The sequence below is a fragment of the Pseudomonas sp. TYF_14 genome (genome assembly GCF_043105275.1).
GTDB lineage: Bacteria > Pseudomonadota > Gammaproteobacteria > Pseudomonadales > Pseudomonadaceae > Aquipseudomonas > Aquipseudomonas alloputida.
In genome coordinates, this window is sequence record NZ_JBICLK010000034.1 from 113778 (window position 1) to 168666 (window position 54889).

The 54889-nt window shown below is 62.3% G+C and carries 56 protein-coding genes and 2 pseudogenes (2 of these 58 only partly in view); 31 read left to right on the forward strand and 27 right to left on the reverse strand.

Annotated features, from left to right (window positions below; all coding sequences use genetic code 11):
* The 7 genes and pseudogenes from arsH to ACF8O8_RS11060 all read right to left on the reverse strand — a co-directional run.
* On the reverse strand, nucleotides 1–66 hold the 5' portion of the coding sequence (arsH, locus tag ACF8O8_RS11030; protein ID WP_392509679.1) for an arsenical resistance protein ArsH. 636 nt of this gene lie to the left of the window's left edge; 66 of the gene's 702 nt are visible here — the first part of the coding sequence; it begins with the start codon at nucleotides 64–66; its stop codon lies beyond the left edge, outside the window.
* 13 nt (nucleotides 67–79) lie between these two features.
* Nucleotides 80–550 (reverse strand): arsenate reductase ArsC, encoded by a 471-nt coding sequence (locus ACF8O8_RS11035; protein WP_392509680.1) that lies wholly within the window; start codon nucleotides 548–550, stop codon nucleotides 80–82.
* 28 nt (nucleotides 551–578) lie between these two features.
* Nucleotides 579–1862: an arsenical efflux pump membrane protein ArsB gene (gene arsB, locus ACF8O8_RS11040; RefSeq protein WP_010953633.1), complete on the reverse strand. Its 1284-nt coding sequence runs from the start codon at nucleotides 1860–1862 to the stop codon at nucleotides 579–581.
* Nucleotides 1863–1883: 21 nt separating this feature from the next.
* Nucleotides 1884–2231, reverse strand: a complete 348-nt coding sequence (locus ACF8O8_RS11045; protein WP_010953634.1) for a metalloregulator ArsR/SmtB family transcription factor — start codon at nucleotides 2229–2231, stop codon at nucleotides 1884–1886.
* 255 nt (nucleotides 2232–2486) lie between these two features.
* Nucleotides 2487–2711: pseudogene (locus ACF8O8_RS11050) on the reverse strand (hypothetical protein); the annotation flags it as partial.
* 74 nt (nucleotides 2712–2785) lie between these two features.
* Complete coding sequence (locus tag ACF8O8_RS11055; RefSeq protein WP_010953638.1) at nucleotides 2786–3250, reverse strand: hemerythrin domain-containing protein; 465 nt, start codon at nucleotides 3248–3250, stop codon at nucleotides 2786–2788.
* Between the two features lie 168 nt (nucleotides 3251–3418).
* A complete protein-coding gene (locus ACF8O8_RS11060; RefSeq protein ID WP_010953639.1) occupies nucleotides 3419–4276 on the reverse strand; it encodes a glucose 1-dehydrogenase in 858 nt (285 codons plus the stop codon).
* Between the two features lie 194 nt (nucleotides 4277–4470).
* On the opposite strand from ACF8O8_RS11060, the gene ACF8O8_RS11065 reads away from it, so the two are divergent.
* Nucleotides 4471–4995 (forward strand): hypothetical protein, encoded by a 525-nt coding sequence (locus tag ACF8O8_RS11065; RefSeq protein WP_010953640.1) that lies wholly within the window; start codon nucleotides 4471–4473, stop codon nucleotides 4993–4995.
* Between the two features lie 56 nt (nucleotides 4996–5051).
* On the opposite strand, the gene ACF8O8_RS11070 is transcribed toward ACF8O8_RS11065, so the two are convergent.
* The 4 genes from ACF8O8_RS11070 to ACF8O8_RS11085 all read right to left on the reverse strand — a co-directional run bounded on the left by ACF8O8_RS11070 (nucleotide 5052) and on the right by ACF8O8_RS11085 (nucleotide 7812).
* A complete protein-coding gene (locus tag ACF8O8_RS11070; RefSeq protein WP_049586245.1) occupies nucleotides 5052–5591 on the reverse strand; it encodes a type 1 glutamine amidotransferase domain-containing protein in 540 nt (179 codons plus the stop codon).
* A gap of 92 nt (nucleotides 5592–5683) precedes the next feature.
* Entirely contained in the window at nucleotides 5684–6376 is a 693-nt protein-coding gene (locus tag ACF8O8_RS11075; RefSeq protein ID WP_010953642.1) for a DUF421 domain-containing protein, read from the reverse strand.
* Between the two features lie 95 nt (nucleotides 6377–6471).
* The gene (locus tag ACF8O8_RS11080; RefSeq protein WP_350297717.1) at nucleotides 6472–7242 is read right to left on the reverse strand and encodes an SDR family NAD(P)-dependent oxidoreductase; all 771 of its coding nucleotides are present in this window, start codon (nucleotides 7240–7242) and stop codon (nucleotides 6472–6474) included.
* Between the two features lie 78 nt (nucleotides 7243–7320).
* Nucleotides 7321–7812 carry a DUF1543 domain-containing protein gene (locus tag ACF8O8_RS11085; RefSeq protein ID WP_014591337.1) on the reverse strand — a complete coding sequence of 164 codons (492 nt, stop codon included), beginning with the start codon at nucleotides 7810–7812 and terminating at the stop codon, nucleotides 7321–7323.
* 160 nt (nucleotides 7813–7972) lie between these two features.
* Between ACF8O8_RS11085 and ACF8O8_RS11090 the strand changes: the two genes are divergently transcribed.
* Genes ACF8O8_RS11090 through ACF8O8_RS11110 form a run of 5 tightly spaced genes read left to right on the forward strand, consistent with a single transcriptional unit; the run spans nucleotide 7973 to nucleotide 11052 of the window.
* On the forward strand, nucleotides 7973–8509 hold the full coding sequence (locus tag ACF8O8_RS11090) for a chalcone isomerase family protein (protein ID WP_049586242.1): 537 nt from the start codon (nucleotides 7973–7975) through the stop codon (nucleotides 8507–8509).
* Nucleotides 8510–8511: 2 nt separating this feature from the next.
* Nucleotides 8512–9048: a DUF3833 domain-containing protein gene (locus tag ACF8O8_RS11095; protein WP_003254010.1), complete on the forward strand. Its 537-nt coding sequence runs from the start codon at nucleotides 8512–8514 to the stop codon at nucleotides 9046–9048.
* The gene (locus ACF8O8_RS11100; RefSeq protein ID WP_003254009.1) at nucleotides 9045–9350 is read left to right on the forward strand and encodes a DUF6482 family protein; all 306 of its coding nucleotides are present in this window, start codon (nucleotides 9045–9047) and stop codon (nucleotides 9348–9350) included. Before ACF8O8_RS11095 ends, ACF8O8_RS11100 begins: the two co-directional genes overlap by 4 nt.
* Nucleotides 9351–9358: 8 nt before the next feature.
* Nucleotides 9359–10885, forward strand: a complete 1527-nt coding sequence (locus ACF8O8_RS11105) for a cryptochrome/photolyase family protein (RefSeq protein ID WP_010953646.1) — start codon at nucleotides 9359–9361, stop codon at nucleotides 10883–10885.
* Nucleotides 10882–11052, forward strand: a complete 171-nt coding sequence (locus ACF8O8_RS11110; RefSeq protein ID WP_079732516.1) for a DUF2256 domain-containing protein — start codon at nucleotides 10882–10884, stop codon at nucleotides 11050–11052. The genes ACF8O8_RS11105 and ACF8O8_RS11110 overlap by 4 nt, the downstream gene beginning before the upstream one ends.
* Here the strand turns inward: ACF8O8_RS11110 and ACF8O8_RS11115 are convergent.
* The 7 genes from ACF8O8_RS11115 to ACF8O8_RS11145 all read right to left on the reverse strand — a co-directional run bounded on the left by ACF8O8_RS11115 (nucleotide 11002) and on the right by ACF8O8_RS11145 (nucleotide 16508).
* Nucleotides 11002–11490 carry a DUF2878 domain-containing protein gene (locus tag ACF8O8_RS11115; RefSeq protein WP_010953647.1) on the reverse strand — a complete coding sequence of 163 codons (489 nt, stop codon included), beginning with the start codon at nucleotides 11488–11490 and terminating at the stop codon, nucleotides 11002–11004. The two genes, ACF8O8_RS11110 and ACF8O8_RS11115, sit on opposite strands and share 51 nt — an antisense overlap.
* On the reverse strand, nucleotides 11490–12752 hold the full coding sequence (locus tag ACF8O8_RS11120; RefSeq protein WP_049586237.1) for a cyclopropane-fatty-acyl-phospholipid synthase family protein: 1263 nt from the start codon (nucleotides 12750–12752) through the stop codon (nucleotides 11490–11492). Before ACF8O8_RS11120 ends, ACF8O8_RS11115 begins: the two co-directional genes overlap by 1 nt.
* The gene (locus ACF8O8_RS11125; RefSeq protein ID WP_392509681.1) at nucleotides 12727–13536 is read right to left on the reverse strand and encodes a DUF1365 domain-containing protein; all 810 of its coding nucleotides are present in this window, start codon (nucleotides 13534–13536) and stop codon (nucleotides 12727–12729) included. The genes ACF8O8_RS11120 and ACF8O8_RS11125 overlap by 26 nt, the downstream gene beginning before the upstream one ends.
* On the reverse strand, nucleotides 13533–14780 hold the full coding sequence (locus tag ACF8O8_RS11130) for an FAD-dependent oxidoreductase (RefSeq protein WP_350297720.1): 1248 nt from the start codon (nucleotides 14778–14780) through the stop codon (nucleotides 13533–13535). Before ACF8O8_RS11130 ends, ACF8O8_RS11125 begins: the two co-directional genes overlap by 4 nt.
* 6 nt (nucleotides 14781–14786) lie before the next feature.
* Nucleotides 14787–15539: an SDR family oxidoreductase gene (locus tag ACF8O8_RS11135; protein ID WP_010953651.1), complete on the reverse strand. Its 753-nt coding sequence runs from the start codon at nucleotides 15537–15539 to the stop codon at nucleotides 14787–14789.
* Entirely contained in the window at nucleotides 15536–15958 is a 423-nt protein-coding gene (locus ACF8O8_RS11140; RefSeq protein WP_003254001.1) for a nuclear transport factor 2 family protein, read from the reverse strand. The genes ACF8O8_RS11135 and ACF8O8_RS11140 overlap by 4 nt, the downstream gene beginning before the upstream one ends.
* Before the next feature lie 103 nt (nucleotides 15959–16061).
* Nucleotides 16062–16508: a PAS domain S-box protein gene (locus ACF8O8_RS11145; protein ID WP_029615462.1), complete on the reverse strand. Its 447-nt coding sequence runs from the start codon at nucleotides 16506–16508 to the stop codon at nucleotides 16062–16064.
* Between the two features lie 153 nt (nucleotides 16509–16661).
* On the opposite strand from ACF8O8_RS11145, the gene ACF8O8_RS11150 reads away from it, so the two are divergent.
* On the forward strand, nucleotides 16662–17549 hold the full coding sequence (locus ACF8O8_RS11150; RefSeq protein WP_010953653.1) for a MerR family transcriptional regulator: 888 nt from the start codon (nucleotides 16662–16664) through the stop codon (nucleotides 17547–17549).
* Nucleotides 17550–17551: 2 nt separating this feature from the next.
* Nucleotides 17552–17704 carry a hypothetical protein gene (locus ACF8O8_RS11155; RefSeq protein WP_392509682.1) on the forward strand — a complete coding sequence of 51 codons (153 nt, stop codon included), beginning with the start codon at nucleotides 17552–17554 and terminating at the stop codon, nucleotides 17702–17704.
* A gap of 11 nt (nucleotides 17705–17715) precedes the next feature.
* Here the strand turns inward: ACF8O8_RS11155 and ACF8O8_RS11160 are convergent, their stop codons facing one another.
* The 5 genes from ACF8O8_RS11160 to ACF8O8_RS11180 all read right to left on the reverse strand — a co-directional run bounded on the left by ACF8O8_RS11160 (nucleotide 17716) and on the right by ACF8O8_RS11180 (nucleotide 22610).
* A complete protein-coding gene (locus ACF8O8_RS11160) occupies nucleotides 17716–19353 on the reverse strand; it encodes a mechanosensitive ion channel family protein (protein ID WP_392509683.1) in 1638 nt (545 codons plus the stop codon).
* A gap of 67 nt (nucleotides 19354–19420) precedes the next feature.
* Nucleotides 19421–19780 (reverse strand): cupin domain-containing protein, encoded by a 360-nt coding sequence (locus ACF8O8_RS11165; protein WP_003253997.1) that lies wholly within the window; start codon nucleotides 19778–19780, stop codon nucleotides 19421–19423.
* Nucleotides 19777–20370 (reverse strand): GNAT family N-acetyltransferase, encoded by a 594-nt coding sequence (locus ACF8O8_RS11170; protein ID WP_392509684.1) that lies wholly within the window; start codon nucleotides 20368–20370, stop codon nucleotides 19777–19779. The genes ACF8O8_RS11165 and ACF8O8_RS11170 overlap by 4 nt, the downstream gene beginning before the upstream one ends.
* Before the next feature lie 195 nt (nucleotides 20371–20565).
* Complete coding sequence (locus tag ACF8O8_RS11175) at nucleotides 20566–21525, reverse strand: ribose-phosphate diphosphokinase (RefSeq protein WP_392509685.1); 960 nt, start codon at nucleotides 21523–21525, stop codon at nucleotides 20566–20568.
* Between the two features lie 95 nt (nucleotides 21526–21620).
* The gene (locus tag ACF8O8_RS11180) at nucleotides 21621–22610 is read right to left on the reverse strand and encodes a universal stress protein (protein WP_392509686.1); all 990 of its coding nucleotides are present in this window, start codon (nucleotides 22608–22610) and stop codon (nucleotides 21621–21623) included.
* 197 nt (nucleotides 22611–22807) lie between these two features.
* Here ACF8O8_RS11180 and ACF8O8_RS11185 point away from each other — a divergent pair, with 197 nt between their 5' ends.
* From ACF8O8_RS11185 to ACF8O8_RS11260, 16 genes and pseudogenes are all read left to right on the forward strand, one after another.
* The gene (locus ACF8O8_RS11185; protein ID WP_392509687.1) at nucleotides 22808–23728 is read left to right on the forward strand and encodes a LysR substrate-binding domain-containing protein; all 921 of its coding nucleotides are present in this window, start codon (nucleotides 22808–22810) and stop codon (nucleotides 23726–23728) included.
* Nucleotides 23729–23868: 140 nt separating this feature from the next.
* Entirely contained in the window at nucleotides 23869–25323 is a 1455-nt protein-coding gene (tcuA, locus tag ACF8O8_RS11190) for an FAD-dependent tricarballylate dehydrogenase TcuA (RefSeq protein ID WP_392509688.1), read from the forward strand.
* A complete protein-coding gene (gene tcuB, locus ACF8O8_RS11195) occupies nucleotides 25304–26482 on the forward strand; it encodes a tricarballylate utilization 4Fe-4S protein TcuB (RefSeq protein ID WP_392509689.1) in 1179 nt (392 codons plus the stop codon). Before tcuA ends, tcuB begins: the two co-directional genes overlap by 20 nt.
* A gap of 35 nt (nucleotides 26483–26517) precedes the next feature.
* Nucleotides 26518–26736 (forward strand): annotated as a pseudogene (locus tag ACF8O8_RS11200) (hypothetical protein); the annotation flags it as partial.
* Between the two features lie 17 nt (nucleotides 26737–26753).
* Complete coding sequence (locus ACF8O8_RS11205) at nucleotides 26754–28058, forward strand: CitMHS family transporter (RefSeq protein ID WP_010953061.1); 1305 nt, start codon at nucleotides 26754–26756, stop codon at nucleotides 28056–28058.
* A 293-nt stretch (nucleotides 28059–28351) separates the two neighbouring features.
* The gene (locus ACF8O8_RS11210; RefSeq protein ID WP_010953688.1) at nucleotides 28352–28921 is read left to right on the forward strand and encodes an acyl carrier protein; all 570 of its coding nucleotides are present in this window, start codon (nucleotides 28352–28354) and stop codon (nucleotides 28919–28921) included.
* Between the two features lie 11 nt (nucleotides 28922–28932).
* Complete coding sequence (locus ACF8O8_RS11215) at nucleotides 28933–30207, forward strand: beta-ketoacyl-[acyl-carrier-protein] synthase family protein (RefSeq protein WP_392509690.1); 1275 nt, start codon at nucleotides 28933–28935, stop codon at nucleotides 30205–30207.
* A gap of 169 nt (nucleotides 30208–30376) precedes the next feature.
* Nucleotides 30377–31291: a beta-ketoacyl synthase gene (locus ACF8O8_RS11220; protein ID WP_392509720.1), complete on the forward strand. Its 915-nt coding sequence runs from the start codon at nucleotides 30377–30379 to the stop codon at nucleotides 31289–31291.
* Nucleotides 31288–32586 carry a beta-ketoacyl-[acyl-carrier-protein] synthase family protein gene (locus tag ACF8O8_RS11225; RefSeq protein ID WP_392509691.1) on the forward strand — a complete coding sequence of 433 codons (1299 nt, stop codon included), beginning with the start codon at nucleotides 31288–31290 and terminating at the stop codon, nucleotides 32584–32586. The genes ACF8O8_RS11220 and ACF8O8_RS11225 overlap by 4 nt, the downstream gene beginning before the upstream one ends.
* Nucleotides 32583–33794, forward strand: a complete 1212-nt coding sequence (locus ACF8O8_RS11230) for a beta-ketoacyl synthase N-terminal-like domain-containing protein (protein ID WP_049586211.1) — start codon at nucleotides 32583–32585, stop codon at nucleotides 33792–33794. The genes ACF8O8_RS11225 and ACF8O8_RS11230 overlap by 4 nt, the downstream gene beginning before the upstream one ends.
* Before the next feature lie 39 nt (nucleotides 33795–33833).
* Entirely contained in the window at nucleotides 33834–36704 is a 2871-nt protein-coding gene (locus tag ACF8O8_RS11235) for an aminotransferase class III-fold pyridoxal phosphate-dependent enzyme (protein WP_049586210.1), read from the forward strand.
* 9 nt (nucleotides 36705–36713) lie between these two features.
* Nucleotides 36714–37451 carry a 3-oxoacyl-ACP reductase family protein gene (locus ACF8O8_RS11240; protein ID WP_010953694.1) on the forward strand — a complete coding sequence of 246 codons (738 nt, stop codon included), beginning with the start codon at nucleotides 36714–36716 and terminating at the stop codon, nucleotides 37449–37451.
* On the forward strand, nucleotides 37448–38212 hold the full coding sequence (locus tag ACF8O8_RS11245) for an SDR family NAD(P)-dependent oxidoreductase (protein WP_010953695.1): 765 nt from the start codon (nucleotides 37448–37450) through the stop codon (nucleotides 38210–38212). Before ACF8O8_RS11240 ends, ACF8O8_RS11245 begins: the two co-directional genes overlap by 4 nt.
* Nucleotides 38213–38214: 2 nt before the next feature.
* Nucleotides 38215–39498, forward strand: coding sequence for a hypothetical protein (locus ACF8O8_RS11250; RefSeq protein WP_392509692.1), 1284 nt, complete (start codon nucleotides 38215–38217; stop codon nucleotides 39496–39498).
* A 50-nt stretch (nucleotides 39499–39548) separates the two neighbouring features.
* The gene (locus ACF8O8_RS11255) at nucleotides 39549–40385 is read left to right on the forward strand and encodes an outer membrane lipoprotein-sorting protein (protein WP_003253956.1); all 837 of its coding nucleotides are present in this window, start codon (nucleotides 39549–39551) and stop codon (nucleotides 40383–40385) included.
* 33 nt (nucleotides 40386–40418) lie between these two features.
* Nucleotides 40419–43028 (forward strand): RND family transporter, encoded by a 2610-nt coding sequence (locus ACF8O8_RS11260; protein ID WP_392509693.1) that lies wholly within the window; start codon nucleotides 40419–40421, stop codon nucleotides 43026–43028.
* 69 nt (nucleotides 43029–43097) lie between these two features.
* Here ACF8O8_RS11260 and ACF8O8_RS11265 read toward each other — a convergent pair whose 3' ends face one another.
* The 3 genes from ACF8O8_RS11265 to prpR all read right to left on the reverse strand — a co-directional run bounded on the left by ACF8O8_RS11265 (nucleotide 43098) and on the right by prpR (nucleotide 46393).
* Nucleotides 43098–43481, reverse strand: a complete 384-nt coding sequence (locus tag ACF8O8_RS11265; protein ID WP_003253954.1) for a MerR family transcriptional regulator — start codon at nucleotides 43479–43481, stop codon at nucleotides 43098–43100.
* Between the two features lie 164 nt (nucleotides 43482–43645).
* The gene (locus ACF8O8_RS11270; protein ID WP_003253953.1) at nucleotides 43646–44224 is read right to left on the reverse strand and encodes an NAD(P)H-dependent oxidoreductase; all 579 of its coding nucleotides are present in this window, start codon (nucleotides 44222–44224) and stop codon (nucleotides 43646–43648) included.
* A 216-nt stretch (nucleotides 44225–44440) separates the two neighbouring features.
* Nucleotides 44441–46393 (reverse strand): propionate catabolism operon regulatory protein PrpR, encoded by a 1953-nt coding sequence (gene prpR / locus ACF8O8_RS11275; RefSeq protein WP_010953699.1) that lies wholly within the window; start codon nucleotides 46391–46393, stop codon nucleotides 44441–44443.
* 202 nt (nucleotides 46394–46595) lie between these two features.
* On the opposite strand from prpR, the gene ACF8O8_RS11280 reads away from it, so the two are divergent.
* The 7 genes from ACF8O8_RS11280 to ACF8O8_RS11310 all read left to right on the forward strand — a co-directional run bounded on the left by ACF8O8_RS11280 (nucleotide 46596) and on the right by ACF8O8_RS11310 (nucleotide 53763).
* Nucleotides 46596–47654, forward strand: a complete 1059-nt coding sequence (locus tag ACF8O8_RS11280) for a phosphotransferase family protein (protein WP_049586209.1) — start codon at nucleotides 46596–46598, stop codon at nucleotides 47652–47654.
* Entirely contained in the window at nucleotides 47651–48007 is a 357-nt protein-coding gene (gene lvaB / locus ACF8O8_RS11285) for a 4-hydroxypentanoyl-CoA kinase subunit LvaB (RefSeq protein WP_392509694.1), read from the forward strand. The genes ACF8O8_RS11280 and lvaB overlap by 4 nt, the downstream gene beginning before the upstream one ends.
* 53 nt (nucleotides 48008–48060) lie before the next feature.
* Nucleotides 48061–49233 (forward strand): acyl-CoA dehydrogenase family protein, encoded by a 1173-nt coding sequence (locus tag ACF8O8_RS11290; RefSeq protein ID WP_392509695.1) that lies wholly within the window; start codon nucleotides 48061–48063, stop codon nucleotides 49231–49233.
* Entirely contained in the window at nucleotides 49233–50000 is a 768-nt protein-coding gene (locus ACF8O8_RS11295) for an SDR family oxidoreductase (protein ID WP_350297744.1), read from the forward strand. Before ACF8O8_RS11290 ends, ACF8O8_RS11295 begins: the two co-directional genes overlap by 1 nt.
* Before the next feature lie 83 nt (nucleotides 50001–50083).
* Nucleotides 50084–51730, forward strand: coding sequence for an acyl-CoA synthetase (locus tag ACF8O8_RS11300; protein WP_350298818.1), 1647 nt, complete (start codon nucleotides 50084–50086; stop codon nucleotides 51728–51730).
* A gap of 54 nt (nucleotides 51731–51784) precedes the next feature.
* Complete coding sequence (locus ACF8O8_RS11305) at nucleotides 51785–52108, forward strand: DUF485 domain-containing protein (RefSeq protein WP_010953705.1); 324 nt, start codon at nucleotides 51785–51787, stop codon at nucleotides 52106–52108.
* The gene (locus tag ACF8O8_RS11310) at nucleotides 52105–53763 is read left to right on the forward strand and encodes a cation acetate symporter (protein WP_392509696.1); all 1659 of its coding nucleotides are present in this window, start codon (nucleotides 52105–52107) and stop codon (nucleotides 53761–53763) included. The genes ACF8O8_RS11305 and ACF8O8_RS11310 overlap by 4 nt, the downstream gene beginning before the upstream one ends.
* A gap of 261 nt (nucleotides 53764–54024) precedes the next feature.
* Here ACF8O8_RS11310 and ACF8O8_RS11315 read toward each other — a convergent pair whose 3' ends face one another.
* Nucleotides 54025–54889 carry the 3' portion of an NAD(P)-dependent oxidoreductase gene (locus ACF8O8_RS11315; RefSeq protein ID WP_010953707.1) on the reverse strand. 44 nt of this gene lie beyond the right edge of the window, so 865 of the gene's 909 nt are visible here — the last part of the coding sequence; its start codon lies beyond the right edge, outside the window; it ends in the stop codon at nucleotides 54025–54027.

Below are 54889 nucleotides of genomic sequence, written 5' to 3' on the forward strand. Positions count from 1 at the left end.
GGTCGGGGTTGCCGAAGGCGGCAGGTCGAACAGCGTGAGGTCGAGGTTAGGCAGTTGCTCGGACATGTTTTCTTCCTGTTCAAAGCGAGCCGATGCGATCCAGCGCGTGCTTGAGCTGCTCGCGGTCGAGGTGATCGAGCGGCAGCGCGAAGAAGGCCTGGCAGCGAGACTCGATGCGGGCCAGTGTGGCCCGGAAAGCCGCATCGACCGTAGCTTCGTCACCCACGACATCGGAGGGGTCTTCCAGCCCCCAATGCGACTTCAACGCAGGGCCGAAATACACCGGGCAGGCTTCGCCCGCTGCCTTGTCGCAGACGGTGATGACGATGTCGGGTGGGTTGCCCTCGAACGCATCGTTGCCTTTGCTGCTCAAGCCCTCGGTCGAGATATTGGCCTGCTGCAACGTGCTCAGGCTGCGTGGCAGCACCTGGCCCTTGGGAAAACTGCCAGCGCTGACTGCCTCGAAACCGGGCGGTGCCAGGTGGTTGAACATTGCTTCGGAAAGGATGCTGCGGCAGCTGTTGGCCGTGCACATGAACAGGACTCGCATGGAGGGCTCCTCCGCTGGGGGGCGAACGTCAGAGGCTCAGGCGCAGTGCCAGAGCAGAAAGGGTGATCAGCAGAACCGGTACCGTGAGCAGCAGGCCGACCTTGAAGTAGTAACCCCAGGTGATGCGCACGCCTTTACGCGCCAGCACATGCAGCCAAAGCAGCGTGGCGAGGCTGCCGATCGGGGTGATCTTCGGTCCGAGGTCGCAACCGATGACGTTGGCGTAGATCATCGCCTCACGTACCAGGCCCTCTGCACCGCTGGCCTGGATCGACAATGCGCCGATCAGCACGCTGGGCATGTTGTTCATGACTGAGGACAGCAGGGCGGAAATCAACCCGGTGCCAATGGCCGCGCTCCACAGGCCCTGCTCGGCAAGCGTGTCCAGCAGGTGGGTGAGCATGTCGGTAAGGCCGGCGTTCTTCAGGCCGTACACCACCAGATACATGCCCAGCGAAAATATCACCACCTGCCACGGCGCTTCCCGCAGCACGCGACGGGTTGAGATGCGGTGACCGCGAGCGGCCACGGCAAAGAGGATTGCGGCGCAGACGGCGGCCACCGCACTGATCGGGATGCCCAGAGGTTCCAGTGCGAACAGGCCTGCAAGCAGCACCAGCAGCACCCACCCACCGACTTTGAAGGTGGCGTGGTCATGAATTGCCTCGCTCGGCGCCTTCAGCGCATCGAGCGCGTACTGCTTGGGGATATCACGACGGAAGTACAGGAATAGCACCAGCAGGGTGGCCGCCACGCTGGCGATGTTCACCGGCACCATCACCGATGCGTATTCGGCGAAGCCCAGGCCGAAGTAGTCGGCCGAGACGATGTTGACCAGGTTGGAGACCACCAGCGGCAGGCTTGCCGTGTCGGCAATGAAGCCTGCTGCCATGACAAAGGCCAGTGTCGCTGCAGGTGAGAAGCGCAGCGCGAGCAGCATCGACATGACGATGGGGGTGAGGATCAGCGCCGCACCGTCGTTGGCGAACAGCGCCGATACAGCGGCGCCGAGCAGTACGCAGAAGGCGAACAGGCGGTGGCCGCTGCCGTTTGCCCAGCGTGCCACATGCAATGCGGCCCATTCGAAGAAACCCGCCTCATCCAGCAGCAAGCTGATGATGATGACCGCGATGAACGTGGCGGTGGCGTTCCAGACAATGGCCCATACGGCAGGGATGTCATGCAGGGAAACTACGCCTGTAGCCAGGGCGATGATGGCGCCTAGCGCGGCGCTCCAGCCAACACCGAGCCCCTTGGGCTGCCAGATGACCAGTATGAGGGTGAACACGAAGACAGCAATGGCGGGCAGCATGAAAATCTCGCTTGGTGATGATCAGCAGCAGACGGAATCACGCACGGGGCGACCGTCCATGTTCTTCAGCCGAAGGGCATTGTCAGCCAGCCATTGCGAATTGGCCTGCAAGGTGACCTGCAGCATTTCGTGAACCCAGGAAGGCAGCTCCGGATTCAGGCGGTAATACACCCACTGGCCCTGACGGCGATCCAGCAGCATGCCATTGCTGCGCAGTTGTGCCAGATGGCGACTGATCTTGGGTTGGCTGTCGTTGAGCGCGCACATCAGCTCGCAGACGCACAGTTCGCCCAGGCTGGCGATAAGCAGAGTGGCGCGAGCGCGGGTTTCGTCAGAGAGGCTTTTGAAGACATCGGGCGGTGTGATCATGGGGGTGCCTGTACATACGGAAAACCGAATATACGTATTTCCATATGTGCTAGCAAGCCTTCCTGGGCTTGTGCGCTTGCAGGTGGCGCACCTGAGCACTCGGCAGTTCACCCGTGTATTCGGTGGTTCCATCATGGATAACGCTCAGGAGGGGTTTTCGGGTTGACCTCGGGAAGTGCTCGTCAGCAGGTGATAAGGCGTAGCATCAGCGCCGCCCTGAACCTTCTCTGAAGGCGCTTTCCTTGAAGCGCGTTTATTCTTGCGCCACCCCCTCAGGTTCATCAGGCACAACACAAGCTGCAGCACAATCAAAGCCCAGGCCTGGGCATGCCACCCCCAGACTGACCACAGTATGTTGCTGGCGATAAAACAGCAGAAGCCCACCATGCGCCGTCCTGGACGGTGCGACCCGATACACCAGGCTGCCACCACCGTGACCAGCATGGCCGGCCACTCCAGCAAGTCGATCCAGCTCTCCATCGAAGCGAGTCCCAAACATTAATCCCTGGCGTCAGGCCGGGCCGGTCGTGCCCGACCCGGCTGGCGCCTTTGATTCAAGCGGCCCGTTGCTCACCCTTGAGCAGTTTTTTCTGGGCTTGCATGGCGAGCCCCAGCTCGTCCAGTTGGTCTTTGCCGAGGAGCTTTTTCGCGGTGGGGAAGAGCTCTTCCTCCTCTTCTTCGATGTGATGCTCAAGCAGCTCCTTCATCACCTTGACCCGACCGGCGAACTCAAGCGTGCCTGGTTGCGTATGAAGCAGATCAGGCAGCACCAGGGCGTCGACAGTCCGGTGTTCTTCCTTGGCTTCGTAATACATCTTGGCTTCCTCTTTACCACCGGCTTGCTTGATCGCCGGGTAGAGGATGTCCTCCTCCAGAGCGGTATGGATTTGCAGTTCCTGCTCAATGCGTTGCAGCAGTTCGGCGCGTTTCTTCACGGCACGCTCTGTGGTCGCACAGAGCTCTTCCAGCAGCTTCTTGACTAATTTATGGTCTTGAACCAGCAGGTCGATAGCATTCATGGTGTCACCTCGTCGCGGGCGAATGAAAAATGGCTTGCATGAGGTTGAGTAGCAGTGGGCGGCAGGGTTCAACGCTAATGACGTCTGGTAGGGCACGCGTCAAGCCCAGGCTCTATACCGCTCTGCCAGAGGCGCCGAGGCCCGCGTCAGCAGGCCTCCGCAGCACGATCACAGAATAGGTTTGCCTCCCGTCACGGCGTAACGCGAACCCGAGATGTAGCTGGCTTCATCGGACCCCAGCAAGACATAGATTGGCGCCACCTCCACAGGTTGACCCGGCCGTCCCATCGGGTAACCGGAACCGAAGTTTCTCACCGCCTCATCAGGCATGGTGGCCGGGATCAGCGGGGTCCAGATCGGGCCGGGTGCGACGCTGTTGACGCGAATGCCCTGCTTGCCCAGCAGTTGCGCAAGGCCTGCAGTGAAATTGGCAATAGCCCCTTTGGTCGCGGCATAGGCCAACAGGCTGGGTGACGGGTCGTCAGAGTTGACCGAACTGGTGTTGATGATCGAACCGCCCTTTGGCATCGAGGGCAAAGCGCGCTGGCAAATGCGGAAAATGGCGGTGATGTTGGTATCGAAGGTCTTCACCCATTCATCGTCATCAATGTCGTCCAGGCTTTCATGGGCCATCTGGAACGCGGCGTTGTTGACCAGGATATCGATGCGACCAAACTGCGCCACGGTCTTGTCGACGATGTCGTGGCAGTGCTGTTTCTGTGCCAGGTCGCCGGGCAGCAGCAGGCACTGGCGGCCAGCCGCTTTGACCCAGCGCGCGGTTTCCTGCGCATCGTCGTGTTCATTCAGATAGGCAATGGCAACGTCAGCGCCTTCTCGGGCATAGGCAATCGCCACCGCACGCCCGATGCCGCTGTCAGCACCGGTTATCAAGGCGATCTTGCCTGCGAGGCGATTGTTGCCGGTGTAGCTCTGCTCACCGCAGTCCGGATACGGATCCATCTTGCGCTGGGAACCGGGAACGCTTTGCGGTTGGGATGGGAATGGAGGGGTAGGGTAGTCGCTCATGCTGGAAGCTCCTGCAGGGTTGGAACGCTTATTCCCGTTCGAAAGGCGCGCCAGGCCAGTGTTGAAGTGGATCTTCGTGCTGAGCGACGAGCGGTTGATGCACCCATTCCCAGTGAATTTTTACCCTCCGCCTAGCTCTACCGCTGACGGGGCTTGCTGGCATGGGTGAGGCCCACGTCATCAAGGAGTCTGCAGTGCCTCGAATCATCACGCCTTCCACGCCGGAACATGAGATCGATCAGACGAACGAGAGGATGTTCGGTACGCCCAAGGAGCGGCTGGATTTCTATCGACGCGAAATTCAGTATGAGACCACCATCCTGGCCAACCGTACCGACGCTTATCTTGCGGCCCAGTCGTTCCTGGTGATCGCCTACGTGTCATCGATGGGTAACCTTAACCAAAGCTGGGGCGAAATGTTCACCCTGATGGTCCCGGCTTTTCTCGCACTGCTCGGCGTGCTCAGTACACTGAATGCCTGGCCTGGCATCCGCGCGGCCTTCCGGATTATCGAGCACTGGCAGATGAAGCAGAGCCACTTGCTGCGCAGCGAACCGCTGATGGGGCTGGCCTATGACGAGTCGCCGCTGTTCTGCGAGGCTGAAACCTCTCAGGCGGGGCACCGCAAATCGCTGCTGTTTTCCTTGCGCACGCCCTGGATTTTCCTGTGCTTCTGGGTGTTGCTGGGCAGTTATTCGGTTTTCATCCAGCTGGCGTGATCAGTGCGTGCTGGTCGGCATCATGGGCGACCAGCACGCACTGAGCAGTAGCAGGTTCAGTCTGCCAGTGCCTTGATCAACTGCTCATTGAAGGCGGGGATATCGTCCGGCTGGCGGCTGGTGATGAGGTTGCCATCGACCACCACTTGTTCATCCACCCACGTACCGCCCGCGTTGCGAATGTCATCTTGCAAGGTCTTGTAGCTGGTCATTCGTTTGCCTTTGGCCAACCCGCTCGATATCAGCAGCCACGCGCCGTGGCAGATAACCGCCAGCGGCCTGCCGGCCGCATCATGGCTTTTTACCAGTTTCTGCGCACCGGGGATCAAGCGAATCGTGTCGGAGTTCTGCACACCGCCGGGCAGCACCAAGGCGTCGTAGAGGTCAAGCTGCGCACTGTCGAAAGTCGCATCCACGCTGAACGCGTCGGCGGGTTTGTCATGGTTCCAGCCACGTACCGTGCCTTCTTTCTCGCTCAGGATATCGACCACCGCGCCGCTGTTTTCCAAGGCTTCACGCGGGCCGGTCAGTTCCACCTGTTCAAAGCCATCGGTGACCAGAAAGGCCACGCGCTTGCCGTTCAATTGTGCACTCATCATTTTCTCCTCGTGCTGATAGGCCTTTCATAAGGGCCTGCAAACAGCGAGCAAAGTTCCTGCTCGATGCCTGGCGGTATGGGGAGAACCTGCTAACGGTTGCGCACGGTATCCAATGCAGGCGACCAGACCGTATGACCGCAACGTGAACACGCCAGGGTGTCATGAGGCTCATGGTAGGCCGGGAAACCACAGCTCACGCAGCAATGCACCCCGGCGCCGGGCGGCGATGTGTACTCCGGGCGATGCTCGACCGGCAGCACTGACAGGCCTGGGCGTGTGTCTTGCTGATCGTAGAAATACAAACTGAGATCGCCATCGGTTTCCAGAAGGCCCAGTCGAACCTGGCCCAGGTGCTCGACACCTTGCTGGCGTAGCTCCATGAACAGCTCATTCGGTGAAATGTTCATGTGACGCAGCGAATGGATTTCGTACATGCCATCTTTCACTACCGTGACCGGCAGCCCGTCGATCCAGGCCTCGCAGGTTCTGTTTCGCCTCATGAGGTAGACCGTTCCTCGGTAAAGCATGAACAGCGTGAGGAAAACCAAGGCCACCGGAAGCAGCGGTACGTCCTCGTAAAAGGTCACATCGCCGGCAGCTGAGCCCAGGGTGAGAATGACCACGAGCTCGAACCGGGACAGCTGTCTGATCCCGCGCCGGCCACTGAATTTCAGAAAGAAGAACACGGCCAGGAAGGCCGCTGAAACACGCACAGCAACTTCCAGCAGAAAGGTAAAAGGGAAGTCGCCTATCAGCATCCGTTGCAGATCAAACGAAACCATTCGTTCCACCCTTCCTTCTGCCGTTGTCAGATAAAGGGTTGACCGTTTTCGCTCAAGGCTGGTTCATCGACTTGGCCTGCAACTCTCCGCGCGCGTCACCAGGGAATCGGCGTGCCATCCCACGCCCAGAACGTTCCGCTCTGCGCCGGGCCGTGACGGCTCACAAGTGCCAGGATGCAGGTGGCGGCAAACGCGGGCGAGAACAGTTTGCCCGGCGGCACATTGCCCTGAAAGGGTCGGGAAAGCTGGGTGTCGGTGGTGCCGGGATGCAATGCAAGTACCGTTGACGCGGGGTTCAGTCGCTTCAGCTCGACGCTTGCAGTGCGCAGAAGCTGGTTGAGCGCGGCTTTGCTGGCACGGTAGCTGTACCAGCCCCCCAGGTGATTGTCGCCGATCGACCCGACCCGCGCCGACAAGGCGACGAAGGCCATCGGGTGCCGACGCAGCAGCGGCAGCAAATGCTTGAGCAGCAGAACAGGGGCGAAACAGTTGGTTGTGAAACTGCTCAGCAACCCCGCCATATCAAGCTGGGTCAGCGCCTTTTCAGCCCGTGCCGGGCCTTCTTGCAGCACGCCAAGCGTGCTGAAGACCAGGTTCAGCTGGTCGCAGCAGGCGCCCACCTGTGCTGCCAGAGTGTGCAGTGCCTGCTCGGACCGGGCGTCGCAGTCCAGGCGAACCAACCGTCGCCCGTGCTCTGTGAACAAGGTATCCAGCGCAGGGCTGGTGGTGGCGCGTCGCGAAACGGCGAACACCAGCCCGATGTCATCGCGCGCCAGCAACTGCGTGCACAATGCCAGGCCAATCCCTTGGCTGGCCCCGCAGACCAGCACGTTGGCGGGTGTGTGAAGGTCGTTGATCAGGCTCATCGGCGTGTCCTCTTGGCTGGGCGCTGGCGCCTCGTCCTGTGATGCCTGCCAACGTTCGTGCAGCTGGCAGGGGGGAGCTCACAGCAGGATATAGTCGCTGTACTGCCGTAAGCCGTCATGTGGCCCTTCGATCAAGTGCACGTAACGGTCGTTCACCCAGTCGATCGGCAGGCAATCGTCGACGTCCAGTACCGCGTCGGTATGCGGCTTGAGCCAGTCTGCCTGCAGGCGCTGTTTGCCCAGTTGCCTGGCCTCGGCCTTGTCCCTGGCCACCACCAGCAGGTAGCGGTGTGCCTCGCCAAACACCCCGGGCTCGTAGCCGCCAAGGTTGATGAAGAACAACCTGGGATCGTGTGGGCCAGGCGCTACCTGACTGAACGCAACGCGGTAGCGGTCAATACCGTCGACTTCCATCCAGGCGTCGATGTGCAGGCCCGTTCGGCTCCCGAACCAGGCTTGGCGCAGATGGGGGTAGGCCTGTTCAAGCGAGTCCGCCTGCGCGAACAACACGTCGTGGACCTCGATATTGGCCCGTGGGTGACGTCCACCGAGCATGACGACGTACAGCATGAGCAATTCCTTCTATCTCGACTTTCATGGGTGTTCGATAACGGGGGCGCGAGGCTTGCAGAAATGTGCATGCTGGGCATTAAGAACTATACATGGCTCGTCAAATATCTGTACAAGCGTCTACTATTGTATAGTATTTAGCAAAGTGCTCGAGGTCAGAATGGCGCACCCTGCACGTTGGACCTGTCTATGCCTGCTGCTAGCCGCCATGTCGTCGGCGGCAGACTGGCGAGCGGAGCTGCCTGCGGCGCAACGGCTGGGCGCCGGTGATTTCACTTGGTTTGGCCTGCGGTTGTATACCGCCCGATTATGGGCAGTTGGCCCGGTTCAGGACTGGAACCAGCCGTTTGCCCTTGAGCTGCTCTATCACCGTTCATTGTCCAGGGACACGCTGGTCAAGGCCAGCCTTGAGGAAATGCAACGCCTGGGTGGCGGCAGCATGACGGCACAGCAACGCGCGGCATGGACCAGGGCGATTGAGCAGGCATTCGTGGACGTGAGCCCTGGCATGCGCATCACGGGCTTGTACCTGCCGAGGCAGGGTTGCCGCTTTTACGTCGACGGCAAACTGAGCCACGCGATCGACGATCCGGTGTTCGCCCGGGCCTTCTTCGCCATCTGGCTTGACCCGCGGGCCAGAGACCCCCAATTGCGTCAGCGGCTGCTTGGGCTGGCTGGCGATGACCGAGGAGCCTGAACATGTACAAAGCGCTGTTGCTGGCTGCCTGCCTGCTTCTGGGCAGTTGTGGCAATGTCGGTATCGAGCACTATGCCCAGGAGCAGCCGAAGCTGGACCTGGCGGCGTTCTTCTCGCGCCCGGTTCAGGCGTGGGGGATGTTTCAGAAGCGTTCCGGTGAGGTGGTCAAGCGCTTCCATGTGCGCATCGACAGCCGCCGCGAGGGTGAACGGCTGATCCTCGACGAGCATTTTCTCTATAGCGATGGCACACGCCAGCAGCGTACCTGGACGCTGGTGCCGGACGGCCCCGGGCGCTGGCGGGGAACAGCGGGGGACGTGATTGGCGAGGCGCGTGGCGAAGTGGCGGGCAACGCGCTGCGATGGCGTTACCAACTGGATCTGCCGGTCGACGGGCGGCACTGGCAGGTAGACCTGGACGACTGGATGTACCTCATGGATGACGACACCCTGATCAACCGCTCGAGCATGAGCAAACTGGGCGTTGAGATTGGCCAGATCACCTTGTTCTTCCGCCGCCTGCCAGAGGGCACACCATGAACCTGATCGCGCTGACCCAGCTGGTTTCGACCGGCGAAGCCAAGGAACTTGAACTGCTGTCGCTGGAGGGGGGCTTCTACCTCCTGCGCGCCCTGACCGACGCCGGCCCTGTGACATTGAGCGATGCCCAGGGGCAGCCCGTGCGCGTGCGCTCCACGACCGAACTGCGGCAGTTGCTGGCCGACCTGCCGCCGGTGCCGTGCATGCTGGTGCAGCAGGTGGTGCATGATGAGATGTGCGGGCAACGTGACGGCCCCATCGCGCCGCTGCGCGTACCGGTAACGCTCACCAGCCAGTGGTAGCCCGGACGATGCGCCTGGGCCTGGTGCTGGGTGACCAACTGTCGTTCGACCTGGCAAGTCTGGCGTCCCTTGACCCTGCTCGCGATGCGGTCCTGATGGCGGAAGTGGAGGGGGAGGCCCGATACGTACCGCATCATCCGCTGAAGATCGTTCTCATCTTCAGCGCCATGCGGCATTTTGCCCAGGCCCTGCGTGAACGGGGTTGGCAGGTGCACTATGTCGAACTGGACGCCGAGGGTAACAGCGGCAGCATAGTGGGTGAGTTGCATCGATGGCAACAAGCCTTGGGCGCCACCCACATTCACTTGACCGAGTGCGGTGAGTGGCGCCTGGAGCAGGCCTTGCGTGATGCCGCACTGCCGCTTGTGTGGTTTCGCGACACGCGTTTTCTGTGCTCCCGTGAAGCCTTCGGGCGCTGGGCCACAGAACGTCGCCAGCTGCGTATGGAGCACTTCTACCGTGGCATGCGCAAGCGAACCGGCCTGCTCATGGAGCCCGACGGCAGCCCGGCAGGTGGCGCCTGGAATTTCGATGGCGACAATCGCAAGCCATTGCCACGGCAGCTGCGTGGCCCGTTCGCTGCGCATTTCGCGCAAGACGACATCACGGCAGCGGTGGTGGCCTTGGTGCGTCAGCGCTTCAGCGACCACTACGGGGGCGTCGACGGTTTCGACTACCCCGTGACCCATGCCGAGGCACAACAGCTGTGGCAGCATTTTCTGGATTTCGGCCTGGCGGCTTTCGGTGACTACCAGGATGCGATGGCCGAAGGCGAGCCGTACCTGTTTCATGCGCGCATCAGTGCGGCGCTCAACATCGGCCTTCTGGATGTGCGTCGTCTGTGCGACGACGTCGACAAAGCCTGGCGCGAGGGGCGGGTGCCGCTCAATGCAGCCGAAGGCTTCATTCGCCAGCTGATCGGCTGGCGTGAGTACGTGCGTGGCATCTATTGGCAGCGCATGCCGGCATATGCCGGGCTCAATCACCTGAACAATCACCGGGCGCTGCCAGAATTCTACTGGACCGGGCGCACCCGCATGCGCTGCATGGCGCAAGCCATCGGGCAGACCCTGCGGTTGGGCTACGCTCACCATATCCAGCGGTTGATGGTTACCGGCAACTTCGCCTTGCTGGCCGGTATCGTGCCAACCGCAATTTGTGAGTGGTACCTGGCGGTCTACATGGATGCCTTCGAGTGGGTCGAACTGCCCAACACGCTTGGCATGGTGATGCACGCCGACGGCGGCTACCTGGGGTCCAAGCCGTACTGCGCCAGTGGTCGTTATATCCAGCGCATGTCCGATCATTGCAAGGCTTGCAGTTACAGGGTCGACCAGGTGACCGAAGAGGAGGCCTGCCCGTTCAATGCCTTGTATTGGCATTTTCTCATTCGCCATCGTCCCCAGCTCTCGGCTAACCCGCGCCTGGCCTTGGTCTATCGCAGCCTTGATGGCATGCCCGCTGGCCGTCGCGATGCCGTGTGGCAACGTGGCCAGTCATTGCTGGCGCGGCTCGATGCGGGGCAGGCGTTGTGAAAAAGAGCCTTCTGCCCAGCAAGGTTTGCGTGGTGTGTGGCCGGCCGTTCACCTGGCGCAAGCGCTGGGCACGCTGTTGGGAGCAGGTGCGTTACTGCTCCGAGCGATGTCGCCGGTCAGCGCCGCGCCGCGAGGCGCGCCAGCAGGGGCAGGGCCAAAGCCCATAACGGCATCAGTAGCAGGCCGGTTTCCAGCGCGCCCAATGGCAAGGCAACACCTGCCAGCCTGGCGCCGCCTACATAGGCCAGAGGGCCGCCAATCGCCCCCAGCAGTGCGCCGATTCGCCAGTGCCTGCCGGCCCATGCCAGGCTGTGACGCATCCCGCTGGCCAGCACCAACCACAGCAGCGCTAGCCACAGCGGCAGGGGCCAGGCGTCGAAACCGAACACCCCCAGCGCTCCCAGCACGCTGTCGAGCACGCAGCCGACAAAGGTGACGCGCAACAGCGCCTTGAGCTCGGCATTGATGTCCGGGCACAGGCGCAGGTGCACTGCCACGCCCGGAATCACCAGCAGCAACAGCAAGGGCCGCTCGGCCCCCAGCACGCATACCCACCAGCCGGCTTGCAGCCAGAGGGCATTGCCGATCAGCCAGCGGTTGGGCATCAGGCACCGCCAGGCAAGGGCGCACGGCGTGCCTGGGGTGCTGCCCAGAGCAGGTGCGCAACACCGATCGCGCGCTCCTCGAAACCGCCCTGGCAGTAGCAGAGGTAAAACTCCCACAGGCGCTGGAACATGTCGTCGTAGCCAAGGTCCGTCAGCGCAGTGCGTGCCTGACGCAGGTTTTCACGCCAGTGTCGCAGGGTGTGGGCGTAGTCCAGGCCAAAATCTTCCATGTGCACAAGGTTCAGGCCAGTGTGCCGGCTGGCGGTGTCGAGCAACACGCTCAGCGAAGGCAGGGCGCCACCGGGGAAGATGTAGCGCTGGATAAAGTCGACCGAGCGCTGCGCCTGGGCATAGCGCTGGTCGCGGATGGTGATCGCCTGCAATAGCATCAGGCCTTCAGGCTTGAGCAGCGAAGCACACTGGCGGAAATACACCGGCAGGTAGCGATGACCGACCGCTTCGATCATCTCGATCGAAACCAGTTTGTCGAACGTGCCTTGAAGGTCGCGGTAGTCTTCGCGGAGCACTTGCACACGCTGCCCCAGCCCCAAGGCCTTGACGCGCTCCAGGGTATGGCTGTACTGCGCCTCGGAGAGCGTCGTGGTGGTGACCCTGCAGCCGTAACGGGTGGCTGCGTGGATAGCGAGGCTGCCCCAGCCGCTGCCAATTTCCAGCAGGTGATCGTCAGGGCTCAGTTCGAGCTTCTGGCAGATGCGCTCCAGCTTGTGCAACTGGGCCTGCTCCAGTGTTTGCCCCGGGTGTTCGAATTGCGCAGCCGAATACATCATGGTGGGGTCCAGCAGCCGCTCGAACAGGGCATTGCCCAGGTCGTAGTGGGCCAGAATGTTGCGCCGGGCGCCGCGCTTGTCGTTGCGGTTGAGCCGGTGCAGCAGGCGCAGGGCAGGGCGGCCCAGGCGGGCCAGGCCACCCTCGAGCGCGTCGAGCACTTCAAGGTTGGCGACGAACAGGCGGGTCACCAGCGCCAGGTCGGGGCTGCGCCAATAGCCGTGAATGTAGGCTTCGCCAGCTCCGATCGAGCCATTGCCGGCGATCAGGCTCCAGGTGGCGTCATCGAGGATCTCCACCTCGGCCTGCAACGGGCTGTCGGCATCACCGAAACTCCACTGCTGCCCGTGGCTGAGCAGGCGCAGGTGGCCGTGACGCAGCTTGCTCAACTGGGCGAGCACGGCGCTTCGTGCCAGCCCGCCGAGCAGGGGCGCAAGGCCTGCGAACTTGCTAACGCTCAGGGTGGGATTTGACATCATCAAGGTCCTCGCAAGGTTGGCCGAGTGCCAGGTCACCCTGGCAGGTGGTGTGGTCATGCACGGGGGTGCGTTTGAGTAACAGGCGCAGCGCTTGCCAGTAGATGGCCGAGACGGTGCGCAGGCTCATCCATGGGAAGTTCAGGACATACCGACGCAGCGCTGCACCATCGAGTGGCTTGCGGCGCAGGGCGAGGTCGGCCTCGAACACCTTTGTGCCGCCTTGCCAGTTCTGCATCTGAATGCGTACATGGTCCGTGTCCAGGAAAAAGCGCAGGCGATAGTCCATGTCCAACGGCATGAACGGCGACACATGGAAGGCCTTGCCGACGCTGAAGGGCCTGGCAAGGTTGCCTTGCACCGGGAGCACGTAATGAAAGCGTTCACGCCAGGGCGTGTTGCGCACTTCCATCAGGATCGCGGTCAGGCACCCGTCGCGGTCATGGCAGAAATAGAAACTCACCGGGTTGAACGACAGCCCCCAGCACCGCAGTTGCGTGAGCAGCTGTACCCGGCCTTCGGGCAGGTGCCCAGTCGCCTGCCCGACCAGCAAGCGTGCAGCCTGGGCCAGCGATTCGCCTTGGCGGGTCAGGGCGGGCAGGTAGTCGGTTTCGCGCCAGCACAACGGCGCCAGGCGCCAGCGTCCCAGCCAGCGTGACAGGCCCATCAGCCAGGATTGTTCGTCCAGGTCCAGGTAGAACATGCCGATCCGGTAGCGGAACGCGTGGACCCGCGGCGTCAGCCGACGGTGGCTGATCAAGCCCACGCAGAGGCTGCTGTTCACAGTTGCTCTCCGAAGTGCGCGGCCACCTTCAGTGCGCTGACCACCCCGTCTTCATGAAAGCCATTGCCCCAATAGGCGCCGCAGAAGTAACTGTGCTGTTGCCCTTGCAGTTGCTCCTGGCACGCTTGCGCGGCGGACGCTGCAACGCTGTACTGGGGATGGGCGTACTGGAAGCGGGCGATCACCTGCGCCGGGTCTATCAGTGCGGTCTGGTTGAGGCTCACGCAGAAGGTTGTCGGTGCCTGGATACCTTGCAGAATGTTCATGTTGTAGGTCAGCGCGGCGGGAGCCCGCTCGGGGCCGCCCAGGCGGTAGTTCCAGCTGGCCCAGGCGCGCTGGCGGCGTGGCAGCAGACGGGTATCGGTATGCAGCACCACGTCGTTGCTGGCGTAATCGATGGCGCTGAGTACGGCGCGCTCCTGGTTGCTGGGGTTCTCCAGCAGTGCCAGGGCCTGATCGCTGTGGCAAGCGAACACCACATTGTCGAAGCGCTCGGTGCCGGCCGCGCTCACGAGGGTGACGCCACCTTCGTCGCGGCTGACTCGGTAAACCTTGCAGTTGAGGCGGATGCGCTCAGCGAACGGCCGGCACAGCGGTGCGACATAGCTGCGCGAGCCGCCTTTGATCACCCGCCACTGTGGACGTTGGTTGACCGACAGCAAGCCGTGGTTGCGGCAGAAGCGCACGAAGAACTCAAGCGGGAAGTGGAGCATGTCTGCGCGAGACATCGACCAGATCGCCGACCCCATCGGTACGATGTAATGATCGATGAAGCGTTGCCCATAGCGGTTCGCTTGAAGGTAGTCGCCCAGCGTGGTGCTGGCATCGATACGCTGGTTGTCCAGGTCGGCCAGTGCCTGACGGTTGAAACGCAGAATGTCCCGGATCATCCCCCAGAACCCTGGGGACAGCAGGTTGCTGCGTTGGGCGAACAGGGTGTTCAGGTCGTGGCCGTTATATTCCAGGCCCGCAATCGGGTCATGCACGGAAAAGCTCATCTCGGTCGGCTGTGATGGCACCTGAAGCTGGTCGAGCAAGCGGATGAAGTTCGGGTACGTCCAGTCGTTGAAGACGATGAAACCGGTATCTATTGCATGGCGCTGGCCTTTCCAGACCACATCAAGGGTGTGCGTGTGGCCCCCGACCCATTGCTCGGCCTCGAAAACCGTGACTTCGTGCTTGCGTGACAGCAAATGGGCGCAGGTCAGCCCCGCGATGCCACTGCCGATGATTGCTATACGCATGGATCATCATTCCTGTTCATGACGGGCGAGGCGTTGGCCCAGCGCCAGGCGCAGGCGCGCGGGCAGCGCCCCGAGCAGGCGCAACACCAAGGTGAAAAGACCGGGGAAGTTGATTTCCAGGGGGCGGCCGGGCAGGCGCCTGGCGATATGCCGGGCGGCACGCTGCGCAGACCACAGCTGTGGCATGGGGAAATCGTTGCGACGGGTCAGGGGCGTGTCCACGAAGCCTGGGCTCACCAGGGTGACCGCGATGCCTTCGCGGGCCAGGTCGATTCGCTGTGACTCCACCAGATAGCGCACTGCGGCCTTGGACGCCCCATAGGCGCCAGCGCGGGGCAAGGCCAGCCAGGTTACCGAACTGCCCATCACCACCAGGTGGGGGCGTTTGCCTGCGCGAAGCAAGGGCAGTGCCGCCGCCAGGCAGTAGCTGACGCCCAGCAGGTTGGTGCGCATGACGCGCTCGACCAACGCCGGATCGAAATGCCCAGGCTCCAGGTATTCGCAGGTGCCGGCATTGAGAATGGCCATGTCCAGGCCTCCCCAGGCCTGCTCGATATGCGCAGCGATGCCGGCGACCTGCTCCGGGTTGTCAAGATCGCCAATGGCCAGCAATGCCTGCCCGGGAAACCGTTCTGCCAGCGGGGCAAGGCGGTCGGCGTTGCGCCCGCCCAAGGCGACCTGGTGGCCTTGCTCCAGGAGGACTTGCGCGAGCGCGGCACCGATACCACTGCTGGCGCCGGTCAGCCAACAGCGGCTCATGCCAGCCTGCCTTTGAGCCAGCGGATTGCTGTGCCCATGACGGGAAGGTGCTCATAAAGCAGGGCGCCGGCGTCGAAATAGTCCTGGTGAAAATGCACACGGTCGCGCCAATGCAGGCAGCTGCAGCCTTGCAGCGTGATCGGCTGGCCGCCGGCCAGGCGCGGGTGGCAAAACTGCAGTGTCCAACGCAGGTAGCCCTGCCCGGGCTTTACCTCGTCGGCGCTGGTGAAGGCGTAGCGGATATCGGTGGCGTTGGCGTACAACTGCTCGAAGTAGGCACGCAGGGCCTGCAGCCCCTGTATCTGGTGCAGGGGATCACGAAAGGTGACATCGTCGCTGTACAGTTTATCCAGCGTGTCGAGGCTAGCCCCATCAAGGCGGGCGAAGCGCTCGGCGAATTGTTGTAGGTACGCTGACATACTGGGCTCCAGGCAATCCTGTACAAAATTGAATTGTTGTACAGGTATAACTGAAGCCTAAGCCTTTATCTATACAAGTCAACGGTCTTGTATAGGTTTTTTGTCAGTGCTTGGCCTGGCCCTGCTGCCGGCGCAGTTCCGCCACTTCAGCCTCCAGCTCGCGAACCCTTTCCTCGGCGAATACTTGCGCTGTGACATCGCGCTGGATGCCGATGTAGTAGGTCAGCTGGTCCGCCTCGTTGTGCACCGGTGTGATGGACAACTCGTTCCAGAACAGGCTGCCGTCTTTGCGGTAGTTGCGCAGCACCTGGCAGCAGGGGCGGCCTTCGCGGATCGCCTCGCGGATAATTGCGATGCCCGGCTGGTCGTGATCCTCGCCCTGAAGAAAACGGCAGTCCTGATAGAGAATATCGTCGGCGCAGTAGCCGGTCAGGCGCTCGAAGGCCGGGTTGACGTAGATAAGGATGCTCTCATTGCCTTCCTGCTCGGCGACAACGATGCCATCGTTGGAATGTTCGACCATCAGTTGCAGGAGTTTTGCGTTGATCATGGGGCTCACCTACAGGCATTTCGTATGCGATGTGCGCCAAAGGCTTCCTTGCAGAAGCTTTTGGCGCCGTTTGTTGCATGATGAACCAAGGAGGCTCGCCGCAGAAGGTGCATCTGGGTTTAGAATGTATCACCCCTTGAATGACACCTCGTTATGACCGACGCCACCCCACCCGAATTGCTACCCATGCGCGATGTGGTCAGCCTGACCGGCATCAATCCGGTGACCTTGCGTGCCTGGGAGCGGCGTCATGGGTTGATTCGCCCGCAGCGCACCGAGGGCGGCCATCGCTTGTACACGGCTCAGGATGTGCAGCGCATACGTGACATCTTGCGCTGGACCGCCAACGGCCTGCCCATCAGCAAGGTTGGCGACAGGCTCGCCGGCCAGCCTGAGGCGCCTGTGCAGCAGCCCTCGGCCTTTGACGACTGGCGCGCCGCCGTTGCGCGCGCTTCCAGGGCATTCGATGCGCAGGCGCTGGAAGCGATCCATGGACAGCTGTTCACACTTTTGCCAAAGGCCACGGTGCTGCGGGACGTGCTGATGCCGGTTTGGCATGACCTGGCTTCAGGTACTGCGCCAGGCCAGCGTAGCCAATGGCTGTTTCTCGATACGTTCTTGCGCGCCCGGCTGCTGCTGCGCTTGCAGATGAACCAGGTCGATGCGCCGCGGGTGCTGCTGGCGGGTACCGAGGGTCAAGCCGAATGCCAGGTGTTGTGCGCCGGGCTGCTGTTGAGCAGCGAGCGACAACGCATCGACGTGCTCGGCTGCGGGCAGCCGCTGGAAGAGCTCCCGCTGCTGTGTGCAGCGGTGCAGCCTGCGGCACTGGTGATCGCGCTGCAGCCACCGGTGAGCCCTGCCTTGGCCAAGCGCCTGCGCTCGCTGCAGATGGAAATTGATTGTCCGCTGGCCTTGACAGGCGAGGGACTGGCCGGTGTGCAAGCGGCCTTGCACGGGCTGCCGGTATGCCTGCTGGACGAGCAGGGTGCTGACGTCGCGCGCGTGCTTGACGCCTTGCTCAGGGGGGCGCTGGACCTTTGAGCTTGGTTCTGCGCCGTGCTCAAAGTGGTTGGGTGCATAGCGGGTCGGTGATGGGGGCGCTGCTCGGCATGCGTTGGACCCATATCGGCCTCACCGTCTCCAATGTCCTGCTGGCGGTCTGTGGGCCGGTGATCATTGCGCTGACCGGCACGTGAGGCCTCATCGATCACGCGGTATTTTCAGGTTTGGACGGGGCCGCGTGCCACTGCTCCTTGGGCACCCATTTGGGTTGCTCGGGGTCGCCCAGGTAGTGAGGCGACATGATTTGCACCCCATACTCGTTGAACACGTCCTGGATATTGGCGTGCAACAGGCTCAGTAGTTGCGCGCGTGGCCTGGGCTCTGACGGGATGGCCTGGGCCACTAATCGGTACTCGGGGTAGAAGTCCGACAGCGCCGTCTGGAATACCTGGGGCGTGGGCGTTTGCAGCACGCCGTCGGTGCGCCGAGCCGCTTCCAGCAACATCGCCTCGACCTGACGCCACGGGGTGTCGTAGCCGATGGTCACCACGGTATCGACCACATAGCCTGGCCCTTGCACGATACGTGAGTAGTTCTTGGTCACCGAGCCGGTAATCATCGAGTTGGGGAGTGTCAGCACTTCGCCAAGCCCGGTGCGAATGGTCGTGGTGAACATGCCCACCTCGGTCACCGTGCCCTCGTAATCACCCACACGTACAAATTCACCGACGCGCAGCGTGCGTGTGTAGGTAAGGATCAATCCGGCTGCCCCTTGGCCGATGACACTGGTCGCCCCCAGTGAAATCATCAGACCGAGCAACACTGACAACCCCTTGAAGGCATCGGTACCCGAGCCGGGTAGATAGGGGTAGGCCATCACCAGGGCGAAGAGCCAGATCGCCAGCGACGTCAGGCGCATGGTTGGTTGCAAGGTTTCGGCGGTCAGCCATTTCAACGTGCCCGGGCGTGCCATGCGCCTTAGCACACGCTTGGAGAAGGCGCTGATGCCACGGGCGATGAAGAAGATCGACAGTGCAACGGCCAGGCCGGGCATGGCGCGCAAAATACCGCTGATCAGGTAGTTGAGCAGCGCCATCAGGTGGATATTGAGGCTTTCCCCCCAAGACCTTGTGTAGGGGAACTGAGACAGCACGAAGCCCAGCCACTGGTAGCAGAACAACAACACGACCAACCAGTACAGCAGCCAGAGTGAGCGGTCGATCAGGTAGTACAGGTTCTGCAGGTCGAACAGTTGCGTGTGGCCGACCTTGAGGCGCTCGGAGTGTTTGCCCATCAGTTTGGGCAGCAGCCCCAGGAGCTTGCGTCGACAGTAGCCTGCGGCCTTTACCAGCATGAAAAAGACCACGGTTGCCGCAGCGCTGTAGCCTATCGCGGTGAGCAAGAACCGCAGGCTACGCGCCTGACGGGTTTCCTCGACGACAAGGCGCAGGTTCTCGGCGGCCTGCTCGGCGGCTTCGCCTGTTGTAATGTTGTCGGCCGCAGCATCCAGTGGCGTCACGATGAATGCACGGCGCCCGCCCAGCAGCACCAGGTAGCTTCGCAGGATAGGGTCGACGCGAACCTCCAGGTCGTTCGTTTCCTGGAGCGTTTCCTCGATGACCTTCTTGGCGCGCTGGGCGCGCACCTTGGGTGTTTCGCCCAGCAGCGTCGCACGAAAGATCAGCACCGTGCGGTTGATGACGGTCAGCGGGGCGGGTTCGGCAATCACACCCTCTATCTCCGGCCCGGCCTGAGGGGTGTCTGCGTGGAGCAGGGGCGAGAACAGCAGGTGGATCAGTAGCATCAGCCAAGCAGCCCATCCCAACCTGCGCTTCATGCCCATTTAAGAGCCCCTGTGCCGACGAGTGGATTGCTACCAGCATAGTCGGCTTCAGCCAGCATTCAGTGGCTTAGTTCGCGGGCACGAGGATCACGAAATTCTTCTTCATGTCTTCCACTACGGTCCATTTGCCCTTGGCGCCCGGTTCGATAATGAACGTGTCGCCAGCGGCCAGTGTGACCGGGGCGCAACCCTCAAGCTCAATGACGCAGCACCCACTCAGGACATGGCAGAACTCCCAGACTTTGTAGTCAATGCGCCACGCCCCGGTGCTGGCTTCCCATTCTCCGGAAATGCGACCTTGCTGTTCATCGTGATAGTACTTGGACGTCAGCGTGTGAGGGGTGCCTTCCAATACTTCTTCAAAGAAGGGCAGGTCGCGCAGCGGTTGGATATCCAGTTCGCGGAACACGGTCAGTTTCTGGTTCATGGCTGTCTCTCGAGCACGTTGTGAGTAGGGCGATACATTAAATAGGCTTCACCGGTAACGCCCAGCATCGGGTGCGGAACGATCTGGCAGGTTTTAACAATTTGAAAACCATGACGTTCGTAGAAGCGGCGTGCACCGTGGTTTTCTGCGTAATCGATCAGGCATAGTCCATCGAGGCCTGCGTCGTCAGCGCGCTGCTGGGCGTGGCGAAGAAACTCGGCACCCAGCCCCTGGCTCCGCCAGGCCTCATCCAGTGCCAGGCTGGATATGTACAAGGTATCGGGTATTTCCATGTCGGAATAAGGCGCGAGGACGGGGTCGGTCTCGACTGGCCTGTCAGGCGTTGCGCGCAAGGCATAGCTATGCATCATGCCGATGACGCGCCCTTCGAAAGTGACCATCAGGCAGTTCTTGTATGAAAAGTCGCCCTGTTCTCTGGCATAGCGAGACGCACCGACACTCAGCAAGGTTTCTCCAGGTGCGGCGAGCTTGCTCCATATGTAATCGGCCATGCCCTCCGATGTCAGTTGAAAGAAGCGCGCAATATCATGCGCGTCCGAGACTCGAGCGGGTCTGAAGTCGATAGGCATGCACAGTGCTCCCATGGTGCCGGGGTCAGTTTTCAAGGGTTACGCCTTTGGCTGGGGGCAGGGTAGACGGTTATAGCTGTTCCCATGATGCTCTGCGCGAACACCATCAGCATGGTGTGCGACACGGCCCTCATGGCCAAATGGCCCGACGATTTCAGGAGCAGGGACACTCCGCCGGCGCCACCTGCGCCGGGGTCATGCGCCAGGGCCCGAACGGTTGGCAAGCAGCTCGGCGACCAGGGCGCTGGTATCGACGATATCCAGTTGCTCCAGGCATCGCACAGGCAGGCGAAAGGGGGCGATGCTGTCGGCCACCAGTACCCGTTCGAACGCGCCGCTGTCGAACAGCTCGCCACCGGTGGTGAACAGGCCGTGGGTGGCCGCGGCCAGCATGCGGCTGGCTCCGGCCTGCCGGCAGGCCTGGGCAGCGCGTAGCAGCGTCTGCCCCGTGCTGATCAGGTCGTCGAATACGATGACGGTGCTGCCTGCCACGTTACCGACCAGGTGCTCGCCGCTCAGGCCTGCCTGCTGGCGGTGTTTCTCCATCATGGCCACCGAGACCGGTCGCGCCAGCAGGTGCGCCAGGGCCTGGCGAAACTGCTCGGCGCGTTTGACGCCACCGATATCCGGTGACACGACCGTGACCGCCTGCTCACCGAGTAGCGGGGCCAGGCGTTGGGCGAATAGCTGGGTGCATTGCAGGTTCCAGCTCGGGATTCGGTAGGCGTTGTCGAAGGCGCTGGGGTTGTGCACGTCCAGCGCCACAATGCGGTCCACGCCGCAGCTTTCCATCAGCCGAGCCACATGGCGGGTGATGATAGCGTCCTGAAACACCACCTTGCGGTCCTTGCGACCATAACAGAGGTAAGGCGTGACTGCCGTCACCTGGCGGGCAGCAGCGTCCTTGAGCGCGCCACAGAAGAACAACAACCGGCATAGCTTGTCATGCGCGCTGTGGTGCGCGTCACCATACAGCGAGTGAAAGACGATGACCGATCGACCGTCCACCGATTCGCCAGGCCAGCACTTGTGCTCACCGTCCTCGTAGTCGCGCTCTTCATGTGCAGACAGTTTCCTGCCCAAGCGTTGCGCCACGGTATTCCCATAGTCCTGGCTGCCTTGCAAGGCGAACAGTAACGGCGGTGTGTCATTCATGCCTTGCGCTCCAGAGGTCGTTCACAGCAACATGAGCTGCATGGCACTGTGCGGTTTGATGAGTATCTAGTCGAGCATAGCCAGCGGGCGATCGTTCAACCGTGAATCGCCAGAATACTGGAGTGAATCTTGTACAGGGTTTGCTCGGTAGTACTGCCGACGACCTTGCTCACCCCCTCGTGGTAGAGCGTGCCCATCACCACCACATCGAAGCCTTGCTGGTTCGCGTACTCGCTGACCACGTTACGGGCAGCACCCCGCACCAGGTGCAGGTGATCTGGCTTGATGCCATAACGGCCGCCAAACGTCGCCATGCGCTCGAGCGCACGACCGGACATTTCCTCGGCCAGTTTGTCTGTCCAGGCCACGGGTGCGGCGGCATAGGCAACGAAGCTGGCGCTGGGTTCGTAGGCCTGCAGCAGATGCAGTTGCGCCTTGCAGCGTTGTGCCAGTTCCAGTGCCGATTGCAGGATGTGGTCGTTGAGCTTGTCGATCAGCGGGTCGTGCTCGACCAGGTCCACGGCGACCAGTATGCGCGCTGGCAGCGTCGTTTCAGCCTGGGCTACCAAGTGCAGCGGGATCGGGCAGCGGCGTAGCAATTGCCAGTCCAATGGCGTGAGCAGGGCACGGCTCAAGGCGGTTTCGTGCTGGATGTCCTTGATCACCATCCCGACCCGGTGCAGTTGGGCCAGCCGGATCAAGTCCTTGAGCGGGTCTTGATCGTCCAGCGTCTCGGCGTAGGCGGTAATGCCCAGCTCGCCCAGCGCCTTCACCTGCTCAGCGAGCCACGCCTTGCGATGCTCGGCGTCCTGCTTGCGGGCGTTTTTGCGTAGCACCTGGTCCAGGGTTGCCAGGCGCGAGGGCAATTGACTGAGCGCCACCAGGTGCAAGGTCGCACCTGTCGCACTGCTCAGCGCTTGAGCACGCGTCAGGGCAGGCGAAGGGTGCAGGTCTGGATGGCAGATCAGCAGCAGTCTTGAGTAAGTATTCATGATGGCCTCCACCGCGGTGGCAGCCTCGATGAAGGCCCACCGGTTCAGGCCAAGCGTGACGCAGTGGGGCTCGATGACCTTGATATTTATCAAGATTGGCTGAATGTCAGCTTCATAATGGTTGCGGTGCGGCGTTTATCGCCGCGTTCCGCGCAGGTGACAAATCAGGCGGACACCATCACCCTTGATTCTGAAATTCTAAAGGTGTGTTCACCGGTCGCTAACATCTATCTGCGCAAAAGCTTGATACTCAATGAGCCGCCGACCTTGCTGAATGGGAGATGCCTTTGATGGAGTTACGCCAGCTTCGTTACTTTCTGAGTGTGCTGGAGTGTGGCAGCCTCGGCAGAGCCGCGCTCGAAACGGGCGTTGGGGTATCTGCGTTGAGCCAGCAACTCACGAAGCTCGAAAGTGAGTTGAGTACCCGCCTGCTGACACGCTCTAGCGTTGGCGTCACGCCTACCGCGGCAGGTTTGGCATTCGAATACCATGCGCGCCTGACGCTGCGCCAGGCCGATTACGCCATGTTGGCTGCACGCAGTGGGCGTATGAGTGGGTACGCCAGCGTCGGTATGGCACCCACCACGGCTTCGGTGTTGGGGCTGGCGCTGATCGCCAGGATGCGCGAGCGCTACCCTGATATACGTCTTCATTTGGTGGAAATGCTGTCGGGCTACCTGGTGAACCAGCTCAATACTCGGCACCTGGACTTGGCGGTGTTGTTTCAGCTGGAGGCTGGCATGCGGCTGGATGCGCGGCCGCTGCTGGAGGAGCGGCTGTTCGCATTGGTTCCGGTAGCCTTGGTCAAGGCTGACTGGGGGACGTCGCTGACGTTGCAGCAGATCGCCTCGCTGCCCTTGGTCATGCCCAGTGCCCAGCATGGTCTTCGCGCCACGTTACGCGTCATCCTTGAGCGCGTCGGATTGGACGCGAATATCGTCATGGAGGTTGATGGCCTGTCGCTTCTCATGGATTGTGTCGGCGCAGGTCACGCCGCGACGATCCAACCTGGCGCCACTGTAGCGCGGGCCATGCAGGCAGGCTTGCGGGTGTTTTCGATCGACGATCCGCAAGCTCAGCGTCGTAACTTGGTGGTGAGCCTGGTCGATGATGAACTCTCGCCTGCTGCACTTGCCACGCGAATCGTGCTGCATGAAGTGTCCCGCGAATTGGTGCAGCAGGATCGCTGGCCAGGGGCGCGTTTGCTGTGAGCGCCTGCGAACGACCGCCCCTTTAGAAAAACTGAAGACCTCCCCCCTGCAATCGTGTTTCGCCCAAGGTACGCGACCCCCTAGAGTCCGGGGTCCGCGAGGAGCTGCCCAACCCTGGCTTCTCGCTCCCTGGAGGCGACATGATCGATGTACTTGTCATTGGCGGCGGCAATGCTGCCCTCTGCGCCGCGCTGATGGCGCGCGAGGCCGGCGCCAGCGTGATGCTGGTGGAAGCCGCGCCCCGCGCCTGGCGAGGCGGCAATTCCCAACACACCCGTAACCTTCGCTGCATGCACGATGCCCCGCAGGACGTGCTGGTGGAGGCTTACCCCGAAGAAGAGTTCTGGCAGGATCTGCTGAAGGTTACTGATGGGCAGACCAACGAGGCCCTGGCGCGTCTGGTGATTCGTGCCTCGTCCGACTGCCGCGGCTGGATGCGCCGCCACGGCGTGCACTTCCAGCCCTCGTTGTCGGGTGCGCTGCACACTGCGCGGACCAACGCGTTCTTCATGGGCGGGGGCAAAGCCCTGGTCAATGCTTATTACCGCAGCGCCGAGCGGCTGGGTGTGCAGGTGCGCTACGACAGCCCGGTGTGCGACCTGGAGGTGCGCGATGGACGCTTCATCGCTGCCCACCTGGCGGCACGCGACGTCGACGGGCGGCGCCTGCCCGCCGAGCGCATCGAGGCGCGCAGTTGCGTGCTGGCGGCCGGCGGCTTCGAGTCCAATCGCCAATGGCTGCGCGAGGCCTGGGGGCAGAATGATCGCGGCGAGTGGCCGGCGGACAACTTCCTGGTGCGGGGCACGCGCTTCAACGACGGCGCGCTGCTGCGGCGCATGATCGACCTGGGTGCCGACACCATTGGCGACCCGACCCAGGCCCACATGGTCGCCATCGATGCCCGCGCACCGCTGTACGACGGCGGTATCTGCACGCGCATCGACTGCGTGTCGCTTGGCGTGGTGGTGAACCGCGACGGCCAGCGATTCTACGACGAAGGCGAGGATTTCTGGCCCAAGCGCTATGCCATCTGGGGGCGCCTGGTGGCCCAGCAGCCTGGCCAGGTGGGGTTCTCGATCATCGACCAGAAGGCCCTGGGCCGCTTTATGCCACCGGTCTTCCCTGGCACCCGCGCCGACAGCCTCGAGGCCTTGGCTGTAGCCCTCGGACTGCCGGTGCCTGCGTTTCTCGAGACCCTGCGCGCCTACAACCAGGCATGCCGCCCCGGCACGTTCGACCACACCCGACTGGACGATTGCCGCACCGACGGCGTGCAACCGGTCAAGAGCCATTGGGCCTTGCCGATCGATAAGCCGCCGTTCTTCGGTTACCCGCTACGCCCGGGGGTGACGTTCACCTACCTCGGCCTGCGCACCGATGCCACGGCCGCCGTGCATTTCGCTGGACGGCCCAGTCCCAACCTGTTCGTCGCCGGCGAGATGATGGCCGGCAACGTGCTGGGCAAGGGCTACACCGCCGGTGTCGGCATGTCCATCGGTACCGCGTTCGGCCGCATCGCCGGCACTCAGGCGGCGGCTGCCGCCGGCCATTGTATTTCCCCCCTGGAGGCCCAGCATGACTGTGCAAATGCCTGATCCCCACGTGTTCGAACCCGCCCCGCCACAGGCCGAGCTGATCCCGCTGCTGAACCTGGACGAGCAGGAGGTGGACCGGCAGATGCGCATCTGCAACGCCTGCCGTTATTGCGAGGGGTTCTGTGCCGTGTTCCCGGCGATGACCCGTCGACTCGACTTCGGCAAGGCCGACATCCACTACCTGGCCAACCTCTGCCACAACTGTGGCGCCTGCTTGCACGCTTGTCAGTACGCCGCACCGCATGCGTTCGCGGTGAACGTGCCGCAGGCCATGGCCAAGGTGCGCGGGCAGACCTACGCTGAGTACGCCTGGCCGGCCCGTTTCGGGCAGCTCTACCGGCGCAATGGCACCTTCGTCGCCGTGGCGTTGGCACTGGCGCTGTCGCTGTTCTTGCTGCTGGCCTTGCAGGTCAACGGCACTTTGCTGCCTGGGCGGCTTGCCGGAGATTTCTACGCTGTGTTCCCGCACAACACCTTGGCGCTCTTGTTCGGTGGCGTGTTCAGCGCTGCCGGGGTGGCGCTGGGCGTGGCGTTGAGGCGCTTCTGGCGCACGGTGTCGCCCGCCCAAGCGCGGCAACCGGCCAACGGTGCATTGCAGGAGGCAGCGAGCGCAGTGCTGACGCTCAAGTACTTGGATGGCGGCCATGGCCAAGGCTGCAACAACGCCGACGATCGCTACACGCAGTGGCGTCGACGCTATCATCATTTGACCTTCTACGGCTTCATGCTGTGCTTTGCTGCCACCGTGGTCGCCACCGGTTATCACTACCTGCTGGACCTGCATGCGCCATACCCGCTGCTCAGCCTGCCGGTGGTCCTCGGCACCCTCGGCGGCATCGGCCTGATCGTCGGGCCAGCGGGCCTGCTGGCGTTGAACCTGCGCCGCGCGCCAGCGCATGGCGACGCCGCGCAGCGCCCCATGGACCGTGCGTTCATCCTGCTTCTGCTGTTGGTCAGCACGACCGGTATGGCGTTGCTGGCCCTGCGTGACACCGAGGTGATGGCGATCCTGCTGGCCGTGCACCTGGGCACCGTCATGGCACTGTTCGTGACCTTGCCCTATGGCAAGTTCGCCCATGGCCTGTTCCGCAGTGCCGCGCTGCTGAAGTTTGCGATCGAAAAGCGCCGGCCCGACCCTCACGGCTTGGGCGGGGACTGAACCCTGCACGGGATGCGATGCGACACCATGTGTTCAGCCTGGCGAGCAACGCAGTGGCCACCGTGGTGATCTCGCTTTGCGAGGGTGCCTGTGAGCGCGAAACCCTGCTGCGCCGCCTGAATGGTGCGCCGAACCTAATCGCCACGGCCGACCGAACCGTACACCCCGCATTGACACAAACGCCTACCTGGCATCAAACGATGCCGGGTGGGGAAGGGGGCCGTCTACCCGTCGGGCGGCCACATAGACAATAAGAACAAGAGAACAAACCATGCTCGCACTTCTGGGCCTGATCATGGTGGTGACCTTCACCTACCTGATCATGAGTAAACGCCTGTCCCCGATCGTCGCGCTGACCATCGTGCCGATTGTTTTCGCCCTTGTTGGCGGTTTCGCGCCAGACCTGGGCAAGATGATGCTCGATGGGCTGAAAATGGTCGCACCGTCTGCCGCGCTGCTGCTGTTCGCCATCCTGTTCTTCGGCCTGATGATCGACGCCGGCCTGTTCGACCCGCTGATCCGCAAGATTCTCAAGCGGGTGAATGGCGACCCGATCAAGATCGCCATCGGCACGGCCTTGCTGTCGCTGCTGGTGGCGCTGGACGGTGACGGCACCACGACCTACATGATTACCTGCGCCGCCATGCTGCCGCTGTACAAGCGCATCGGCATGAACCCGATGATCCTGGCGACCGTATCGATGCTGTCATTGAGCATCATGAGCGGCATGAGCCCGTGGGGTGGTCCCGCCACCCGTGCCATTGCCGCGCTCGGCCTGGATGCGACCGAATACTTCATTCCGATGTTACCCACCGTCATCGGTGGGGCGGCGTGGGTCGTGTTCACCGCCTACCTGCTGGGCCGTGCCGAGCGCCGGCGTATCGGCAATATTGCCCTGGAGTCCGGTGGCGGCAACTGCTACATCAAGGAAATCCTCGGCGACAACCCGCACAAGCGCCCGCGCCTTGCCTATGTGAACCTGGTGCTGGTGATCGCCGTGATGACCGCGCTGGTGCTGGGGCTGATGCACGCGGCCATCCTGTTCATGATCGGTTTCGTCGCCGCACTGATGATCAACTACCCGCAGCTGGACCTGCAGAAAGAGCGCATCCTCGCCCATTCGGGCAACGCCATGACCGTGGTGCTGCTGGTGTTCGCCGCGGGCATCTTTGCCGGTATTTTCTCGGGTACCAAGATGGTCGATGCATTGGCCCAGACGCTGGTGGACTGGATTCCGGAAGCGTGGAGCCACTGGTTCCCGCTGGTGGTGGCGCTGACCAGCATGCCGCTGACCTTCGTGCTGTCCAACGACGCGTACTACTTCGGCGTTGTGCCGATCCTGGCCAATGCCGCTGCCGCGTATGGTATCGACCCGGTGGAAATTGCCCGCGCTTCGGTGCTTGGCCAGCCGGTTCACCTCATGAGCCCGCTGGTGGCCTCGACCCTACTGCTGGTGGGCATGGTCGACCGCGATATCGGTGACTTCCAGAAAGCCACCGTGAAATGGGCCGTGCTCACCTCTCTGGTGATCACTGCGCTGGCACTGCTGACGGGCGCCTTGTCCTTCATGGTTTGAAGCACTCAGGGCGCCGCTTGCGGGTACGGTGATATCCCGCTTCTGGAACTATCGTGCTGTTTCAAGCAATCGATTTTGTCATTTTACGACCCCTCTCCAAGCCCCATTGAGCTGCATAAATCAAAGGTTTCAGGGCGCGCTGGGATTTCTCGCAAAAAGCACTGATGGCACGTTGACTCTCCCCTTAGGGGGAGACTTTAGACTCCCGGCCCCCGATAGATCTGGCCTCAAAACAGCTTTTTTTGGCCCGATGACTTTATTCATTCAATGCGGCTTTTGTAGGGAAACACTCAATGAATAATCCGTTGGAATTGGACAGCGTCATCAGCAGTACACAGGATATTCTTGCGCAGTTGCTGGTGCTGGATAGGGGCGACGTCACAGAGCACAGCAGTATTGTTGACGACCTCAGCGCCGACTCGCTGGACATCGTCGACCTGAGCTTCCAGCTGGGCCGTCAGTACGGTTGCACCTTGCCGAAAACCAGCGTGCTGGATCACGCGGTAGCGGTGTTCGGCGACGCCACCCGGTTTGTCGAAAATGGCCGAATCACGCAGGACGGCGTGGCCTTGCTGGAGCAGAGCCTCAGCGCTTATGCGCCGGGCCAGTTGCACGTGGGCATGCAGCCGGGCGATGTCTTCTCGGCCACCACCGTGCGTAACTGGGCGCAGCAATGCCATAACGTTTTCAACTACCTCCCCGAGACCTGCCCTGAGTGTGGCGCGGTTCATGCCCAACTCAATGAACGCCAGCAAGTGGTGTGTGGCGGTTGCAGTGCTCGCCTGACCCCTCTGGACGGTGACTCGATCTCGCGTCTGTTGGTTGAGCAGTACGCGGCCGCCCAGTTGAAGGCTTCGGCGTAGGGGGTGCCTTGATGCAGGCCCGAGAGGTTCTGGTCACCGGCTATGGACTGGTGGCTCCCACGGCACTGGATGCGGCCTCGCTGTTCACCACGATCAGCGAAAACCGTTCCTGCATTGGCCAGCACCCGGCGTTTGTCGAACTGGGGTTTGCGAACCCGGCGGCCGGATTTATCGATGAGCAACAATGGCAGGTCATCGCGGCGGCCTTTCCGGGCGACCTGCAGACCACCTCCCGCCAGGAATGGCTGGCGCATTACGTGGCCCGTCAGGCGCTGGCCCATGCCGGGTTGGCCGACGGCGCTTTTGCCCGAGTCGCCAGCGGTATTTTCGTCGGGGCCAACAAATATTGCGTGAGCGGTGATTTGCGGGACGCCAGCCGTTACATGGACGATCAGGGGCGGGTCGATCTCGACCAGTTCCTGGATAACCACACCCTCAGCGGTGGGGCGTTTGCCCGGCGGGTTGATCAGCAAACCCGACATCTCGCCGAATGGCTGGGTGTACGTGACCATATTTCCACACATTCCGATGCCTGTGCCGCCGGCACCATGGCCATCGGCAGCGCCTATCGAGCGATCGCCCGTGGCGAGATCGACCTGGCGTTGTGTGGCGCGGTGGAGTTGATGGCCCATGAATTGTCCTACTACAGCTTTGATGGGCTGGGCGCACTCTGCCAGCGAGTTGACTTTACCCCACAAGAACAGAGCCGGCCGTTCATGCCGGACCGCTGCGGTTTTGTGCTGAGTGAAGGGGCGGCGCTGTTGGTGCTGGAATCCCGCGAGCATGCCGAGCGTCGTCAGGCCTGTTCGCTGGGCCGGGTGCTGGGTTACGCGAATCTGTGCGAGGCAGAGAAAATCACCTCCAGCAGCCGCGACGGCAGCAAGTATGCCGCCTGCATGACGGCGGCCCTGGCCGATGCCGAACTGACCAGTGCGGCTGTGGACCATGTGAATGTTCACGGTACGTCGACACAGGCCAATGACCGTTGCGAGGCCCTGGGCCTGGCGCAGGTTTTCGGCGAAACCCTGGAGCAGATGACGTTCACCGCCAACAAATCTGCCGTAGGGCATTCGTTGGCCGGCAGTGGTGCCATTGAGGCGGTGCTGTCGTTGATGAGCATTCAGTTGGGCGTGGCCTTGCCGACCCTCAATTTTCAGCCGGAAAAATCCGAATTTCCGGCGTTGAAATTCCTTTGCGAACCGTTGCAGCAACCGATCAATGTCGTGCTCTCCAACTCCTTCGGGTTTGGTGGCGTGAACAGTTCGTTGGTGCTGGGCAGGGCATGACATGACCAGATCCAATTCAACCGCTGTTTATATCACTGCGGCGTCGGTACTCAACGCTGCCGGTACTGAATGTGCGCCTCGTGACAGTCAACCTCAGGCCGCGCAACCGCTGGATTTCGACCCGGCACGTCTGGCCCATTGTGTCGCAGCGCCCGCCTTGCCGGCGGGTGTGTACGACCGCAGACTGTCCCGCAGCCTCGAGCCTCAGGGCGCGCGCCTGCTGTATTGCGCCGGCCGTCTCGCCGAGACCTTGCGTGGGCTGGAGCTGCCCGACGAGCGGATCGCATTGACCGCTGCCATTCCGGAAGTGGATGGCCCCAGTTCGTGCTGGGATGCAGTGCAGGCCATTGGCGCACAACCGGCAGATCTGTTGGCGCAATTCTTTGCCCACACACCGCCGCTGCATGCGCTGATGATGCTCAACAGCAGCGTCATGGCCCACGCGGCTGAGGCCTTGCGTTGCAAGGGGCCCATGGGTGGTTTTTGCTCCCAGGGCAATGCGGGGCTGGATGCTTTGATGGAGGCCGCTGCCCATCTGAGCGAAGGCCGTGCCGATGCTGCCGTCGTCGTCAGTAGCAGTCCGAACATCACCCCGGCGTTGTACCTGCGTGACGCTACTCACCCACCTGTGAACCCCGGCCCGTGGGTTTTCGGCGAAGGTGCTGCGGCACTGTTGCTGACGACCAACCCGGGCAGCGGTGCTCGATCTGCGTTGCGTATTGCCGGGTTTGCCCGTGGTTACAGCGCGCAACCCGAGCGTGGACTGGCGGTTGGTCGCGACGTCATTGAGCGCGCTTTGAGCAACGAAAAACTGTGCCTCAACGATATCGGGCAAGTCGTCGCCGATGCACAGGATCCGCAGATTGCCGCGTTGTTTAGTCTATCGGGGCACACCCTCGAACACTCCAAGGCGTTGCTAGGTGACTTGGGCGCCAGCGCCTTGCTCAGCGAAATCGCTGTGACCTGGGCACTGGATTGCAGCCGTTACACGCTGTTGCTCGAACATAGCCGAGGCGGGCATTGGGGCGCGGTGCTGCTGGCCAGAGCGTCGTCGGACACAGAGACAATGGAGAGTTACCCATGAGCCCCACACGCATCGTGATCACGGGCATGGGCGCCGTCACCGGCTTCGGTTTCGAGTGGCAGTCCATGTGGCAAAGAATGTTGGCCGGCGAGCATTGCATTCGGCCATGGCAACCGGAAGGCGTCGAAGCGGGTGCGTTCCCCGTGCGTTACGCAGCGCCCGTGGATATGGGCTTGATGCCGGCACACTTGAAAAACCATCCGGCCTGGGGATTGTCGCTGGAAAAACGCACCCGCTTTGGTTGGGTCGCGGCCACCCAAGCCATTGCCGATAGTGGTCTGAGCCCCGAACAGTTGCGTGGTGCGGCGGTATTGTCAGCGTCCGGCGCACCTGCTCATCGTTTGCAGGACATGCTGCTCAGCCTGGCGGATAACCCGGCGCAGGCGCCGTCCTGGGCTCAATTGATGGCGCGACAGGCGCAGGTCGATCCTGACAGTTCACTGCGTCAGAGCAACGACCGCCTTGCGCGGGTGATTGCCGATGGCATCGGCAGTGAAGGCCCGGTGATCAATGTCAGCAGCGCCTGCGCGGGAGCGTCCCAGGCCATCGGCAATGCATTCCAGATGATCCGTCGCGGCGAGGTCGAGCTGGCCATTGCCGGGGGCGCCGATTCGGTGCTTAGCCTGGACACCATGACCGCGCTGTATCTGCTCGGCGCCGCCAGCAGCGAACAGCGTTGGGGCACCGAACTGTGTCGGCCGTTCGATCGCCATCGCAGTGGCTTGATTGCGGGTGAGGGCGGTGGTTTTGTCGTGCTCGAAACCCTCGAACGGGCGCTCGCCCGAGGGGCAACGCCGTACGCCGAAGTGCTGGGTTTCGGCAGCAGCCTGGATGCCTACAAAATCACCGCACCCGACCCGCAGGGCCGGGGCGCGGTGCTGGCGATGCAGGCGGCCCTGACGGATGCCGGGCTGGCGCCGCAACAGGTCGATCTGATCAATGCCCACGGTACGTCGACACCCCTCAACGATGCCGCCGAAACCCTGGCGATCAAGACCCTGTTCGCCGAGCGCGAACATTATCGGCGGTTGCTGGTGACGGCCAACAAATCCCAGTTCGGCCACCTGATTGCGGCCGCCGGAGCACCGGAGTTCATGCTCACGGCCCTGGCCTGCCGGGATGATAGGGTCACGCCGACCCTGAACCTGCAGGATGCCGACGAACAATGCGACCTCGACTACTGCGCCCACCAAGCGGTCAAGCGCCAGGTCGACGTTGCCCTGAGCAACTCCTTCGGTTTCGGCGGCCTCAACACTTCACTGGCGCTTGGCAAGTACCGGGAGGCGCCGCGATGAAACAGGCGGTCGCGATTGCCGGTGCGGGTTGCGTGTTGCCCAGCGGCTGGGGTGTCGAGTCTTTCTGGGCGGCCGCAACCGAAGGGCGCAGTGCAATTACGGCGCTGAACGCCCGACGGTTCAGCAGCGAACGCGTGGTGGCGTTCGGGCAAATTCAGGATCAGGACCACCAACGCAGCCGACAAGACCTTGCGCAAAACCTTCAGCGTTACTGCACGCCGGCAGTGATCTGGGGTGTCAGCGCGGTACGTCAGGCGTTGGAAGAAGCCGGCCTGGCCGATGAGCAGCCGGATGTCCGTTTCGGTTTGTATTGCTGTCAAGGCGGCTACACCCATCCGTCTCTGGAATCCTATGCCGAGTTGTTGCACGGCTGTCGGCAGGACGGCGTCGCCGACATGGCGGCGTTCGCCAAACGGATCCTGCAAGACCGTGCCCAGGACCCTTTTCTGGTGCTCAAAGGCTTGAGCAACTGCTTGCTGGGTGTCACCAGCCTGGCGCTGAAACTGGTGGGCGAGTGCAACGCCTATATGCAAGGTGTCGCCGGCAACCTGGCAGCCTTGCGTGAGGCTACGGCCGCTTTGCAGGCTGGCCGAATTGACGCGGCAATCGTTGTCGGTGCGGGCAGCGAGCTGGATGCCCTGGCGCTGTCCGGGTTGGTCCAGGCGGGTGTCATCAGCGCCAACGGCTCGAACACGCTGCTGCCGTTCGACCTTCGGGGCACCGGCGGCATTGCCGGGGAGGGCGCGGCAGCGTTGGTGCTGCGCCGGCGCGAAGACCTGTCGGCCGGTCCTCAGGCGTGCCTCGCCGACATGACGGCCCATGCCTCCCTCGGTCGCTTGAGCCTGCCCGACAGCCCAACCGATGTGTTGGTGTGCAGCGGCACCGGCGATGCGCACAAAGACCGCGTGTTGTGCCAGACGCTGGCCCTTGCGCGCGCCTCGCACATCACCAGCGGGTTGGCGATCAACGGCATTCTCAGCGCGGCGCCGAGCCTGGTGGATCTGATGCTTGCGCGTTGCGCATTGCAGGCCCAAAGCGTGCCGCCGATTGCCGGTTTGCAGCAGCCAGTGGCGAACCTGCCGTTCATTCAGGGCGCGCCCCACGCCGCGAGCCTTGCGCATTGCCTGGTGCTGAACCGCGACGACAACGGATTCAGCGCCGCCTATCAAGTGCACTACAGCGCAAAGGTCACTCAGGACTGCCGCTGACTACCGCCTCTTTTTTTACTTTCAAGGGATATGACTGTCATGGATTATCGCGATTTCGTTCGGCCCAAATTCGTCGGCCTGCTGCAGGCACTGGGCCTGGAGTGTGAATTTGAGCGCGCCCTCGGTAGCCAGTTGTTCTACCGCAACCCCAAGGGCGACATGGTCACGGTCACCGACTTTCTCGGCGGTTACGGTGCGGCACTGTTCGGCCACAACGACCCACAGTTTGTCGATCAGCTATGTGCGCTGCTGCGCAGCGACGTGCCGTTCAACGCACAAATGTCGATCCGCGGTGCGGCCGGGCAATTGGGGCGAGCGCTCAGCGACGCCTTCAATCGCGAACTGAAGAACACCGAACGTTATATTTCGACTTTCTCCAACAGCGGCGCGGAGGCGGTGGAAATCGCCGTCAAGCACGCGGAGTTCCGTCGTCAGAAGAGCCTGCAAAAGCAGTTCGACGACATCGATTTCACCCTGGCCAGCCTGACCGCCAGCGAACACGCTTACCGCGAACTGGATGTGGCCGACCTCGACCTGCCTGCAGGTGTCCTGCCGGCCACCCTTAACAGCGTGACCTTGCGTCAGGTGGTTGAAGCCGTTCGCCAACACAACCTGGCGCAGTTGCACATCGAACCGGTATTCGTCGCCCTGCGCGGCAGCTTCCACGGCAAATTGGTCAATACCGTGCAACTGACCTATGGCCGTCAGTACCGCGCGCCGTTTGCCCGTTTTGGGCTGAACGTCGAGTTCATCGACCCACAGCAGCCCCATCAGTTGCAGGAATTGCCGGCCCGGCACACGCACCATTGGTTGAGCCTGCAATGGGACGGCGAACACCTGCACGTGCTGCAATTGCCGTTCAGTGCAATTACCGCCGTGTTGATGGAACCGATTCAGGGCGAAGGCGGTATCAACGAGTTCGCGGCCGAGTTCTATCTGGGGCTGCGCAAGCTGTGTAACGAGCAACAATGCCCGCTGGTGGTCGATGAAGTGCAGTCGGGTTTTGGTCGCGCCGGGACGTTTCTTGCCAGCAGCCAGTTCAACCTGCAAGGCGACTACTACTGCCTGTCCAAGGCACTCGGCGGCGGCTTGATGAAAATCGCCGCGACGGTGATCCGCAGCAGCCACTACGAAGGCGAGTTCAGCTATATCCACAGCTCGACCTTCGCCGAGGACGATCCGTCCTGCCATATCGCGCTGTCGGCATTGCGCCGGTTGTTCGCCGATGACGACGCGATGCTCAAAGACATACGCACCAAGGGCGCCTACCTCAAAGCCTCGCTCAATGAACTGAAGATGGCCTATCCGGATGTGATCGCCGATGTGCGCGGGCGTGGCTTGCTGGTGGGGCTGGAATTGCACGACTTGAGTGTCAGCAGCTCGCTGGTACAGGCGTCGGCCCAGTACAACGATGCCTTGGGTTACTTGATCGCCGGTTACCTGTTGCAATTCGAAGCGTTGCGGGTAGCACCTTCGGGCAGCAACTCCAACGTGATTCGCCTGGAGCCGCCAGCCTGTATCACCCTGGGCGAAATCGACAAGCTGATCGCTGCCCTGCAACGGGTCTGCGACATGCTGCGCCGTGGCGATGCCTTGCCGTTGGCTGCGGGTATCTGCGCGGACTCGATGCCCGCCTTGCCAGCCCGTCAGGACGATTTTCGGGTGACCGAGCCCGTTGAAAACAGGGATGCCAAGGTCGAAGTCGTCGCTCGGGTAGCGTTCATCAACCACCTGATCGATGCCGATATCCTCGGTGACGTCGATCCCTCGTTGGCAGCCCTGAGCCCGGAACAAAAACGCACGTTCATCAATCGCACCAAGCCTGAGCGCCGCGCTGTGCCAGTCGGCCCGGTGATCATTCGGTCGCGCCTCGGCATGGCGGTGGAGTTCACGTTATACCCGCTGTGCATGGACTCGGATGCCATGGCCGAGTACATCCGCAGCGGTGACCTGGACAGCATTCGCGAAGAAGTCGGCAGGCGTGTCACTGATGCCCGCGCCGATGGCTGCAGCATCGCCGGCCTCGGGATGTACACCTCGATCGTCACCAACAATTGTCAGGCGCTGAAGATTGCCGACATGGCGCTGACGTCCGGCAATGCCCTGACCATCGGCATGGGGCTCGAAGCCATCGAGCAAGGCTGTGTACAGCAAGGTCTGGCACTTTGCGAGCAAACCGCTGCCGTTGTCGGTGCCGCCGGTAACGTTGCGTCGACCTATGCCTCGGTGCTGTCCGCCACCGTCGATCACCTGATTCTGATTGGCAGCGGTCGTGATGGCTCGGTTCGGCGCCTGGAGAAAACCGCGCAACAGATTTACGCCGACGCGGCCCGTTCGATCCTCAAAGGCACGGCCGAACACGACCGGTTGGCCCAGCGACTGCTGACCCTTGATGGTTTTCGTGGCTTGTTGCACTCACATGGCCAAAAAGCCGACCTCGGTTTGCACATCGCCCGTCTGGTGGATGAGCGCCTTGGCGCGAACGCCTTCATCACGGTCACCAACGATCTCGACGCCATCAAGGGCGCACGTATTGTCCTGTGCGCTGCCAATGCGCCTCAGCCGTTCCTCGGTGCCGAACATTTTGCCGAGCGCAGCGTGATTTGCGATATCGCCGTGCCGCTGAACGTCCATCAAGACCTGCCGAGCCAACGCGAAGACGTGCTCTACATGCACGGCGGCATCGTCCAGACGCCGTTCGACGACGGCCTGGCGCCCAACGTGCGGGCCTATCTGAAAAAAGGTCAGCTGTATGCGTGTATGGCCGAGTCGGTGTTGATGGGCTTGTCTGGCATGAGCCAGCACGGCTCCTACGGCGATATCAGCCGTGAGCAAGTGCAGCAGGTCCGCGCACTGGCCGCGACCCACGGTTTCACCCTCGCGCAATTCAAAACTCAAAACTCACTGTAAGGAGCGGTCATGACTCAGAAAATAGCTGTCGTGACCGGCGGCAGTCGCGGCATTGGCAAGTCCATCGTGCTGGCCCTGGCCGGCGCGGGTTATCAGGTTGCCTTCAGTTATGTCCGTGACGAGGCGTCAGCCGCTGCCTTGCAGGCGCAGGTCGAAGGGCTCGGCCGGGACTGCCTGGCCGTGCAGTGTGATGTCAAGGAAGCGCCGAGCATTCAGGCGTTTTTTGAACGGGTCGAGCAACGTTTCGAGCGTATCGACTTGTTGGTCAACAACGCCGGTATTACCCGTGACGGTTTGCTCGCCACGCAATCGTTGAACGACATCACCGAGGTCATCCAGACCAACCTGGTCGGCACGTTGTTGTGCTGTCAGCAGGTGCTGCCCTGCATGATGCGCCAACGCAGCGGGTGCATCGTCAACCTCAGTTCGGTGGCCGCGCAAAAGCCCGGCAAGGGCCAGAGCAACTACGCCGCCGCCAAAGGCGGTGTAGAAGCATTGACACGCGCACTGGCGGTGGAGTTGGCGCCGCGCAACATCCGGGTCAACGCGGTGGCGCCCGGCATCGTCAGCACCGACATGAGCCAAGCCCTGGTCGGCGCCCATGAGCAGGAAATCCAGTCGCGGCTGTTGATCAAACGGTTCGCCCGGCCTGAAGAAATTGCCGACGCGGTGCTGTATCTGGCCGAGCGCGGCCTGTACATCACGGGCGAAGTCCTGTCCGTCAACGGCGGATTGAAAATGCCATGAGCCAGTTACGCACGATTGTGATTACCGGCGCGGCCAATGGTATTGGCCGCGCCGTCGCGGAAAGTTTTGCAGCCCAGGCCGAGCACCTTTTGATCTTGCTTGATCGGGATCTGGCAACCTTGCAGGGGTGGGTCACCGAGGGCGAATTTGCCGCTCGTATCGAAACCCATCAAGCGAACATCGCCGATCTCGCCAGCCTGCAACTTCTGTTCAAGGGCCTGGCCGACCGGGTCGGCTTTGTCGATGTGCTGGTCAACAGCGCCGGGGTCTGCGACGAGAACGAACCCGAAGACCTCGACAACTGGCACAAGGTCATTTCGATCAACCTCAACGGCACCTTTTACGTCACCTCGTTGTGCCTGCCACTGATGGCGGATGGTGGGCGGATCGTCAACATGTCGTCGATCCTCGGCCGAGCGGGCAAGGTCCGCAACACTGCTTACTGCGCCTCCAAGCACGGCATCATCGGCATGACCAAAGCCTTGGCGCTGGACCTGGCGCCACGGCGAATCACCGTCAATGCCATCCTGCCCGCCTGGATCGACACACCGATGCTGCAAGGCGAATTGGCGGCTCAAGCGCGCATCGCCGGGATCACCCACGAGCAGATCCTGCGCAATGCCAAGAAGAAGTTGCCCCTACGGCGCTTCATTCAGGGCGACGAAGTGGCGGCCATGGTTCGTTATCTGGCGAGCCCGCAGGCGAGTGGTGTCACGGCGCAAAGCCTGATGATCGACGGCGGTGCCGGGTTGGGAATGTAGCCATGGCTCGACTGGGATTGAACCGCGGCCTTTTGGCCGCGCTGGTCAGCCTCGGCCCGCCAGCGGCGATCGCCGAGTGGTTGCCGGAGCATCATGAAGCGGAGATCGGCGTTGCCACGGCCGTGCGTCTGCACGGTGACGACCGGGTCACGCAAAAAGCCGTGTACCTCAAGTTCAGCCTGGAGGATGCCTGGGACAGCGGCTACTACAAGGCCAAGGGCCGAGCCCGTTATGACTTCCGTTATGACGGCAACAACCCATACAGCGCGCAAGCCCGGGACGATTACCGGGCCACTGCCGATTGGCGGCACCTTTACTGGGGGCTCTACGTCGGTGACGGCGAGCTGACGGTGGGCTGGCAGCAGGTGGTGTGGGGGCGTGCAGATGAATTACGGGTGCTCGATCAGATCAACCCGCTGGATTATCGCGAGGGTGTGATCGGTCTGTTGGAAGACAGCCGCATCGCCGTGCCGATGATTCGCCTGGTGCAGCCGGTCGCCGAGTGGGAGCTGGAAGCGCTGGTGATCACTGACTTTGTGAAAAACCAGGCGCCGGCCGTCGGCAGCGAGTTCGATGCACCGATCTTTGCCACACCCGATCCGCAGATGTTCGTGGTCGATTCGCGGCCCGGTTATGACGGTCACAGTGGCTTCGGTTACGGCGCCAGTGCCAACGGCCGGGTCGGCACGGTGGATGTCAGCTTCGTTGCCCTCAACGCCCGCCAACAGGACCCGGTTTACGCCGTCGAAGGCCAGACCGAAGAGGGCCTGATTCGCCTTGAGCGGCAATTCCCGCGCTATTCCATGGGCGGTGCCGGTGTGGCCATCGATGCCGGCCACAGCATCGTGGTACGCAGTGAAGTCGCCTACTTCGACAATTGGCGCGTCACCAATCCTTACCGCGCTTACGGCAGCGACCAGACGGCTATGACCAAGTCGCTGCTGGGCGTCGATTACCTCTTGCGGGACTGGCTGATCTCGACGCAGTGGCAACATCAGCGGCTGCTCGACTGGCAGCCCGGCATGGTCCAGGACAAACGCGACGACCTGTTCACCGTGTCTGCCGAAAGCTCGCAGTTCCAGGATCGCCTCAAGACCCGTCTGGTATTCGGCATGTCGCCGCCAGCGCAGGACGACAGTTTCGTTCAGGGGATCTTCACCTACAAACCGGTGGACTGGCTCAAGTTGGGGCTCGAAGTCGATGTGTTCTTCGGCAAGCCCGACCGCCAGTTCGGTGCGTACGACAACCGCGATCAGGTGCGCTTGTCCGCCGGTTATCTGTTCTGACCACACCAGTGCGGTGTGCGAACCACTCAAACAATGAAAAGGAAATCGCCATGTTGCCCATCTTCAAGACCCTGACTGTAAGCGCACTGCTGTTGAGCGCCGCTGCCGCCATGGCAGCTGAAACACGCACGGCCGACGACATCATTCGCCAGGCCCGGGACCGCGATGACGGCAAGAGCTTCATGTCCCAGGTGTCCCTGATCCTGATCGACAAGCAAGGTAACAGCCGCATCCGCGAGTTCAGCTACCTGCAGAAGGATTACCCGGACAGCGACAAATTCACCATGTATTTCTCCGCGCCGAGTGATGTGCGTGACGTCGCCTTCCACATCGAAAACCCGCGCGAGGCCCTGGGCCTCGAAGACAGCCAGTGGATGTATTTGCCGGTCAGCCGACAGACCCGAAGGATTTCCACCACCGACAAACGCGGGGCGTTCATGGGTAGCGACTACTCCTATGCCGACCTCGACAAGATTCGCGCCGAAGACTATCGCCAAACGCTGGTTGGCGAAGAGCAGTTGCAGGGCCGCGATTGCTACGTGATCGAGCGTGAGCCGGCGACGCCTGCCGTGCTGGCCAAGACCGGCTACAACAAGCTCAAGGTCTGGGTTGACAAGAAGAACTCACTGGTGCTGCGCCAGGACTTCTTCGATGTAAAAGGTGTGATGTTCAAGCAGATGCGCACCCTGAAGACTGAAACCATCGACCAGATCGACAGCATTACCTTCAGCGAAACCGAGGACTTCATCGCCGGTACGCGCTCTCAGCTGCGCTTCAATCAGTTGCAGTACAACGTCGCGCTGGACGACCGCCTGTTCACGCAGACCGCGATCAAGCGCGGGCTGAAAGCCGGCGACTTGCCAGAATACGCCGTGTCTGCCCGCTAAGCGCCGCTCTCGATTCATCTGGAACCCTCATTCATGGAAAGATACCTGAACTTCGTCGAGCGCTATGCGCGGGCAATTGTGTTCGTGTTGGTGGCGATCACCGCCTACTTCACCTACACCCTCGGCGCGCTGATGTCGGACACCAATCCGTATCTGCTCAAGGACACTCACCCGGCGCGCAAGACGATCATTGATCTGCAGCGCGAGTTCACCGGCACCTATGACTCGGTCATGGTGGCGCTGAACAACCCCGTGAGTGTCTTCAACACCACGTCGCTGAACGCCCAGTTCGAGCTGTCCCAGGCCATACGTCGGTTGATGCTGGCGAATGATGAGGACCGTGTCGAACTGCAGCGCATCGTCGGCCTCCACAGTGACGACCCTGATGCCCAGGGTTTGCTGGTGCAGATCCTCGCCGAGGGTTTTTCGCAGAACGATTACGCTGCCGCCAAAGCGCTGCGCGACCATGGGATTGCCCGGCACTGGGACAGCCATGACCTGCAGTTTTTGAGCTTTCTTGCCGAGCGGCTCAACCCGATCCAGGAAATGGCCTCGATGGCTGACCTGGAAAACATCAGTTTGAGTGCCGATGGCGAGTTGTGGATCCACAAGACCCTGCACGCCCTGGATATGGACCCGATCAAGGTCGAAGCGCAGATCATGGGCAACGAGCAGATGGTCGGTGGCGTCGTCTCGGCGGACAAGAAAGTCGCCATGGTCGTCGCTGAACTGGGCACCAAACAGGACGACGCTCAGGCCCAGTTGCGTGCCTATCACCAGGTCCGCGAGATCATCGCGAAGTACCAGACCGCCCACCCGGAGTTCACCGATGAGGTGTTCATCGCCGGCATGCCGATCTTCATTGCGGCCCAGCAGGAAATCATCGATCACGACCTGGCGATGCTGTTCCCGATCGTGTTCCTGTTGGTGACCTCTCTGCTGGTTTTCTTCTTTCGCAAACCACTTGGCGTGGTGCTGCCGCTGTTCAATATCCTGTTCTGCACCATCTGGACCCTTGGCCTGATGGCGCTGCTGCGGGTGCCGATGGACTTGCTCACCAGTGTCTTGCCGGTGTTCCTGTTCACCATCTGTTGTGCCGACGCGATCCACGTCATGGCCGAGTATTACGAACAGCTCAATTCGGGTAAGTCTTTCCGCGAAGCCAACCGTGAAACCCAGCGCCTGATGGTCACGCCGGTAGTGTTGACAACGGTCACGACGATTGCGACGTTCCTGATTTCCACCACCAACAACATTGTCAGCATCCGCAACTTTGGCGTGTTCATGTCCATCGGCCTGACGGCGGCGCTGATCATCTCGTTGCTACTGATTCCGGCGTGGATTTCGATCTGGGGCAAAGATGCCGTCCCGCGCAAAGTGCAACTGAAAGAGTCGCTGATCTCCCACTATCTGGTGGTGTTCTGTGCCTGGCTGATTCGCTGGCGCAAGCCGGTATTGCTGGTGACCCTGCCGTTGTTGGCGATGATGACGGTGTTCACGTTCAAGGTGGATATCGAAGACTCGGGCATTGCCTACTTCAAGAAGGACAGCCCGGTGCGGATGTCCGACGAATTCATCAACCGGGCCGGAGTCGCGGGTACATCGCCGGGCTGGATCGCTTTCGACACCAAGACTCCGCGTGGCGCGCTGACCACTGAAACCGTGCAGTTCCTCGACCGTCTGGACCAGTTCATCAAGGCCCAGCCGAACGTGAGTTACACCTATTCGGTGGCGACCTACATCAAGCGCATGAACCTCGTGCTCAACGACATGAACCCTGCTTTCCTGCGGGTGCCGCAGGCGGTGGAGCAGGTGACGGTGGTCGATGATGACGGCAAACCGGAGACCTTCGATGTCGATGGCAACTCGCTCATCGAACAACACATCATGATGTTCGAGAACGGTGGCGGCACTGACTTGCAGAACGTGCTCAATGCCGATTACTCGAAGGCGGTGACGCTGTTCACCATGACCTCCTCTGTGGCGGGCGATTACCAGGCGATGCTCGATAAACTGGACGCCTGGCTGGCCATCAACAAACCGGCCAACCTGCAGGTCACCCATGCCGGTACGCCGTACATATGGACCGGGGTGTTGCAGGAAATCACCCAGGGTCAGGTGCTGAGCTTCTCGCTGGCGTTGCTGGCCGTGACCTTGATGATGATGTTCTGGCTCAAGTCAGTACGCCTGGGCATCCTCGGCATGCTGACGTTGCTGACCACGTCGGTGACGGTTTACGGCAGCATGTACCTGTTGGATATCGAGTTGAACATCGGTACCACATTGGTGACGTTCCTGGTGGTGGGCGTGGTGGATTACGCCGTTCACCTGCTGTCACGGATCAAGATGCTGGTGCAGAAGGGCATCGAGATCGACGAGGCCATCCTGGCGGCCATGCAGGGCGTCGGGCGCTCGACGGTGGTCAACGTCGTGATCTTCTCGATGGGCTTTGTCGCGCTGCTGTTCTCCGCCTACAAACCCGTCATTGACCTGGGTGTACTGGTGATACTGGCGCTGTCATCCAGCGGCTTCATGACCATTTTGTTGGTCACGCTGATTTCGCCGTGGTTCTTTGCCTCGATTGTGCCGCAGCCAGCAGTGCAAGAGGGCGAGCAGCCGGGGGGTGGGGCTGTGCCAGGCTAAATCGCCGGGGCGCCTGCGTGCTGAAAACGGCACCGGGCGCCATGGCCGTTCAGGGGCGGCGGAGCGGATTCAGCGGGCTTTTTCCAGGTGTTCGAACTGGCATTGCATCTGAGCATCCTTGAGGCTCAGCTCAAACTCAACCAAGCCGTCATGCACTTGCTGCAAGGCCTGGATCTGCCCCATCAATTCCTGCTTTTTGTTATCGATGGCCTGCATGGCCAGATCCCAGGGCAGCTCCTGGCCGCGATGATCCTGCAGAATGGCCTGCATTTCCTTGAGCTTGAAACCGAGTTGCTGAGCGCATTTGATGAAGGTCAGCAGCTCTACGCTTTGCTGGCTGTAGATGCGGTACTTGCCTTCGCGTTGCGGTGGGGGTAGCAGGCCGATTTCTTCGTAATGGCGGATGCTTTTGACGGTGGTGCCCGACAGCTGGGCGGCTTTGCCGATGTACATGAAAATCCCTTTTTTGACGCATCAGAAGCGAAAAGATGTCGCGTGCTCGTACAGGCGCGCGACATTTTTGCACAAGCGTCAGGGGGTGGGAAGCCAAGCTGAAAAGGCGTCACAGCACGGCGGCTCGGCTGGGCAGCGCAGGGGCACGGCCCGACCGGGGCCGATCAGCGGCTGGCGACTGCCTGGACTTGTTTGAGCCAGGCTTCACGCTGTTCCGGCTTGGAGCCCAATACCGGACCGAAGGTCAGGGTTTTCAGGGGTTTTATGCCGCAGAACTCCAGGGTGGTCTTGCGCATCTGGTGCAGGCCCGGCATGCGATACACCCACCGGTAGTACCACGGCGGCGTGTCCATGGTCACCAGAAGGTGAGCCGTGCGGCCCTTGAGCAGCTTATCCGGGAAGGGCGAGCCCTTGCGGTACTTGAAGGCAAAACCGGGCAGAAACACGCGGTCGAAGAACCCCTTGAGCAACGCCGGAATGCCGCCCCACCAGATCGGGTACACCAATGTCAGGTGTTCGGCCCAGGTAATGTCGTTCTGTGCGTTGATCAGATCGGGCTCAAGCAACTGGATCTGGTTATAGCCATCGTGCAAGACCGGATCGAAATCCAGGGTATCCAGGCGCAGCAGGCGCACCTCATGGCCTGCTTGCGTGGCAGCCTCGACATAACGTTCGGACACAGCGCCGCAAAAGCTGTCGTTCGAAGGGTGGCCGAGGATTACGAGCATGCGTTTGCGCTTCATGACAAACTCCAGGTAATGAAGTGCCAAGGGTAAAGTCTGCCCCTTACGGTAGAGTCAAGCCTTGCCGGTTAGCGGTAGCGACAGACAGTCCAGCAGCATCGCTAGCAACCCGGCGATGTACGTCGAGCCAGTCAGTTCGCGGATGATTAGACGGTATAGGGCCTTGAGGCTGTCCAACCAGACGTCATGGGTTGAACATGGGATTGGGGCTTTCATTCAATTGGCAGATCGCAAGCGCCGCCACAAGGTTGTGCGGCTGATGCCGAGACGGCGGGCGGCTTCGTCGAGGTTGCCGCGGCAGCTTTCCAACGTTTCCTTTACATGGCGCAGTTGCGCGACCTTGCCGATGGTGTGCAGGTCCGTTTCGCCTGACGACTTTTTCCGGGCGGGTGAAGGGGGAGGGCCTTCGCACAGTTCAGGTAGCACGCGTGCCAGGTACTGCTCGTTCACGCGGTGTTCCTCAAGCAGTTCGCGTGCCGAGAGCATCGCGCGCTCGATCACATTCTCCAGTTCCCGGACATTGCCCGGCCAGGCATAGCGTTCAAGGTACGGCAGCAGCGCGGCGGGGATGTCTGCAGCTCCCGGTGGTTGCCCCTGAACGAGCAGGCGCTGGCTGATGCCCCGGCAGATCAGGGCAATGTCCTCAGGGCGCTCTCGCAGCGGGGTGGTCTGCAGACGCAGGATGTTGAGCCGGAAATACAGGTCGGTACGGAAATCGCCATCGTCCATGGCGCTGCGCAGGTCCTTGTGGGTGGCGGCAATGATGCGCACGTCGATGGCAATCGGTTCGGTGCTGCCCAGGCGCAGGACTTCGCGCTCTTGCAGCACGCGCAGCAGGCGTGTTTGCAGCGACACCGGCATGTCGCCGATCTCGTCGAGGAACAGCGTGCCGCGGTGTGCTGCTTCGAACAGGCCTGGCTTGCCACCTTTGCGCGAGCCGCTGAAGGCGCCTTCCTCGTAGCCGAACAATTCACTTTCCAGCAACGACTCGGGAAACGCCGCGCAGTTGATGGCGACGAAGGGGCCTTGCCGGCGCGGGCTTTCGTTATGGATTCCCTGGGCGAGCAGTTCCTTGCCGGTGCCGCTTTCACCGGTAATCAGGATGGTCGAATGGCTGGTGGCAAAACGCTTGGCCAACTGCAGCATCTCGCGGTTGGCCTTGCTGTTGCCGTTGAGCTGGTCGAGCCGGTAACGGGCAGTGAACGCACCAGGGCGGCGGGTGGATCGGATGCGTTGGTCGGCACGTTGCACAACAGTGATGTCCTGGCAGGTCAGGACCAGGCCGGTACGTTCGCCGTTCTCCAGGATAGGCAGTAAATTGCTCACCACGGCGTGCGAGCCGAGCCGCATCACGCGGTTTTCTTCACCCGTGCCTTCCTGCAGCGCCTGCTGCAGGTCCAGTTCCGGGCACAGCTGCTGCAGCGGCCGGCCCAGCGCTGCGCTAACCGGCAGGTCCAGCAGCTGCGCAAGGGCAGGGTTGAGCGACTGCACCACGCCTTGGTTGTCGACCGCTGCTACGCCGGCGGGGATATGCCGCAGCACGGCATTCAGATGCCGCCGTTTGGCGATCTCGACGCGTTGAGTGTCGAGAATGCCCAGGGCTTCCTCCAGCGCTTTGCGTGCGGTGTCTTCGCTCAGCGACAGCACGCCATGCAGCCCTGCCTGCTCCGCCAGCTCCACCACCGTCGACGAGCCGATGATGCTGCGACAGCCTAGCTGGGCCGCCTGTTCGACGGCCTGGCGGGCCTCTTCCAGGGAGGTGTAGGCGGCCTGGTGAACCTGGACTGTGAAGAGCGCGGCCATGGCTTGCAGGTCGTGGTTGACATGGTTGTAGCTGAGCACGGCCACTTGGGAGGAGCGTTCGCGGGCCTGCCCCAATGCCCGTAGCAGGTCGCCACTGCCCACGCGCATCGCCAGTACCGGGCGTGTCAGGTGTTTGCGCAGGTAGGCGGCGGTCGCCCCGGCGCAGACGAACACATCGACCTTGCCTGCCTGCTCCAATTCTCGGGCGGTCTGTAGTGCTTCAGCCACCGAGGTGTCGAGGACTTCGATACGAGTATCTGGGTAGTCCGTCGTGAGCCCGGCCACCACATGGGCGAGCCGGCTCCGTTGTTGGGGGCGCTGCAAGTGGCTGATCAGCACGACGACCTGGGAGGCAAGAGCATCCATCACGGGGCCTGTTCATATTTGAAATGTTTCGATAATGAATCAATAGCTTGCAAATATGCAACAAGCAGCCTGACTTTCGCTCGGCGGTGAGGCGTCAGAACCCAGGCTGTATGCGGCCTGTGGCTGACTTTTGAAGAGTTGGCCCAGGCCTTGCTCTTGGGCTTGTGCCAACCCAGAAACCAAAGGCAGGGCCTACAGACCCATGAGCAGTTCACCAACGATTTCCCCGGCCAGCGATACGTTCGCGGCCATGACTGACGATCACCGCCTGGCCGAGTTCATCCGCGAGCAGGCCTCGGCAACGCGGGTGGTCATCCAGGCGCGCAAGCGCCTGAGCGGCGGCGCTATCCAGGAAAACTGGCTGCTGGACCTGCTGATCGAAGGCGGCCCGTGGGCCGGTGTCCGGCGTTGGGTACTGCGCAGCGATGCGCTTTCAGCGCTACCCGCCAGCCTTGACCGTGAACAGGAGTTCGCCGTGCTGCAGGTGGTTTACCAGGCCGGCGTGAAAGTGCCACGCCCGCTCTGGCTGTGCCGCGATGTGCGCGTGCATGGGCGGGTGTTCTTCCTGATGGAGTATGTGCCGGGTAGCGCTGCCGGCCGCGCGCTCAGCACCGGCGCCGGTCCTCAGGGCCGGGCGCAACTGGCGACGCAGCTTGGCGCCAACCTGGCGCGTCTGCATCAGGTCCGCCCGCCGTGCGCCACGCTGTGCTTCCTGTCCGTTCCGGACAGCTCGCCGGCCCTGGCGACCATCGACGCCTACCGCCGCTACCTCGACACCCTCGCCGATGCCTATCCGGTGCTGGAATGGGGCCTGCGCTGGTGCGAGCTGCATGCGCCGCGCAGCAGCACCCTGTGCCTGTTGCACCGTGACTACCGCACCGGCAACTACCTGGCCAGCGAAGAAGGGCTGGAGGCCGTGCTCGACTGGGAGTTCACCGGCTGGGGAGATCCTTGCGAGGACCTCGGCTGGTTCACCGCCCGTTGCTGGCGTTTTACCCGTCCAGACCTCGAAGCCGGCGGCATTGGCCAGCTGGAGGATTTTCTGCGTGGTTATCACGAGGTGTCTTCGCTGTGCATCGAGCGCAGTCGGCTCCACTACTGGCAAGTCATGGCCACCCTGCGCTGGGCGGTGATTGCCTTGCAGCAAGGGCAGCGCCATCTGTCCGGTGAAGAACCGTCGCTCGAGCTAGCACTGACAGCCCGGCTGTTGCCGGAGCTCGAACTCGACATCCTGCACATGACCGGAGCCGAAGCGCCATGACCCAACCCAACGCCCACGAATTGCTCGAGATCGCCCGCGCGACGCTTCTGGAGCAGCTGCTGCCAGCGCTGCCCGGCGAGTTGCGTTACCCGGCCCTGATGATCGCCAACGCCATGGCCATTGCGGCCCGCGAAAACCGCTTGGGCGCTCAGGCCGAGGATCAGGAGCAGGCGCGTCTGGCCGCCTTGGTCGATGACGCGCCGTCGACATTGCCCGACCTGCGCCGCCAACTGGCTCGCGCCATTCGCCAGGGCAGCCATGACGCCCCGCAAACCCGGCGCACCCTGGTCGAGACATTACGCCAGATCATCGTTGCCCGATTGGCGATCAGCAACCCCAAGGCCTTGCCCTGAAACCGCATCGACCACCCCATTCCTCCGATAGACAAGAACACACAAGGACAGCCATGAACTTCACTCTCCCGGACGAACTGCTCGCCTTGCAGGCCAAGACTCGAGACTTCATTGCCGAACAGGTCATCCCATTCGAGAACGACCCCCGCCAGAACAGCCACGGCCCCAGCGACGCACTGCGCCAGGACCTGGTGCTCTGCGCCCGCGCCGCTGGCTTGCTGACGCCTCACGCCAGCCGCGAAATGGGCGGTCTGGAACTGAGCCATGTGGCCAAGGCGATCGTCTTCGAAGAAGCCGGCTACTCGCCGCTGGGCCCGGTAGCGCTGAATATCCATGCGCCGGACGAAGGCAATATCCACCTGATGGACGTGGTCGCCACCGAAGCGCAGAAGGACCGCTGGTTGCGCCCGCTGGTCCAGGGCCATGCCCGTTCGTGCTTCGCCATGACGGAGCCTGCTCCGGGCTCCGGTTCGGATCCGTCGATGCTGCTCACCACTGCCACCCGCGATGGCGACGACTACCTGATCAATGGTCGCAAGTGGCTGATCACCGGGGCCGAAGGCGCGGACTTCGGCATCATCATGGCGCGCATGGAGGACGGCACCGCGACCATGTTCCTGACCGACATGAAGCGCGACGGCATCATCCATGAACGTCAGCTGGACTCGCTGGACAGCTGTTTTACCGGCGGTCACGGGCAGCTGCGTTTCGACAACCTGCGTATTCCGGCGAGCGATGTCCTCGGCGAGATCGGCAAGGGCTTCCGGTATGCCCAGGTGCGCCTGGCGCCTGCACGCTTGACTCATTGCATGCGCTGGCTCGGTGCCGCGCGCCGCGCCCACGACATCGCCTGCGACTATGCGCGCACCCGGGACGCCTTTGGCAAGCCGCTGGGCGAGCACCAGGGCGTGGGTTTCATGCTGGCCGACAACATGATGGACCTGCACGTGGTGCGTCTGGCGGTCTGGCACTGCGCCTGGGTGCTCGACCAGGGCCGGCGCGCCAATGTCGATTCGAGCATGGCCAAGGTGATCAGCGCCGAGGCGCTGTGGCGGGTGGTCGATCGTTGCGTCCAGGTATTGGGTGGACGCGGGGTGACCGGGGACACCGTGGTGGAGCGGATCTTCCGCGACATTCGCCCGTTCCGCATCTATGACGGCCCGAGCGAAGTGCACCGCATGAGCCTGGCGAAGAAGCTGCTCGACCAGCGCCTGGAGGCCCACTGATGCAGCCGAACCTTGCCCGACTGTTCGCCCTCGACGGGCGTCGCGCCCTGGTGACCGGGGCCTCCAGCGGCCTGGGCCGTCACTTCGCCATGACCCTGGCCGCCGCAGGCGCCGAGGTGGTGGTGACCGCCAGACGCCAGGCGCCGCTGCAGGCGTTGGTGGAGGCCATCGAGGTGGCCGGAGGGCGGGCGCAGGCCTTTGCCCTCGATGTGACGAGCCGTGAGGACATCTGCCGGGTGCTCGATGCCGCCGGCCCGCTGGATGTCCTAGTCAACAATGCGGGCGTGAGCGACAGCCAGCCTATGCTGGCCTGCGATGATCAAACCTGGGACCACGTGCTCGACACCAACCTCAAGGGCGCCTGGGCCGTGGCCCAGGAAAGCGCCCGGCGCATGGTGGTGGCGGGGAAGGGGGGCAGCCTGATCAATGTCACCTCGATCCTCGCCAGCCGTGTGGCCGGCGCCGTCGGCCCTTACCTGGCGGCCAAGGCCGGCCTGGCCCACCTGACCCGCGCCATGGCGCTGGAGTTGGCGCGCCATGGCATCCGGGTGAACGCCCTGGCGCCCGGCTACGTGATGACTGATTTGAACGAGGCCTTCCTGGCCAGCGAGGCCGGTGACAAGTTGCGCTCGCGGATCCCCAGCCGCCGCTTCAGCGTACCGTCGGACCTGGACGGCGCCTTGCTGCTGCTCGCCAGCGATGCCGGGCGGGCGATGAGCGGCGCTGAGATCGTGGTCGATGGCGGCCACCTGTGCAGCAGCCTGTAACGCGCCGTGGCGCAATAACAACAAGAACAGGAGGTAGGTATGTGCGTGCAAAACCTGAGCAATGTGTCGATGAGGTGCCTGCCATGATGGTTCCAACCCTCGAACACGAGCTTGCTCCCAACGAAGCCAACCATGTCCCGCTGTCGCCGCTGTCGTTCCTCAAGCGTGCCGCGCAGGTGTACCCGCAGCGCGATGCGGTGGTTTATGGCGCAAGGCGCTACAGCTACCGTCAGTTGCACGAGCGCAGCCGCGCCCTGGCCAGTGCCTTGGAGCGGGTCGGTGTTCAGCCGGGCGAGCGGGTGGCGATATTGGCGCCGAACATCCCGGAAATGCTCGAGGCCCACTATGGCGTGCCCGGTGCCGGGGCGGTGCTGGTGTGCATCAACATCCGCCTGGAGGGGCGCAGCATTGCCTTCATCCTGCGTCACTGCGCGGCCAAGGTATTGATCTGCGATCGTGAGTTCGGTGCCGTGGCCAATCAGGCGCTGGCCATGCTCGATGCGCCGCCCTTGCTGGTGGGCATCGACGATGATCAGGCCGAGCGCGCCGATTTGGCCCACGACCTGGACTACGAAGCGTTCTTGGCCCAGGGCGACCCCGCGCGGCCGTTGAGTGCGCCACAGAACGAATGGCAGTCGATCGCCATCAACTACACCTCCGGCACCACGGGGGACCCCAAGGGCGTGGTGCTGCATCACCGCGGCGCCTACCTCAACGCCTGCGCCGGGGCGCTGATCTTCCAGTTGGGGCCGCGCAGCGTCTACTTGTGGACCTTGCCGATGTTCCACTGCAACGGCTGGAGCCATACCTGGGCGGTGACGTTGTCCGGTGGCACCCACGTGTGTCTGCGCAAGGTCCAGCCTGATGCGATCAACGCCGCCATCGCCGAGCATGCCGTGACTCACCTGAGCGCCGCCCCAGTGGTGATGTCGATGCTGATCCACGCCGAGCATGCCAGCGCCCCTCCGGTGCCGGTTTCGGTGATCACTGGCGGTGCCGCCCCGCCCAGTGCGGTCATCGCGGCGATGGAGGCGCGTGGCTTCAACATCACCCATGCCTATGGCATGACCGAAAGCTACGGTCCCAGCACATTGTGCCTATGGCAGCCGGGGGTCGACGAGTTGCCGCTTGAGGCCCGGGCGCAGTTCATGAGCCGCCAGGGTGTCGCCCACCCGCTGCTCGAGGAGGCCACGGTGCTGGATACCGATACCGGCCGGCCGGTTCCCGCCGACGGCCTTACCCTTGGCGAACTGGTGGTGCGCGGCAACACCGTGATGAAAGGCTACCTGCACAACCCAGAGGCCACCCGGGCCGCATTGGCCAACGGCTGGCTGCACACGGGCGACCTGGCCGTGCTGCACCCGGATGGCTACGTGGAAATCAAGGACCGGGCCAAGGACATCATCATTTCTGGCGGCGAGAACATCAGTTCGCTGGAGATAGAAGAAGTGCTCTACCAGCACCCCGAGGTGGTCGAGGCTGCGGTGGTGGCGCGTCCGGATTCGCGCTGGGGCGAGACACCTCACGCTTTCGTCACGCTGCGCGCTGATGCACTGGCCAGCGGGGACGATCTGGTGCGCTGGTGCCGTGAGCGTCTGGCGCACTTCAAGGCGCCGCGCCATGTGTCGCTCGTGGACCTGCCCAAGACCGCCACTGGAAAAATACAGAAGTTCGTCCTGCGTGAGTGGGCCCGGCAACAGGAGGCGCAGATCGCCGACGCCGAGCATTGATCGAGTGCAACGCCTGTACCCCCATAACAACAACGACTTTGACCGAGGTGTCCCATGTCCAGCCTGTTATACGCGCGTGTTCGCGCCAATGCCCGGTTCCAGCAACTGGTGGCGCGCAGAAACCGTTTCACCCTGAGCCTGTTCGTGCTGATTCTGGCCACGTTCTATGGCTACATCGGGTTGGTATCGTTTTGGCCCGAACTGATTGCCAGGCGCCTGGCCCAGGGGTCGAACATGACCGTGGGCGTGGCTGCCGGCGCCTTCCTGTTCGTGTTCTTCTGTGCGTTGTCGGCGTTCTACGTGTACCGGGCCAATGGCGAGTTCGATAGCCTGACCCAGGCGCTGCTCAGCGGGCTGGAAGAGGAGCAGGGCGCATGAAAAAACTCGTGCCTCTGGCCCTGCTGCTGCACTCAGGCCTGCTGCTGGCTTCGCCTTCGCTCGACGCTGGTCAGCGTCAGCCGCTCAACCTGCATGCCATCGGCATGTTCATGGTGTTCGTGCTGTTCACCTTGTGCATCACCTGGTGGGCGGCGCGTCGCACACGCTCGACGACAGACTTCTACAGCGCCGGTGGCGGCATCCAGGGCTGGCAGAACGGCCTGGCGCTGGCCGGGGACTACATGTCCGCCTCGACGCTGTTGGGGATCACCGCACTCATCTACACCTCCGGCATGGATGGCTACATCTACCTCATCGCTTTCTTCGCGGGCTGGCCGGTGTTGCTGCTGTTGATGACCGAGCGGCTGCGCAACCTGGGCCGCTTCACCTTTGCCGATATCACCTCGTATCGCCTCGACCAAGGCAAGGTGCGCACCATGGCCGCCATCGGCTCGCTGACCGTGGTGTGTTTCTACCTGGTGGCGCAGATGGTCGGGGCCGGGCAGTTGATCAGGTTGCTGTTCGGCCTGGACTACCACATCGCGGTGGTCATCGTCGGTGCGCTGATGATGCTGTATGTGACCTTCGGCGGCATGGTGGCGACTACCTGGGTGCAGATCATCAAGGCGTTCCTGCTGCTGGTCGGCGGCTCGCTGGTGCTGTTCCTGGCGATGCGCGAGTTCGACTTCAGCTATGACGCGCTGGTGAGCAAGGCCATGGACACCCATGCCCTGGGCGAACGCCTGCTGGCGCCCGGCAGCCTGCTGGCCGACCCGTTGACCGCGCTGTCGCTGAGCCTGGGGCTGGTGTTCGGCACCGCCGGGCTGCCGCATATCCTGATGCGCTTCTTCACCGTCAGCGATGCCCGGGAGGCGCGCAAGTCGGTGCTCTATGCCACCGGGTTCATCGGCTACTTCTTCAATGTCATTTTCCTGCTGGGCCTGGCGTCGATCGTGATCGTCAGTCAGCAGCCGACGTTCTTCGAGGGCGGTGAGGTGGGTGGCAAGCTGCTGGGCGGGGGCAATATGGTGGTCATGCACCTTGCCCAGGCAGTCGGCGGCAACCTGCTGCTGGGTTTCTTGTCTGCAGTGACCTTCGCCACCATCCTGGCTGTGGTTTCAGGCCTGGCTCTGGCCGGGGCGTCCGCCATCGCCCATGACCTGTATGCGCGGGTGATCATGAAGGGCGCGGCCAGCGAGGCGCAGGAGCTGCGGGTGACCAAGTTGGCTACCCTGAGCCTTGGGTTGGTGGCCATAGCCTTGGGCATCCTGTTCGAAAATATCAACGTGGCTTTCATGGTTGCGCTGGCCTTTGGTATTGCCGCTTCGGCCAACTTCCCGGTGCTGTTCCTGTCGATGTTCTGGTCGGGGCTGACCACCCGCGGCGCATTGGCCGCTGGCTACGTCGGGTTGCTCAGTGCCATGGGCTTCGTGGTGTTTTCCAAGCTGGTGTGGGTGGATGTGTTGCACTTTGCCGAACCGCTGTTCCCCTATACCCAGCCCGCGCTGTTCTCCATGCCGCTGGCGTTTTTGGTGGCGTATGCGGTTTCCCGGATGGACCGCACTGCGCGGGCCAAGGCCGAAAGGGCGGCCTTCGCCGACCAGTTCGTCCGTGGCCAGACCGGCCTTGGTGCCAGCGGTGCCGTCGATCATTGAGTTACCCGCGGCCGCAAGCGCAGGAGTGCCAGCGGCCGTGTGATAGCTCGCTAGTAACCTCTGAAGATCTCCCCGATGCTGGTAATCGGATGCCCCATGTGCTGCGCCGTCCCCCGGTTGACGAGGGACGGCCGAGGGGCAAGTAGGGCACTCAGGAAAATGGCCAGCGTCAACACGGCAAGTAGAAAACCAAATCGGCGCATAGGATCCTCCAGCGTTTTTTATAGTTGTTGTCGTCGGGTTCAATCCGCGAAAGCACGGTTAATGCCCTGGCTCTTGCTCGCGGGCGAATGACTTGGTCGTGGCTGCGATGTCCTGGTCGCCGTAGCCCATTGCGGCCGCACGCTGCACGACCTGGCACACCGCATCGAAGACCGGGGTCCAGACGCCTTGTGCGTGCAGGGATTGGGCAATGTGCGCGAAGGCGTCCGCATGCACATCGAGCCTCGCCTGGTCACCTTTGAAATCTTGCGTTTCGAGCCGGCGTACGGCTTCCTCGAGTGCGTCAGCGACGAAAAAACGTGATGTTTCGAGCAGGAGCCTTGCCGTCTTCGAAACAGGCAGGCCAAAACGATCGCCGGCACCCACGGCCTCGAAGAAAGTCACCATCGCGGCAAACGCATGCGCGTGAAGGACGGTCGCAAAGGCCAATGCTTCGTCCCAGGGAAGGAACACCGTATGGCCGGCAAGCCCCTCAAGCAGCGCCCGATGCTGCTCGAAGGCTTCACGATCGCCGGTATGAATGCTGTGGCTTTCGCGGTGGCCGACGTTGCGGGGGTAGGCCACGATCATCCCTTTGACGTAATGGCCGCCCGCCTGATTGACGAGGCCCTGAAGCGCCAGGCCTTCGTCTTGGGCGTTGGTCGTGTAATCGACGATCGTACGATGGGCGAGTGCACGCGCCACACCCGGCATCCCGAGGACCTCGTGGGTCGCGTGGTTGTCCAGGAGCACGAAGATCGTGGCCGGGCTTGCGCTCAGCGCGGCTTTGACGCTTTCGCACAGATGAGCGCCAGCGGCGACGAGTGCCGCGGCCTTGCCGGGTGATCGGTTCCAGATCGCGACGCGCTTGCCTTGCTTGAGCAACACTTGGGCCATGATGGTTCCCATGGCACCGAGCCCGATC

Bases quoted from the DNA above. Each gene is read 5' to 3' on its own strand.
- ACF8O8_RS11140 (WP_003254001.1), bottom strand. From the start codon at position 15,958: ATGTCAGCGTACCTACAACAATTCGCCGAGCGCTTCGCCCGCCTTGAT.
- ACF8O8_RS11150 (WP_010953653.1), top strand. From the start codon at position 16,662: ATGACCGACGCCACCCCACCCGAATTGCTACCCATGCGCGATGTGGTC.
- ACF8O8_RS11235 (WP_049586210.1), top strand. From the start codon at position 33,834: ATGGATTATCGCGATTTCGTTCGGCCCAAATTCGTCGGCCTGCTGCAG.
- ACF8O8_RS11135 (WP_010953651.1), bottom strand. From the start codon at position 15,539: ATGAGCCGCTGTTGGCTGACCGGCGCCAGCAGTGGTATCGGTGCCGCG.
- ACF8O8_RS11130 (WP_350297720.1), bottom strand. From the start codon at position 14,780: ATGCGTATAGCAATCATCGGCAGTGGCATCGCGGGGCTGACCTGCGCC.
- ACF8O8_RS11270 (WP_003253953.1), bottom strand. From the start codon at position 44,224: ATGAAGCGCAAACGCATGCTCGTAATCCTCGGCCACCCTTCGAACGAC.
- ACF8O8_RS11230 (WP_049586211.1), top strand. From the start codon at position 32,583: ATGAAACAGGCGGTCGCGATTGCCGGTGCGGGTTGCGTGTTGCCCAGC.
- ACF8O8_RS11060 (WP_010953639.1), bottom strand. From the start codon at position 4,276: ATGAGCGACTACCCTACCCCTCCATTCCCATCCCAACCGCAAAGCGTT.
- ACF8O8_RS11250 (WP_392509692.1), top strand. From the start codon at position 38,215: ATGGCTCGACTGGGATTGAACCGCGGCCTTTTGGCCGCGCTGGTCAGC.
- arsB (WP_010953633.1), bottom strand. From the start codon at position 1,862: ATGCTGCCCGCCATTGCTGTCTTCGTGTTCACCCTCATACTGGTCATC.
- ACF8O8_RS11070 (WP_049586245.1), bottom strand. From the start codon at position 5,591: ATGAGTGCACAATTGAACGGCAAGCGCGTGGCCTTTCTGGTCACCGAT.
- ACF8O8_RS11160 (WP_392509683.1), bottom strand. From the start codon at position 19,353: ATGGGCATGAAGCGCAGGTTGGGATGGGCTGCTTGGCTGATGCTACTG.
- ACF8O8_RS11280 (WP_049586209.1), top strand. From the start codon at position 46,596: ATGAGCAGTTCACCAACGATTTCCCCGGCCAGCGATACGTTCGCGGCC.
- ACF8O8_RS11185 (WP_392509687.1), top strand. From the start codon at position 22,808: ATGGAGTTACGCCAGCTTCGTTACTTTCTGAGTGTGCTGGAGTGTGGC.
- prpR (WP_010953699.1), bottom strand. From the start codon at position 46,393: ATGGATGCTCTTGCCTCCCAGGTCGTCGTGCTGATCAGCCACTTGCAG.
- ACF8O8_RS11080 (WP_350297717.1), bottom strand. From the start codon at position 7,242: ATGAGCCTGATCAACGACCTTCACACACCCGCCAACGTGCTGGTCTGC.
- ACF8O8_RS11290 (WP_392509695.1), top strand. From the start codon at position 48,061: ATGAACTTCACTCTCCCGGACGAACTGCTCGCCTTGCAGGCCAAGACT.
- ACF8O8_RS11205 (WP_010953061.1), top strand. From the start codon at position 26,754: ATGCTCGCACTTCTGGGCCTGATCATGGTGGTGACCTTCACCTACCTG.
- ACF8O8_RS11115 (WP_010953647.1), bottom strand. From the start codon at position 11,490: ATGCCCAACCGCTGGCTGATCGGCAATGCCCTCTGGCTGCAAGCCGGC.
- ACF8O8_RS11165 (WP_003253997.1), bottom strand. From the start codon at position 19,780: ATGAACCAGAAACTGACCGTGTTCCGCGAACTGGATATCCAACCGCTG.
- ACF8O8_RS11240 (WP_010953694.1), top strand. From the start codon at position 36,714: ATGACTCAGAAAATAGCTGTCGTGACCGGCGGCAGTCGCGGCATTGGC.
- ACF8O8_RS11045 (WP_010953634.1), bottom strand. From the start codon at position 2,231: ATGATCACACCGCCCGATGTCTTCAAAAGCCTCTCTGACGAAACCCGC.
- ACF8O8_RS11075 (WP_010953642.1), bottom strand. From the start codon at position 6,376: ATGGTTTCGTTTGATCTGCAACGGATGCTGATAGGCGACTTCCCTTTT.
- ACF8O8_RS11265 (WP_003253954.1), bottom strand. From the start codon at position 43,481: ATGTACATCGGCAAAGCCGCCCAGCTGTCGGGCACCACCGTCAAAAGC.
- ACF8O8_RS11055 (WP_010953638.1), bottom strand. From the start codon at position 3,250: ATGAATGCTATCGACCTGCTGGTTCAAGACCATAAATTAGTCAAGAAG.
- ACF8O8_RS11120 (WP_049586237.1), bottom strand. From the start codon at position 12,752: ATGTCAAATCCCACCCTGAGCGTTAGCAAGTTCGCAGGCCTTGCGCCC.
- ACF8O8_RS11255 (WP_003253956.1), top strand. From the start codon at position 39,549: ATGTTGCCCATCTTCAAGACCCTGACTGTAAGCGCACTGCTGTTGAGC.
- ACF8O8_RS11095 (WP_003254010.1), top strand. From the start codon at position 8,512: ATGTACAAAGCGCTGTTGCTGGCTGCCTGCCTGCTTCTGGGCAGTTGT.
- ACF8O8_RS11310 (WP_392509696.1), top strand. From the start codon at position 52,105: ATGAAAAAACTCGTGCCTCTGGCCCTGCTGCTGCACTCAGGCCTGCTG.
- ACF8O8_RS11100 (WP_003254009.1), top strand. From the start codon at position 9,045: ATGAACCTGATCGCGCTGACCCAGCTGGTTTCGACCGGCGAAGCCAAG.
- ACF8O8_RS11145 (WP_029615462.1), bottom strand. From the start codon at position 16,508: ATGATCAACGCAAAACTCCTGCAACTGATGGTCGAACATTCCAACGAT.
- ACF8O8_RS11215 (WP_392509690.1), top strand. From the start codon at position 28,933: ATGCAGGCCCGAGAGGTTCTGGTCACCGGCTATGGACTGGTGGCTCCC.
- ACF8O8_RS11090 (WP_049586242.1), top strand. From the start codon at position 7,973: ATGGCGCACCCTGCACGTTGGACCTGTCTATGCCTGCTGCTAGCCGCC.
- ACF8O8_RS11305 (WP_010953705.1), top strand. From the start codon at position 51,785: ATGTCCAGCCTGTTATACGCGCGTGTTCGCGCCAATGCCCGGTTCCAG.
- ACF8O8_RS11225 (WP_392509691.1), top strand. From the start codon at position 31,288: ATGAGCCCCACACGCATCGTGATCACGGGCATGGGCGCCGTCACCGGC.
- ACF8O8_RS11210 (WP_010953688.1), top strand. From the start codon at position 28,352: ATGAATAATCCGTTGGAATTGGACAGCGTCATCAGCAGTACACAGGAT.
- ACF8O8_RS11170 (WP_392509684.1), bottom strand. From the start codon at position 20,370: ATGCCTATCGACTTCAGACCCGCTCGAGTCTCGGACGCGCATGATATT.
- ACF8O8_RS11245 (WP_010953695.1), top strand. From the start codon at position 37,448: ATGAGCCAGTTACGCACGATTGTGATTACCGGCGCGGCCAATGGTATT.
- ACF8O8_RS11035 (WP_392509680.1), bottom strand. From the start codon at position 550: ATGCGAGTCCTGTTCATGTGCACGGCCAACAGCTGCCGCAGCATCCTT.
- tcuB (WP_392509689.1), top strand. From the start codon at position 25,304: ATGACTGTGCAAATGCCTGATCCCCACGTGTTCGAACCCGCCCCGCCA.
- lvaB (WP_392509694.1), top strand. From the start codon at position 47,651: ATGACCCAACCCAACGCCCACGAATTGCTCGAGATCGCCCGCGCGACG.
- ACF8O8_RS11085 (WP_014591337.1), bottom strand. From the start codon at position 7,812: ATGCTGTACGTCGTCATGCTCGGTGGACGTCACCCACGGGCCAATATC.
- ACF8O8_RS11105 (WP_010953646.1), top strand. From the start codon at position 9,359: ATGCGCCTGGGCCTGGTGCTGGGTGACCAACTGTCGTTCGACCTGGCA.
- tcuA (WP_392509688.1), top strand. From the start codon at position 23,869: ATGATCGATGTACTTGTCATTGGCGGCGGCAATGCTGCCCTCTGCGCC.
- ACF8O8_RS11300 (WP_350298818.1), top strand. From the start codon at position 50,084: ATGATGGTTCCAACCCTCGAACACGAGCTTGCTCCCAACGAAGCCAAC.
- ACF8O8_RS11295 (WP_350297744.1), top strand. From the start codon at position 49,233: ATGCAGCCGAACCTTGCCCGACTGTTCGCCCTCGACGGGCGTCGCGCC.
- ACF8O8_RS11260 (WP_392509693.1), top strand. From the start codon at position 40,419: ATGGAAAGATACCTGAACTTCGTCGAGCGCTATGCGCGGGCAATTGTG.
- ACF8O8_RS11175 (WP_392509685.1), bottom strand. From the start codon at position 21,525: ATGAATGACACACCGCCGTTACTGTTCGCCTTGCAAGGCAGCCAGGAC.